Origin of the sequence: Neisseria wadsworthii 9715 (genome assembly GCF_000227765.1) — a bacterium.
Taxonomy (GTDB): Bacteria; Pseudomonadota; Gammaproteobacteria; order Burkholderiales; family Neisseriaceae; genus Neisseria; species Neisseria wadsworthii.
Window position 1 is genome coordinate 216,903 of sequence record NZ_JH165159.1, and the last position, 49,057, is coordinate 265,959.

Here is a 49,057-nt window from a genome sequence, read left to right on the forward strand (position 1 = left end):
CTGTCTGAAAGCGGGTTTATGGTCAAATCATTTTAAGATAATGTAAGAGCAAAGAGCGGTTTCAGACAGGCATGGTTGGGCGGGTGCCTGTCTGAAAAGCCGGCCTTTAAGCTTTGCCGGGCATTGTGGGGTAAAACTGCACGGGGCTGGCGCCTTCGGGCAGCACGGTTTTTTTCACGGCGTGGCCGTACACGGTTTCGAGCGTGATGCTGAAACGGCCTGCGGCGATTTGCTGCTCAACCAAGGTGCGGGCGGCGGCTTCGTCGCTGAAGGTGAGCGACGTCCAAATGCCCAGCGTGTCCATATCCTGCCAGAAGGTTTGGGCGCTGGTGTAGGAAAGTTCGAGCTTGGCGGTATCGGTAACGGGGTCGTAAAAACCGGATTCGAGCAGCATGTCGCCCAAGTCGTGCATGTCAAACAGCATGGGCGCTTCCACGCTGATGCCGGCCTGTTTCAGACAGGCATTGAGGCTTTGCAGGCTGTCGATGCCGAAGTGGGTGAAAAAGAGCAGGCCGTCGCGCTTGAGGGCGTGCGCCCAGTTTTTCAGCACGGGCAGAGGCTCGGAAGCGGTAATCAGGCTGAGGTTGGCAAACAGCATATCGGCGGCGGCTTCGGGCAGAGGCTCGGTGAGGCTTTGGAAATGCTGGGGCACGCTTTTGCCTGCAAGCTTGGCGAAAAAGCCGGTTTTGCGTGCGGCGGCGGCTTCGTCTAAAAACGCTTGGCGCGGGTCGTATTCGCTGAAGGCGGCTTTGGGATAACGCGCGGCAAGCAGCTTGCGGGTTTCGTCGTGGTCGGCGCCGACGAGCAGGATGTGTTGCGGCGCAGTACGCACCAGTTGCAGGCGCTCGTCGGTGTTTTGGGCGAGGTGGCGGTGTATCAGCCAGCGGTCGTTCGGGTTCATGGTGGGTTTTTTCAGACAGGCAATTGTTGTTCTGCAAAGGTTTTGAGCAATCGGGCGAATTCGTCGGCGTGGCTCAGAAACGGCGCGTGTGCGGCTTTTTCCAGTGTGTGCATTCGGGCGTTGGGCAGGTGGCGCTCGAGGTAGCTGCCCATGCGCGGCGGTGTGATGGTGTCTTTGCCGCCGTAAATCAGACAGGCCGGTTGCTTCAGCTCGGGTAGCAAGGTGCGGGCGTCGGCTTCGGCCAGCGCGTCGAGCGCGCTTTGCAGGGCGGCGGGCGCGCCGTGTTTAACGATGTCGGGCAACACTTTTTCCAGAATGCTGTGTTGGTCTTTCGCGTATAAGAATTGCAACTGGAGAAATTGTTTCATATATTTATGGTAGTCTTGCTGAAACAATTCAATCATTTTGGCTAAAGCGGGGTTGTCTAAGCCTTCGGGATAATCGGGCCCTGCGCGGAATTTGGCGAAGCTGGCGGTCAGGCAGAGCGCGCGCACTTTTTCAGGATGGCGGTGGGCGATGTGTAGCGACACCAGCCCGCCGAGCGACCAGCCGAGCAGGCAGGCGGGTTCGGTGATGTGTTCGGCCAGCGCGTCGGCGGCGGCAATCACGTCGAAGCTGCCTGCAAGCGGCGCTTGGCCGTGGCCGGGCAAATCCAGCGCCTGAATCTGCCAGCTTTCGGGCAGGCGCGGAATCAAATCGTCGAACACATGGCGGTTGGCCGCCCAGCCGTGGATTAAAACGAGATTATTTACGGGGGATGTCATGGGTTTTCTTTCTTTCAGGCTGCCGCAATCGGAAGCCTGCTTATTATGCCACGATTCGGGCGCGGGTAAGGGCTTGTGCGATGCCTGTATGAAAGACTTGCGCGTGTCGGCTTCGGATGCGGCCAACGTGTGCCCACGTTGCGGCGGCACCAGCGAGGGCGCGGCGGTGTGCGGGCAATGCCAGAAAGAGCCGCCGCCGTTTGAGCGCTTGTGGGCTTCGGTGGAATATGCACCGCCGGTGAGCGGTATTCTGCACCGCTTCAAACACCGCCGCGACCGCTCGTTGGCGGCGCCGTTGGTGTCGCTGATGGCGTCATTGCCGCCGCCGTGGCTGGATGATGTGCGCATAGATGCCGTGCTGGCCATGCCATTGAGCCGCGAGCGGCGGCTGTTTCGCGGGTTTAACCAGTGCGACGAATTGGCCGAAGCGCTGGCAAAGCTTTACGGCTGGCAGGTGTTGCCGCACAATTCGGTTTTCAGACAGGCATCCGCGCCCCAGAGCACCCTGCCTTTTGAGGCGCGTAAGAAAAACGTGCGCGGCGCTTTTCGGGTTGATGCCTGTGTTAAAGAACGTAACGTGTTGTTAATCGACGATGTTTTGACCAGCGGCGAGACTTTGCGCGAATGCGCCCGAATGCTGCGCCGCTCGGGCAGCAGCAGCGTTTTTTGCTGGACGCTGGCAATATCCAAATTGAAAATTTTTTGATGAACTAAGCACTTATCTAGTATAGTGCGCCCTTGGATTTTGGAATCTTCATGTTTACCGTAGTTTTATACCAACCCGAAATTCCGCCGAACACAGGCAATATCATCCGATTGTGTGCCAACACTGGAATGGATCTGCATTTGGTCAAGCCGCTGGGTTTTCCGCTGGATTCGGCCAAAATGAAGCGGGCGGGTTTGGATTATCACGAGTTTGCTTCGCTTACGGTGCACGAAGATTTCGATGCCTGTCTGAAAGCTTTGGCAGGGCGGCGCATTTTCGCGCTCACCACCAAAGGCTCCAGCCGTTACGACCAAGCCGCATTCGCCCCGGGCGATGTATTTTTGTTTGGCCCGGAAACGCGCGGCCTGCCTGCCGAAATTTTGGATGCCCTGCCTGCCGGGCAGAAACTGCGCCTGCCTATGCAGCCGCAAAGCCGCAGCATGAATCTTTCCAACACCGTGGCGGTGATGGTTTATGAAGCATGGCGGCAAAACGGTTTCGGCGGGCAGGTTTAGTTCGTTTTATCATTTCATCATTAGTTTTAAATCAACCGTACAAGAATTAGAACAAAATCGGTTTGCGTTATCGACTCAAAGAATAGGAACCTGTTTTGACTAAAGCCACAAAAACCCTGTCTATCGGCGCTTTGGGCGCCGCTCTTGCGCTCATTAGCGCCTCGTCTTTCGGTAAAGACCGTTTGGTGTCCGAAAACCAAGTTCGCCCCGAACCGCTGATTAAAGCGGCCAATATGAGCTACAAAGTGCGCGGGATGCGCTACACACCCGTTAAACAGATTAAAACTTTCAGTCAAACAGGCAAGGCCTCATGGTACGGCCCCGGCTTCCACGGTAAGAAAACCGCCAGCGGCGAACGCTTCGATATGCATGCTTACACCGCCGCACACAAAACCCTCCCCATTCCCAGCTACGCCAAAGTAACCAATCTTTCCAACGGCAAAAGCGTGATTGTGCGCATCAACGACCGCGGTCCGTTCCACGGCAGCCGGGTGATTGATTTGTCTAAAGGCGCGGCTCAGAAAATCGGCTTTTCCGGCGTAGCCAATGTGCGCGTGGAGCAAATTGTGCCCGGCCAAATCGCGGCTGCCCAACCTGAGCAAATTTATGTTACGCTGGCGGCGTTTAACAGCGAATCTGCGGCGCGAGATTACGCAGGCCGCACCAATAGCCGCCTGCAGGGCGCCGCTTCCGCCCACCGCGCGCTTACCGAGCGTAAAGACGGCCAATATATCGTGAAACTCGGCCCGTTTGCCAAACCGGAGCAGGCTGACAATGTCCGTCAAATGGCCATGGCTCAGAATTCGATTTAAACGGCTTCACGCTTTAAATTATTGTATTTTTGTTTTTCAGACAGGCATTCCGCAACGAATGCCTGTCTGAAATGCGTTTCAGGAAAGCTTATTTATGATTGGCAGACTTACGGGAAAATTGGTTGAAAAGCAGCCGCCGCAGGTTGTGATTGATGTGAACGGCGTGGGCTATGAAGTGGATGTGTCGATGCAGACTTTTTACGCGCTGCCCGCGCTCAATGAAACCGTGCAGCTCTATACCCAGCTTGTGGTACGCGAAGATGCGCATTTGCTGTTTGGTTTTGTTTCGGCCGCCGAACGCGCTACGTTCCGCCAGCTGGTTAAAGTGAGCGGCATCGGCGCCAAAACCGCTTTGGGTATTTTGTCGGCCATGACTTCGGACGAGCTGGCGCAGGCCGTGGCGCAGGAAGATGTGAAACGGCTTTCTTCCGCGCCCGGCATCGGCAAAAAAACCGCGGAGCGTATGATTTTGGAGCTGCGCGGCAAGCTGGTGGCTGATGGTGCGGGCGCAGGCCTGTCTGAAAGCATTCCTGTGGCCGATGAAACCGATGATGTGGTGAACACGCTGTTGGCGTTGGGCTATAACGAGCGCGAAGCCAAGGCCGCAGTGAAGGGTATTCCGGCCGGCACAGATGTGAGCGAAGGCGTACGGTTGGCATTGAAGAATTTGTTGAAATAGCCGGATTAAACAAATAAAGATGACTTACATCGAATATGAATCCAAGCATGATCCATTAGATAACCGGCGCCTTGCACGCAGCCGTTTCGCAGCATATTGTCTGCCGGCTGCTTTGGCGGCGCTGCTGTTGAACAGGTTTGTTCCGTGGTTTCTTGATGTGTTCGGTTCGGTCGGCTCCAATCAAACCCATTTGGGTAAGGCGGGCGTCGCTTTTGCCTTTTTTTCCTGCGTTTTGATTTATTATCAAAATAAACAATTGGATAAGCGCTGTAATGATGCGGGCAGGGGTTGGACGGTATGCAGGAGGGTGTATCAGTTGGGTATGGGCTCGGCAGTGCTGTCTGCGGTCATCCCGCTGTTGATGCCGTTTGCGCTGCTGGCTATGCTGGTCCAGTTTGTTTACGGGTTGGCCTTGCCGGCAAATTCGGAACCCAACTTGAGCGGCTACCCCAACAAACCTGCCGATACGCCGGTGTTGCTTGCAGCGGCTGCCGCCGTATCGATTTATGTGTTTATACTGCTTGGGTTTCTGTATTATTTGTAAAGAGATGAATTTTTCAGACAGGCATTTCCCTTACGGCCTGTCTTAAATGGATGAAATGGATGATTAAGCGTTTTTTTAACTGGTTCGAATCCCGTATCGACCCCTATCCCGACGCGCCGCCGAAAACGCCCGAAAAAGGCTTGTGGCGGTTCTTGTGGAGCAGCATGGAAGGCATGCGCGGTTGGATTGCGGTGTTGACGGTGTTGACTGCCGGCATCGGCATTATGGAAGCCTTGCTGTTTCAGTTTATGGGCAAAGTGGTCGACTGGCTGGGCCAATATACACCGCAAACTTTGTGGGCGGAGAAGGGCTGGGCTTTGTCCGGCATGGCTGCGTTGATGGCGTTTGCCGTGCTGTGGCATTTCGTTGCATCAAACGTGCGCCTGCAAACGCTGCAAGGCGTGTTTCCGATGCGGTTGCGTTGGAATTTCCACCGTCTGATGCTGGGGCAGAGCCTCGGTTTTTATCAAGACGAATTTGCCGGGCGCGTTTCGGCCAAAGTGATGCAAACCGCGCTAGCGGTGCGCGATACAGTGATGACGCTGGCCGATATGGTGGTGTATGTGCTGGTGTATTTCATCAGCTCGGGCGTGATTCTGGCGGCGTTTGACGGCTGGCTGCTGCTGCCGTTCGTGTGCTGGATTATCGCATTCGGCTCCGTGATGCGCGTACTGATTCCCAAGCTGGCAAAAACGGCGAAGCGTCAGGCGGATGCGCGTTCGCTGATGACCGGCCGTATTACCGATGCTTATTCCAACATTACGACGGTTAAGCTGTTTTCGCATGGTGCGCGCGAGGCGCGTTATGCCAAGCAATCCATGCAGGAATTTATGGTTACCGTGCATGCGCAAATGCGTTTGGCTACCACTTTATATACCTGTAATTTTATCGTGAACTCAGGGCTGACTTTATCCACCGCCGCATTGGGCATTTGGTTATGGCATAACGGCCAAGTCGGCGTCGGCGCGATTGCCACTGCTACGGCTATGGCTTTGCGCGTGAACGGTTTGTCGCAATACATCATGTGGGAATCCGCCCGCCTGTTTGAAAACATCGGCACGGTGAGCGACGGCATGGGTACGCTTTCCAAACAGCACACGATTGTCGATAAGCCCAATGCCCTGCCGCTGAAAGTGGCGCACGGCGACATCCGTTTCGAGCATGTCGATTTTTCTTACGAAGCAGGCAAACCGTTGCTCAACGGCTTTAACCTGCACATCAAACCCGGCGAAAAAGTCGGCTTGATCGGGCGTTCCGGTGCCGGCAAGTCCACCATCGTGAATTTACTGCTCAGATTTTATGAAGCGCAAAGCGGCAGCATCACCATCGACGGCCAAAACGTTACCGACATCACTCAAGAAAGCCTGCGCGCCCAAATCGGCTTGGTCACCCAAGATACCAGCCTGCTGCACCGTTCCGTGCGCGACAATATCATCTACGGCCGCCCCGATGCCACCGAAGAAGAAATGATGCAGGCCGCCCGCCGTGCCGAAGCCGCCGATTTCACTCCCAACCTTTCCGATGCCAAAGGCCGCAAAGGATACGATGCCCATGTGGGCGAGCGCGGGGTTAAACTTTCAGGCGGCCAGCGCCAGCGTATCGCCATCGCCCGCGTGATGCTGAAAGATGCGCCGATTCTGCTGCTCGACGAAGCCACCAGCGCACTGGATTCTGAAGTGGAAGCGGCGATTCAGGAAAGCCTGGATAAAATGATGGAAAACAAAACCGTGATTGCCATCGCCCACCGTTTATCCACCATTGCCGCCATGGATAGGTTAATCGTGCTCGACAAAGGCCGTATCGTTGAAGAGGGCAGCCATGCCGAACTGCTGGAGAAAAATGGTTTGTATGCCAAACTGTGGGCGCACCAGAGCGGCGGATTTCTGGCAAGGCATGCGGATTGATCAGGTTCTTTTTTTAGGAATACTATATTGGCTTAACCACATGAACTAAATAGCCAAAATGCCTGTCTGATTTGTTTCAGACAGGCATTTTTATTGCCTAATTCGTTGCTAATTTTCCTGCGTTAAAATCAAAAGGCATACTGGGCATTTTGCTTGTATGGTGATTTTGTTTGAATGACTTGCTAGGAGGGAGATTTGCACAACCGGCATATTCATAAATAAGCGGCATTCGCCCGCATTTTTGCCTTGTATTCAGGCTTTCGTGTGGAAGAATCTGCTCAAAAATGTGTGCCGCTATATGATGCAGACCCTAGTTATCAATTTAAGCAAATCAAATTTCTCAAACCAACTTAACAGCACTTGCTTGAGATGGACTGAGTTTTCATATTTTAAGGAAAAATAAAAAAAAATGATCTCAAAATCCAATGATACACAAAATAATACACAATCTGATAACCTACAGAATGACCCTTTAAAATCAGACATCCCTCCGGCCAGCCGGCCCCCACGACATACTGTTCCTTTATTGGTGCCGGAAATTGTATTGGACAATCTGCCGGACGAAGAAGCCGAAGCGGAGAAAGCGAGCCTTGCGGCCAAAGAAGCCGGATCGGCAACAGAAAAGAAAGTCAAGAAAAACAAAGGAAAAAATAAAGATAAAAATAAAGACGCTAAAAACTTAGAGCAAAAAGAGGAAATCGTTCCTATCGGTACGGCCAAAGGTGTGGAAACCATGTTCCGTAACGCGTTTCGCACCGAAATGGAATTGCTGGCTTTGGCGGCGACCAAAGCCAATATCATGATTTCGCTCAACGGCTTTATCGTGTCGGCCTTAATGATTTCCGGCGCATTCGTTTTCGCTTCTTCGCCGGAATTTTTAGTGCCTGCAGGCATATTTATGTTTACCGCAGCCACATCGATTGTGTTTGCATTGCTTTCCGCTTCGCCGGATAGGGCAGGCAAAATCCGTTCGATATTGAATTGGTTTTCCGATTGGCGTAAAGGCAGAGCAAAATTGCGGGATCTCAAATCAAGAGTGGTTCGTCCGGAAGGGCACTTTTTCGGCGAAACGCCCAATATCTTGATTTATGAAGACCGTGTGAAAATTTCTAAAGACCGCTATTGGCGCATGATGCAGGATATCATGGCCGACCGCGAACAAGTCTATCATAAGATGAGCGACGAGCTTTATTGGCTCGGTTTGATGGCCAATAAGCAGTTTAAATACCTAAATATGTCTTACGCCGCTTTCCGTTGGGGCCTACTGGCTTCAGTGCTTGCATTTATCGGCGTGAAAACTTTGCCGCAAGTCATTCCTGCGATGCAGCAAAATAAGCAAGAAGCTGAATTAAAAAGCTTCGGCATTTATACATTTAAAGGCGTGTATGAACCTTCTGCCGTGCAGCAGCTTCCCGACGGCCGCTTGCTGATTATGGAAGACGAAGCGACCCGTGCCGCCAGTATTTTATCTTTTGCGGCAGACGGAACCCTGTCTGAAGACGACGCTGCCGACACACGCCTTACCCGCGGCTTTAAACGCAAGCTGAGTGATCTTGAAGGCCTTACCCGCGATCCGGACGGCTACATTTACGCCATCACATCCCATGCGGTCAACAAAGAAGGCCAGCGCCGCCCCGACCGCGAACACCTGCTGCGCTTTAAAGTTCAAGGGCATGATGTGCGCGAGCTCAGCTATTTTGACAAGCTGACCGATACTTTGGAGAATTCCGAGCAGCTTAATGAGCTGTTCAAATCGAAAATCGGCACCACTTTGGATTTCAAAACCATCAATATCGAGGGCTTGGCTTTCGATCCGAACAAAAAGCAATTGTTGCTCGGCTTGCGCGATCCAGAGTTTAACGAGCGTTCCATCGTGCTTTATATCGACAACCCGAAAGCCGTGTTTGAAGAAAAAGCGGAACCGAATTTTCTTGATGCCGCTTTCTTGGATATTAAAGGCGGCGGTATCCGCTCGCTCAACTACGATCCTGTATTGAAAGCCTTTATCATGACCAACGAAGTAAAAGATGATGACGGCAGTAAATATTCACAACTTTGGACATGGAGCGGCGACCCTAATGCGCCTGCCAAACCCATACCATTGCCCAACCTGCGCCACATGACCAACGTAGAGGCGATTGATTCCATCAAAGTCAACGGTCAGCCGCGCTTGATATTGATGAGTGATGAGGGCGATGCGACCAAGAAGCTTACTGCCAAATATATGCTGGTAGATTATAACGATTTGTAATGACACCTCAGTGAGAAAATTCGGCAAGGCAAATGCCTTGCCGAATTTTCAGACAGGCATTGTGACCAACACAATGCACATGCATCACATTGATTTAAAGAAAGGAGTGCACATGCCCTCTAAACGTAAAATATTTTATTGGGGTATGCCCGCTACCGTGATTGCCATCGGCGCATTATCTTGGGCGGTTGCTAAATCTGTTTCGCCCGAAAAAATTGTCAGCCATAAATTGGCGGGCACTTACGAACCTTCCGCCGTACAGCAATTGCCTGATGGCAGATTATTGGTTGCGGAAGATGAAGCAGTGCGCGCGCTGAGTCTGCTTACTGTGAATGCGGATGGTACACTTCAGGAGAATCAAGCCGCAGATAGCGAATTGATGAATAGCTTAAAGGTCAAGCTGGATGACTTGGAAGCTTTGGCGGCTGATGATAAAGGCTATATTTATGCCGCAACTTCTTTTTCTTCCACCAAGAAGAACAGCCGCGAACCTGATCGTGAGCGGTTCGTACGTTTCAAAATCCAAGGCAATCGGATTCAAGACTTAAAAGAAGCCGTTAACCTGAAAGAAGCCTTGCTCAAAGCATCTGAAGTGCAGAAAACCATTCAAAGCAAAACCGGTAAACCGGTTGATTTCCACGATTTGAATTTGGAAGGCTTGGCATACGATACGAAAAACAACCGGCTTATGCTCGGTATTCGGGAACCTATGGCAGGAAAGCTTGCTATGGTGATTCCCATCAACAATCCGAACGAATTATTTGAAAATAAAGCAGCTCCCCGTTTCGGCGAAGTATTGCTGCTTGACTTGGAAGGCGGCGGTATCCGCTCGCTTGAGTATATGGCCGAAACCGACAGCTATCTGATAGCCAATGAATTGGCAAATGAACAAGGCAAATTTCGTTCCTATTTATGGAGATGGGCTGGAAAGCCTCAATCTCAGCTTCAAAAACTGGTGTTGAATACAGATGAAAAATGGAAAAATGCAGAAGCTGTTAATGTGATTAAGGCTGATGATAAACAATATTTGCTTGTTATGTCGGATGATGGTAAGGCCAAAAAGAATAAACCTTCAAGCTATATATTAATAAATTATAAAAATATAAATTAATAAATAATATTTTAAGTAACTATATTTATCTCTCAACAAAATGCCTGTCTGAAATATTCAGACAGGCATTTTGTTTTGTAAAGGTATTCGATTATACGGCTGTTTTATTTGCTGAGCGGCTGATTTTATAAGTTGAAATAATTTACTGTAAATAAAAATAAGAATTTGGCATAGTTATTGCTTGATTTTAGGTTGAGGTATTGAATTTTATACGGGCTAATGAAATTCGGCAGAGAAGAAATTTTTATTGTGGTCGTATTTTCCGATAAACGGTAAGGATTTGCCCAGAGTTCAATATGACAAAATGTAAAAAGCAAATTCAGTTTTTGAGGTGAATAACCGATATGCTTTTTTGTTACTGAGTGACGTAAATTGGCAGTTTGTAACGTAGATAGTAATTTTAATATAAATATTATTAATAATTACTATTTTATATTTTTTAATCAATAAGCAAATTATTTATCTAATTAAAGAGAGTTAACAACCATGAATAAAAATTACCGCACAATATGGAACGACGCCTTAGGAGCTTGGGTGGCTGTTTCGGAAATAGAGAAGGCAAAAGGGAAACCTGCGGGGAGTCGTATGGAGTGCGTTTCTTGCGGCCAAAGCCAAAAAGGAAAATGGAAATTTACCCTGTCTATGATAGCAGTCGTGATTGGCATGACGTTCGGCTTTTCTGGAAGCGCAAATGCAGCTTTTGTGAATGTGCAATGTAAATACGATACTGCGGATCCGGAAAGTAAAAATTTAATATGTGGTAATGATGCTGTTGCCAATGCTAATCAGAGCGTGGCAGTTGGCACGAAGGCTGCTGCTAGAGGTAAACAGGCCGTGGCAGTTGGAGCAGATACTTCTGCTGCAGGGAACTCTTCAGTTGCTATCGGTGGTGATGATTTGGATGCCGTTGCCACCAATTCTGCAATTCCTAATATTCGTCAGTCTCATAATGACAATACTTATAACAATACTGCTGCTGCCGTGAAATACCATGAATTGACGGGCGATTACTTAGTGCCGTTTTCTCGACCTGGAAATGGAGTCGGTTATCGCTATAGCGCCACAACTGCTGGAAACGGTGGGGTTGCGATTGGCGTATCAGCAGTTGCTAGAGATTTATCTACGGCTTTTGGTACAAGGGCGGTTGCCAGTGGAGATGTTTCATTGGCGCTGGGCGTTGGCTCAAAGGCAACAAAAGATAACGCAGTAGCTATTGGCGCCGGCTCTAGTACCGAAACTAATGCGGCTGCACCGCAAAGTGTCACTATTAATGACGTAACCTTTAATTTCAGGGGCGGCGCAAATCTGAAAGCGGGTGACCAAGTTTCATTCGGTTCCGATGGTTTTGAGCGTCAACTCAAACATGTGGCTCCAGGTCAAATAACTCAAGACAGTACCGACGGTGTAAACGGCAGCCAGCTTTATTCGGTTGCCGAGGAATTAACCCGCGTGCGTGGTAATGTGAATACCCTGCAAGATGAGAAAATCCATTTTTACAGCGTAAAAGATACGACATCAACCGTAGCTGCAAAAGCAGGAAACTACAATAACGATGGCGCAACGGGCAATAACGCCCTTGCGGCAGGTGTTGGTGTGTCTGCAAGCGGCGCAAATTCGTTGGCAGTAGGTAAGGCTGCACAAACAACGGCTACCAGCTCTGTTGCCATCGGCGACAGTAGTCAAGCAACAAACAGCAATACTATTGCAATGGGTACGGGTGCTGCGGCTAGTGCTAAAGATAGTATTGCATTAGGTACGGGCGTAGTTGCTACTGGTGATGTAGGGTCTGTGGCAATTGGTAATACAGCCCAAGCCACTCACAGTAACTCTATTGCTATTGGTACTGCCCGTGCGACTGAATCAAGTGCCGTAGCCATTGGTAATGAAGCTAATGCGGCTAAGAAAGATGGAGTGGCGTTGGGTTACAGAACCTCAGCTACAGAAGCGAGCGGTGTTGCGGTCGGTTCCAATGCCACTTCTACGATTGCCCAAGCGGTAGCCATCGGTTATCAAGCCAATTCGGCAGGTTATCAAGCTATGGCATTGGGCTCTGCCGCGCATGCTGAAAAAGGTGGTGCGGTTGCCCTTGGTCGTAGCACCAAAGCCCGTGGAGGAAACTCTCTTGCTTTGGGCCATGAGGCACAAACAGGTATTGAAGGCTCTACCGTAGCTACGGATGGATCTGCTGCAATTGCTATTGGCAGCCAAGCTAAGGCACAAAAAACTGATTCAGTAGCAATGGGTACGTCTGCCCTTTCATCTGCATCCAAAGCAGTGGCTATCGGATCGGGATCAATAGCTGCGGGAAGTAACACATTTTCTTTGGGCGCTTCTGCGGGTTCTGAGGGCGTAGATGCTACCAATCCTAATTTGACTAATATTTCGGCACGTACCAATGAGGGCAAAACCAGTTCCAATGGTTTGGTCAATATGGTTAATATCGGCTATCAAGCCGGTAAGAGCACGGTTAACAATAATTATGGTGTGAATATCGGTTACGATGCAGGTGTGGGCTATAACAGTTATTACGGCGAAAGTATTTCGATTGGCCGGCAAGCGGGATCGCTTGATAAAACTAATGCCGCAGTATTAAGCGCAATGGAAGCCGCATCTGTAACCAAAGGCGCTTCCCAAGATTCCCGGGTAATCATTACCGGTAATACGAATACCGCAATCTCCAGTCGCGCGGGTGTTAATGCGTTGGGGCATGATAACGTGGCGATTGGTAAAGATGCAGGCGGCTACAGCTCGGGAAATGCCAATGTGGCCATTGGCCGCAATGCGGGCCGGGAGCAACGCAAAAATCCGGCAGGCGCGTATGAGGATGGAGCTGTTGCCGGTGTATTTAGTAATAAAACTAATACCACTTCCATCGGCGAATGGGCGCACGCAAATGCCAATCATGCAATTGCCGTGGGTACGCGGGCAAAAGTCGAAGAAGGTAAAACCAATGCCGTTGCCATTGGTTATGAATCTAAAGCGTTGCATAACGATGCCGTAGCTCTGGGTAGCCGTTCGGAAACCGCTGATGTGGTTACCACGCCAACAGCGACGGTAGTAGGTTTTACTTACGGCAGTTTTGCAGGTTCAGATCCAAGAGCAGTTACATCTACCGTGAGCGTGGGTAAAAGGGGTGGAGAAAGAACCGTTACCAATGTCGCGGCAGGCCGCATTACTGCGGATAGCACGGATGCAGTCAACGGCAGCCAGCTTTTCAGGGCGATTGAAAAAACACAACATCATTATTTTAGTGTTCAAAACAATAACCAGCTAGGTACCAACTATTTAAATGAAGGCGCAACGGGTACCAACTCAATGGCGATCGGCAAAAGCGCTGTTTCTAACGTGGAAGACGGCGTGGCTTTGGGCTATGGGGCGGTCTCTGGCAATGATGTGGTTACGAATACCGCCGACAATGTTCCTGATGCTTATATCGGTTCGGTAGCGATCGGCCGCAATGCGCATACTTCGGGCAAGTCTGCCATTGCGGTTGGCTTGAACACGGAAGCATACGGCAGAGGTGCGATTGCTATTGGTGACTATGCAGATGCCAAATTCGGCCAAGCGGTTGCTTTGGGTGCCGGTTCGGTCTCTACACGTGCCGGTTCGATAGCTGTTGGATCGGCTTCTCGAGCAACAGCAGATCACGCTTCTGCATTTGGTGTTGCAAGCAATGCTTCTGTTGCACGCTCGGTGGCGTTGGGTAGTGAGTCGGTTGCAGATCGTGGTGTATTGAGTAATGTTACTGTAAGTGCTACGCCGAGTAGCCCTAACCAGCTTTATGCAAGCGAGTTGGCAAGCGATACTCAAAAAGCAGCGGTAGCGGCTACTGTAAAGGGAAATTTGGCGGCAGTATCCGTTGGTTCGAATGAAAAAACACGCCAAATTATCAATGTGGCCGCCGGTTCTGCTGATTCTGATGCTGTGAACGTAGCTCAATTGAAAGCCGCGGTTCAGTCCACACAACATCATGATTACAGCGTGAATAGTGTTGAGCCGCAGGCTGATACGAACTATAACAACCAAGGTGCAACTGGTATTAATGCCATGGCGGCTGGCGTGTCTGCATCTGCAGCAGGAGAAAGAGCTACTGCTGTAGGCAATCAAGCCAATGCTTCTGCAAGTAATGCTACTGCAGTAGGTAATGAAGCGGTGGCTTCTGCAAAAGATACGGTAGCTGTCGGACAAAGCGCAGATGCTACTGCAGATAGTGCGGTTGCCGTTGGTAAAAATGCCGATGCAAGCGGTGATTATGCTGTTTCTATTGGTCTTGATTCCCATGCAACCAATCAAAGTGCTGTTGCATTGGGTTCTGGTGCAAATGCAGCTGGTTCTCGCTCAACTGCTTTGGGGAATGATACGCAAGCTGCAGGAAATGAATCTGTTGCGGTTGGTTATTTGTCGCAAGCAGCAACCAACACTTCTGTAGCTATCGGTCGTGGTGCGGTAACAAGAGCCGGAGCAGGCAATCCTGCCGTTGTGAATCCTAATGGAACTAGTGCTGTAGGTGCAACCGATGGCTTCGATACGGTTGCAATCGGAACGGGTGCTGCTGCTGTCGGAGATCAAAGCATTGCAATAGGTAGAAATTCTGGTACAGGCGGATTAGGCTCTAAAAATATCAGCATCGGTGATGCAGCCGGTCAAAATACACAAACAGGAGAAAATATCTTTATCGGCTATCAGGCAGGGAAAGGTCGTACCGCATCATCTAAAACCAATGAAGGTACTCCGTTTGTAGCGGGTAATAACATCGGTATCGGCAGCGATGCCGGGTCAAATGGTGCAGGAGAACATAATTCTTCCATAGGTTGGAAAGCCGGTATGCAGCAAAACGGCGACCATAACGCCAATATCGTTGCTTTGGCCGGCCATAGTCAAACAGGTAATTTCAACTATAACATTGGTTATTTTGCCGGTGCGAACACCAACGGTGATGAAAATATCAATATTGGTAAGGAAGCAGGCAGTAAGGATTCAAGCAGCGAGGTACTGCGCAATAAGGCTATCAGTATAGGTAGTAAAGCAGGTGCATCGGCTACTAATGCAATTGCAATGGGTTCCGAGGCTAAAGCATCCGCCGAATATGCCGTTGCTATTGGTACTGCTGCCAAAGCTTTTGGCAATAATGCATCTGCTGTTGGTGTAGGTGCGAATGCACTAGGCATGCGTTCCTCAGCCTTCGGCAACGATGCCGCCGCTCAAGGAGAGCAAGCGTTGGCGTTGGGTAATAACAGTATCGCTGCCAATGCAAAAGATGTTGCTTTGGGTGCAGATTCCGTAACCGAAGCGGCTCAGGGAACTTCCTCTGCTACAGTGAACAATATTGCTTACGGTAATTTTGCCGGAGCTGCCCCTGCCGCAACCGTAAGCGTAGGAAGCGGAAATGTTAAACGTACGGTTACTAATGTGGCTGCAGGCCGTATCAGTGCAGATAGCACGGATGCCGTAAACGGCAGCCAGCTTTACCTTACCCAGCAAGCTTTAGGAAATGTGGGCGGCAGCGTTGCAAACGTGTTGGGCGGAAATGCTGCAATGGGTACGAATGGCAATATTGCAATGTCTAATATTGGCGGTACCAGTGAAAATACGGTGGATGGGGCAATCAGGGCCGTTAATACGCAAGCCAATAATCCGCTGACTTTTGGCGGTGATAATAGTGGCAATAATTTCAACCGCAAGCTGGGTCAAGAAGTATTTGTGAAAGGCGGGGCCTCAGGAGAGCTGAGCGATAACAATATCGCAGTGGAATCTGATGGCAACAACACATTGAATGTTAAGCTGGCTAAAAGTCTGACCGGTCTGACCAGCGCTGCATTTACTGACGGTACAGGCAATACAACCACTGTAAACGGTAATGGCATGACGATTGCTCCTGCCAATGGCCAACGAGTAAGCCTGTCTGAAAACGGTTTGGACAACGGCGGTAATAAGATTACCAATGTGTTGGCGGGTAATCAGGATAGCGATGCGGTCAACGTTAAACAGTTGCAAGATGCGTTGAAAGATTTATCGGTTTCCAATCTTTCCTTGGTTGAAGCCAACTCACCGTTTTCGTATGTCAACAGTGACGGCAAGCAATTGATCCGTAAAGTGGATAAACAAGGGCAGGTTACGTTTGTAACTGCTGAAGATAACCAACTTTATGCCGGCAACGATATTACGATAGCCGCTTTGAATCCGAATAAACCGCAAACAACGGTTGCAACCAAAGTGGGTAATGTTGCCGCAGGTACCAAAAATACTGATGCAGTTAATGTATCCCAGCTGACGCCGATTGCACAGGCCTTAGGTATGAATGTTGATGCGGCGTCCGGTACGGTTGCTGCGCCTTCATTTACGGTTACGCAGGCAAACGGCACACCGTATGCACCGGCATCTACTGTGCAAGAAGCATTGACCAATGTAGGCAAGGAAATTCAAAAACCGATTACCTTTGCCGGCAATATCAGTCAAACCGAGAAACACTTAGGCGATACCTTGAATATTCAAGGCGGTTTGGGTGACACAGCGGCGGCATCAACACAAAATATCCGCACAAAAGTAGATAATGGTGTGATGCAGATTGAATTGGCCGAGCGTCCTCAATTCGGCAACCTTACCCTTAATGCAGATGGCGCAGGTAAGATTACAGGCCTGTCTGAAGGTGCTGTGAATAACAACAGTCAAGAAGCAGTAAACGGCAGCCAGTTATATAAAGCGGGTAAAGGTGTTGAAAGCATTGTGGGCGGTTCAACCGTTTACAATCCGGATAGCGGCACGTTTACCAATAATGATATTGGAGGTACAGGCCAAAACAATATCGATGCGGCCATCCGTGCGATTAATACGAGCGTGGGCGCAGCCTGGAATCTGTCTGCCGAAGGTGCCAACAGCAGCAAAGTTGCGTCAGGTAATACGGTTGACTTGAGCAGCGATGATAACAACATTGTGATCAGCAAAACGGCAACCAGCGACAACGTAACTTTCGATCTGGCGAAAGACTTAACCGGTCTGACCAGCGCACAATTTACAGATGGAGCCAGCAATCAAACCACTGTAAACGGTGACGGCGTTACCATTCAGCCTGTTGACGGTTCCGATGCTGTAAAACTTACGACATCCGGCCTGAATAACGGCGGCAAGAAAGTAACCAATATTGCTAAAGGCAATGTTAGCGACAGCAGTAAAGATGCGGTAAACGGCAGCCAGCTATACGGTACGGCCAACAGCATCGCCCAAACTTTGGGTGGTAATGCGGCGGTCGGCGCAGACGGTAATGTTGCGATGTCAGATATCGGTGGTACCGGTCAGAATACGGTAAATGAAGCCATCAAACATGTTGCCCAAGGCTTTAAACTGAACACTTCCAATGATGGTGGCGGAGAAGTCAGCAACAACAAAGAGGCTGTGGTTAAAGCCGGTGAAACGATTACTGTAGATGCGGGTAGCAACATTAAGCTTACCCAAACCGGCAAAACCGTTAGCGTAGCCACTAAAGCCGATGTGAACTTCAACAGCGTGGTTGCGGGCACGGGCGTAGATGCGGTTACTTTGGATAGCGATGGTGTGAAAGTTAACGGTAAAACTTACGTTAGCGATGCCGGTTTGAATGCCAATAACAAAGCTATCAGTAATGTTGCAGCCGGTAAACAGGCAGAGGATGCGGTAAACGTATCACAGCTGAACCCGATTGCCGAAGCTCTGGGTGTGCCGATAAACCCGAACACGGGAACTGTGGCAGCGCCTTCTTGGGTGGTTACCAAAGCGGACGGCAGCAAATACGACGGTGTATCTACCGTTCAGGACGCGTTGAACAATATTGGTACTGAAATCCAAAAACCGATTAATTTCGCTGGCAACACTGGTAATACAGCCAAGCGTTTGGGAGATACCTTCACTGTGAAAGGCGGCTTGGCTGCAACGGCTAATGCTTCGAGCAAAAATATCCGCACCGAAGTAGGCAACAACGGTGAGATGTTGATTGAGCTTGCTGAAAGCCCAACCTTCGGCAATGTTGTAGTAAATGCGGAAGGCAGCGGAAGAATTGCCGGAGTAACCGCCGGCCAGGATGATCAGGATGCCGTAAATATGGCGCAACTGAAAGGCGTGAATAAGAATGTTGAAGGTAATATGCAAGCCTTGGGTGGTAAATATGATCCTGTTACCAACACTTATACCCCACCGTCTTTTGCAACCAAATCGGCAGACGGCCAAGCTAAGCAGTCGGTAAATACCGTTCAGGAGGCATTGACCAACCTCAACGATGAAATCGTGAAGCCAATTACATTCAGCGCTGATGACGGTCAAAACAGCACGCGCGTATTGGGTTCGACTATGGCCATTAAAGCGGGTAATTTCAATGGCGCCGCTTCTGCCGACAATTTAATTACCAGCAACGACGGCAATGGCACCATCACAATTAAGCTGGCTGATGCGCCTACCTTTAAAGGCAAAGTGAGTGCTGTCGGCTTGGATGCGGGCAATCAGAAGATTACCGGCGTTGCCGAAGGCGAACAAGATCGTGATGCTGTCAATATGGCTCAACTGAAAAGAGCAATGGAAGACATCATTGTCGAGAACCAAACGCTTGTAGAGGCCAACTCGCCATTCTCTTATGTGAATGGCGCCGGTGAGCAGCTTATCCGCAAAGTTGATCCTGATGGTACCGTTCACTTTGAAAAGGCTAAAGATAAAACGAAATATGATGGTAAAGATATTACTATCAGCGCCTTGAATGCCGTGGATCCGCAAACTGCCACACCTACCCGTGTTACCAATCTTGCCAAAGGTACCGCAAATACGGATGCAGTAGCGGTTAGCCAGCTGCGTGATACTGTCCGTGTATTAGGTGGCCAATTCAATGAAGTAGACGGTTCGATTACAGACCCCGTATACGAGATTCAGCGTGCTGACGGCACAACCCTAGAGAGGGTGGGCAATGTTAAGGATGCTCTGACTAAGTTGAATTCAGTGATGCAGGATCCGATAACCATTACAGGCAATACTAACCAAGGCACCAGCACACGTGTGAACAACGGCAGCGATCAAAAGCTGGGTTCCGTATTAAGCATTCGAGGTGCATCCGTTGACGGCACGGCATCTGCCGATAATGTACGCACTGTTGTCAGCGACAACCAAGTGGAAATCCAACTGGCCGATGCTCCCACATTCAAGGGTAAACTCAGCGCCCGAGGTTTGGATGCAGGCGGTGAGAAAATCACCAATGTAGGCGCAGGTGAAAATCCGAATGATGCGGTTAATAAATCGCAGTTGGATGAGATTCGTACTTTAGTGGGTGACGGCTGGAATATTTCCGCCAACGGTAAGGCTGAAAGCAAAGTGGTTCCCGGTAACAAAGTTGACTTCAATAATGCCGATAGCAATATTGTGATCAGCAAAACAGCCGACAGCCACAATGTGACTTTTGACTTGGCCGAAAACATCAACATCGGTAAAGCCAACCCCATCAGCATCAACGGTAAAGCCGGCACAATCGGCGGGTTAACCAATACAACCTTCGATGCTGCCAATCCTGTAACCGGCCAAGCGGCTACCGAAAACCAATTGGCGGCAGTAGCCAATACCCCGCTGATTTTTGCTGGTGATACCGGGGGGCTGTCTGAACGCAAATTGGGCTCTACCGTAACGGTGAAAGGCGGCGTAACCGAGGCCGACAAACTCACCGAGAATAATATCGGTGTCGTTTCAGACGGCAACGGTACGTTGGAAGTGAAACTGGCGAAAAACATCAAGTTGGGTGCAGATGGCAGCCTTGCTGCCGGAAATACCGTTGTGAACAATGACGGTGTTGCAGTGGGCAATGAAGTTGCTCTGACTGCAGATGGTTTGAGGGCCGGCGATGTGCGTGTGAGCAAAGCAGGCATCAATGCAGGCAATAAAACGATCGGCAATGTGGCCGATGCCGAAAACGATACTGATGCGGTTAACCTGAAACAGTTGAAAGACCTTGCCGCTGCATCCAGCAACAAAGTGGCGGCCGGTAAAAACGTTGAAATTACGCCTGAGAAAAATGCCGATGGCAGCACCACTTACAAAGTGGCTACCAAAGATGAAGTTGAGTTTACCCGTGTGGCCAGCGGTAACGGTGCCAACCAAGTGGTGCTTGACGACAGCGGTGTGAATGTAGGCGGCAACACCTACATCAGCGCCCGAGGCTTGGATGCCAATAATCAGAAAGTAAGCAATGTTGCGGCAGGCAATATCAGCGCGACCAGCACCGATGCGGTTAACGGTAGCCAGCTCTTCAATGCTGGTCGAAAAGTGGCTGATGCGTTGGGTGGCGGCTCAACAGTAGATGCCGACGGCAATGTTACTGCGCCCGCTTATGCCTTAACCGGCGGCAATCCGGCCATTGGTGAAAGCAAAACCTACAATAACGTGGGCGAAGCTTTGAACGGTTTGGATAAAGCAGTCAACCAGCCGCTGACTTTTGCAGCCGATAGCGGCAGCAATGTCGAGCGTAAATTGGGCAGCACGCTCAATGTAAACGGCGACGGCAGCAACATCCGCACAGAAACCACGGCCGACGGTGTGAAAGTGGCATTGAACGACCAAATTTCGGTGAAACAAGTTCAAGTTGCCAACGGCCCGACCATCAACGGGCAAGGTATTGCGATGAACAATCAGCAAATTACCGGCTTGAGGAGCGGTTTGGACGGTAAAACCATCGAACAGATCAAAGCCGAGGGCAGCAGCAGCGAGCAATGGAACAACGCCGCTACCGTAGGTGATTTGGCAACGGTGCAAAACAACGTAACCAATATCACCAATGTTGCCAACAATATTTTGGGTACTGATGACGGGAAAGGCAATGCTTACACTAATGACAAAGGCGAGCTGACCGAAGCAGGTAAATTGGCACTGAAAACTTACGACGTTGCCGGACAAACCGCAACCAACGATAACACCGTGATTTCGGCCATTAAAAATATGAACGAAGGCGGTATCAAATACTTCCATACCAACGACGATTCAGGCCAAACCACCGGTGGCGCGGTTAAGGATACTGGAGACTCAAGTGCATCCGGTAAGTTTGCCACTGCAGTAGGCTTCAATGCGGCGGCCAATTCAGAAAACGCTCTGGCCATCGGTAAAGGCGCCCAAGCGTTGGCTGAAAATGCTTTGGCCATCGGTACGGGCAACATCGTTACCGGCCGCAATTCAGGCGCTATCGGTGACCCGAGCATTGTCAGCGGCAGCAATAGCTATTCATTGGGTAACAACAACACTGTTGCAACCGATAACACCTTTGTGGTGGGTAACTCTGTAACGCAAACTGTGGCCAATTCGGTTGTATTGGGTAACGAATCTGCTGCGGTTGAAGTACACAAAGCTGCGGCGGGCAGCAGCAACTATACTTACAAAGGCGAGAATGACGCCAATGTAGCGGGTGTGAAAGACGTAGTCGGCGTAGTGAGCGTGGGTAAAGACGGCCAAACCCGTCAGATCCAAAACGTAGCGGCCGGTGTGGTTTCCGCAACCAGCACAGATGCCATCAACGGCAGCCAGCTTTACTACACCAACAAAGCCATTGAAGAGGTGAAAGGCGGCGGTGCGGGTATTGTTCAATACAGCAATCCTGAAACGCCGACCCAGCCGAACGGAGGCACAGCGTCTAACGACGTTACCTTGGTTGGCGGCAATACCAATGCACCGGTTGTGTTGCACAACGTAGGCGCAGGTTCAGCACCGACCGACGCGGTGAACGTGAACCAATTGTTGGGCGTAGGCAACCACCTGAACCAGAAAATTGACGATGTGGGCAGACGCGCCAACGCAGGCACTGCTTCAGCCATGGCTATGGCCGGTCTGCCGCAGGCTTACCTGCCCGGCAAGAGCATGATGGCCGTATCAGGCAGCACATACCGCGGCGAAAGCGGCTATGCCGTCGGCTATTCCAGCATTTCCGACAACGGCAACTGGATTATCAAAGGCACTGCCGGCGGCAACTCCCGCGGCCACTTCGGCGCCACTGCCGGCGTGGGCTATCAATGGTAATGTTCAACCCGTAAACACTTTTCAGACAGGCATACCAATGCCTGTCTGAAAACCAAAGGATTAAAAATGAAACACAAACAAATCATTAAAGCGGGCGTAAGCCTGATGCTGGCTGCCGTGTTATCGGCTTGCGCGACCAAAAGCGATGTAAAATCCGACGGCACCACCGACAACCCGGTATTCCCTTCAGTGAAAAGTGTTGCTCCTTCGTTCGACCATAACCGCGGCACGTTCCCGACAGCCGACGAATTGGCTCAGATTAAATCGGGCATGACCAAAGATCAGTTTTATAAACTTCTGGGCCGCCCGCATTTTAACGAAGGCATGTTCCATGTGCGCGAGTGGGATTACCTGTTTCACTTCCACACGCCGGGGCAGGGCACGGATAACGTAACTACTTGTCAGTTCAAGATTATTTACGACATCAAAAAATATGCCCGCAGTTTTCATTGGAAAGCCGTCGATCCGGAAAACGCCGTGTGCCCGCCGATGAAACCTTCTGAAGACGCACACCGCTACACCATCGGTGCCGATGCCTTGTTCGGTTTCGACAAAAGCGGCATGGGCGACATCAATGAGGCCGGCAAAGAAAAGCTGGACGAATTTGCCGCCAAAGTGAAAACTTTCGACCGCCTGACAGCCATCCGCATCACCGGCCATACCGACCGTTTGGGCGACGATGCCTACAATCAACGCTTGTCGCAAGCACGTGCCGAAACCGTGCGCCGTTATTTGGTTAACCGCGGCGTACCCGCCGGCGTGATGAGCGCCGTGGGTATGGGTGAGAGCCGGCCGGTGCAGGAGTGCGCCGGCAGCCTGTCGCGCAGCGAGCTGATTGAATGCCTGAAACCCAACCGCCGTGTGGAAATCGAAGTGGAAGGCTCCGGTAAGCTGTAACTAAGTCCGTAATCAAGAATGCCTGTCTGAAAAAGTTCAGACAGGCATTTTTTATTTGCTATAGTCAATTTACTTAAGTTTAATAACGAGACCGTCATACTCGGGCTTGAGCCGAGTATCTTGAGTTCCAGTAACTTTAAGAGATACTCGGCTCAAGCCCGAGTATGACGAGCGTGCTATTTTTTTAAGTTGATTCACTATACCATACGGTAACCCCAGTAGAACCACCGGTTTTAATTGCTCAGAGTCCGAGTAGCATGAATGATGATTTCTACACGGCGGTTTTGGGCGCGCCCTTCCGGATTGTCACTGCCATCTTCACGAGTGTTCGGTGCAACAGGATTGGCCGCTCCTGCGCCGTTGATTTGATAGTTTTGCTTCACCCCTTGGCTTTCGAGCCAATTTCTTACCGCTTCGGCCCGCTCAAGCGAAAGCGTTTTATTGTAGCTTTCGCTACCTTTGCTGTCGGTGTGGCCAATAATCCGCACAGTTCCCTTGCTTTTTTCACGAATAATATCAGCAACTTTTTGTAATTCCCCAGCCGCTTCGGGTTTTAAAACTGCTTTATCAAAATCGAACAACACATCCGAAGAAAGGTTGAGTTCAATCTGGAAATCACTTGTTTGTCCGCTCAAGCCTGTTTCTGATGCGGCAAAGCCACTTTCTGTAACGATAAAACCGCTTTCACGGGCAGAAAGGGACGTTGAGGTTTCTGATGTTGCCATGGGCGTGGCGGTGGGAACAGGTTGAGACTTCGGTGCAGAAACGGCTTCCGTTTTTTGCGGTGCAGACGGTTGTTGCCCGCAAGCACCCAATACCCATATAGCCGACAACATCACCATAAATTTAGGCTTCATAGCAGTCTCAAGGTCTTGCATAAATATTTACAGTTTCAGACGGCCTGGTATTCAGATCGTCTGAAAAGCGGAGAACAAATATATCCAACACTAACGTTGCACCGGAACAGAATCAAATGAACCGATTCCCGGAAATTCAATTGTTACGGTAGGCGATGTTTCCGGCGGAGCGGGAAATTTCAAAGAAACCGTTTGCGGATGGCTCACCAAATTCAATACCTTAATAGCCTCACCGTTAGCTCTTTGCTCCAGCGGGCTGGCCATATATTTACCGCTTTCATCTTGAAGCAAGTGCACTTTTTTGCTTGTAAATTCGTCGATGTAGTAAAAATCTGCCGCATTCGCCGTTATGCCGTTGGCAACAAATTCATACTCCCCGTTAGGCTTTTTAGGAGGCTCTGCAATAAATTCTACGCTTAAAATTTTGCCGGTTGCCTTGGCCTTAACCAAGTGGATAGAACCCGGCCCCGCTATCTTGGTTTGAATAGATTGCCATGGCTGACCGTTTCCCTGACCGGCCTGACTTGCAGGCGTGGTTTCCGTAGAAACCGGCGCAGTAGAAACAGGAGCAGGTTGGGGCTGTTGCACGGGAGCCTGCTGTTCTGCCTGAGATTGCGGCGTTTGTGGCGCTTCTTCTTTCTGGCACGCAGCAAGAAAGGCAACAATAAAGGTAAATACAGTTAAATATTTAAAACGCATGGCAATAAAACTCCTTGATATTTAACTCGTGCTACGTTTGATGAAAATTCATATGCCTTATAAATTATATTTGGACAATCATGCTTAAAATAAGTTTCTAGCTGGGTTTCAATTGTTGGAAGATTGAAAGACGGTGCTCATGAAAAAACCTAAATATCTTGGGAGGGAGTTTAGGGTAAAAATCTCTGCCCGTCTGAAGCTTTCAGACAGGCATTCTCTATCGGTTCATCCCAAACGGTTCATCCCAAATTGTAAGGATTTTTCAATTGTCCGTCGGGATATGTTAAAATACGCCCCGTTTTCGACTCAAAGCCCTGTCTGAAACGGCAGGCAAATATCATGGACAGTCCCAGTTCATCTTATCTAAACCACACAATCAAAAAAACATAATCATCCCTGCCCGGACGCTGCCGCGCCCCAGGCGGGCGGAGCAGTTATGAGCACAGAACCTCAAATCACAGAAACCGTTAAAGAGCGTGAGCGCCAGCCGCTGAATATCGGCCGCATTCACGACCTGGCCGAGGCATTGCTGCCGGTACACAGCCAGATTGACCAGCACACTTCTATTTCCGACCCCGAATTAAACCAGAAGCTCATCGAATTGATGGGCATCCTGCGCGACCTGCACCCGGCCGACGTGGCAAACGTGCTCGAATCGCTGCCGCAAAAAGAGCGGGTGATTGTGTGGAAGCTGGCCGAGCCGGAAGACGACGGCAACGTGTTGCTCGAAGTATCCGACGCCGTGCGCGAAACCCTTATCGATGCTATGGATAAGGATGAGCTTCTGGCCGCGGTGGAAGACTTGGATGCCGACGATTTGGCCGAGCTGGCCGAAGATTTGCCGCAGCATGTGGTGGCCGAAGCGCTGCAAACCCGCGACGAAGAAGAGCGGGCGCAGGTGCAGGCGGCGTTGTCGTATGAAGACGACCAAGTCGGTGCGATCATGGATTTCGAGCTGGTGAGCGTGCGCGCCGATGTGGCTTGCGAAGTGGTGCTGCGCTATTTACGCCGGTTTGAGAAACTGCCCGACCATACCGACAAAATATTTGTGGTAGATGAGGAAGATGTGTTAATCGGCGTGCTGCCCATCCGCAAGCTGTTGGTCTCCGACCCGGAAGAAACGGTGGAAAACGTGATGGCCAAAGATGTGGTGCGTTTCCGCCCGACCGACGACGTGGAAGAAGCCGCGCAGGCATTTGAGCGTTACGACTTGGTAACCGCGCCGGTGATTGACGAAAACAAAAAGCTGATCGGCCGCATCACCATCGACGATATGGTGGATGTGATCCGTGAAGAATCCGAAGCCGATATGTTGAACATGGCCGGTTTGCAGGAAGAAGAAGACCTGTTCGCACCGGTGTGGGATTCGGTGAAAAACCGCTGGGTTTGGCTGGCGGTCAACTTGTGCACCGCCTTTGTGGCCAGCCGCGTGATCGGCGCGTTTGAAGGCTCGATTGCAAAAATTGTGGCGCTGGCGGCGCTGATGCCGATTGTGGCCGGTATCGGCGGCAATTCGGGCAACCAAACCATCACCATGATTGTGCGCGCGATGGCGATGGGGCAGATTACCGGCCAGCAGGCGGGGCGGTTGTTAAACAAAGAAATCGGCGTGGCGCTGGTAAACGGTTTGATTTGGGGCGGCGTGATGGGCGTGGTGTCGTGGCTGCTCTATCAAAGCCCCGGTATCGGGCTGGTGATGGTGGCCGCGATGACGCTAAATCTGCTTTTGGCCGCCGCAGTGGGCGTGATGATTCCCGTGTTGCTCGACAAAGCCGGCCGCGACCCCGCGCTGGGCAGCTCGGTGTTGATTACTGCGGTAACCGATTCCGGCGGCTTCCTGATTTTTTTAGGGTTGGCCACGATTTTCCTGTTGTAGCCCGACCGTATGCTTTCGGAATGCACGGGTGCGCGCCGGGCATCTTTTCATTTTAATATAGCAAGTAAACTTAAAAATCGGCCTATTCGTCATACTCGGGCTTGCCCCGGATATCTTGGGTTTCGGTAACTTTAAGAGACGCTCGGGGCAAGTCCGAGCATGACGCAACCATGACAAAAATCAAGTTTATTTGCAATATGCTTGTCTGAAAACGCCATGAACATCAAAACATTTCTCGAAAACACCGCATTGCCTAAACTAGAAGCGCGTATGCTGGTGCAGGAAATTACCGGCTATACCCGCGCCCAGTTGATTACCCGCGATGAAGCATGCCTGTCTGAAAGCCAAAGCAGCCGGCTGCGCGGGCTTGAGGCGCGGCGTTTGGCGGGCGAGCCGATGGCCTACATTCTGGGTTGGCGCGAGTTTTACGGCCGCCGCTTCAAAGTTACCCCGGCCACCCTGATTCCGCGGCCGGAAACCGAACATCTGGTTGAAGCCGCGTTGGCTAAATTGCCGCAGGGCGGGGCGGTTTGGGATTTGGGCACGGGTAGCGGCGCGATTGCGGTAACGATTGCGCTGGAGCGCCCCGACGCACAGGTATGCGCCAGCGACATCAGCCGCGAAGCTCTTGCCGTGGCGCAGGAAAACGCCCGATTGTTGGGCGCTCAAGTGGCTTTTGGCTGCGGTTCGTGGTTTGAAGCGCAATGCCTGTCTGAAAAGATATGGTTTGACCTTATTGTGTCCAACCCGCCTTATATTGAAGCGGGCGATGCGCATCTGGGCGAAGGCGATTTGCGTTTCGAGCCTCAAACCGCGCTCACCGATTTCGCCGATGGCTTGTCATGTATCAGGGCTTTAGCCGAAGGCGCCGGTGCGCGCTTGAAAGCGCAAGGATGGTTGATGGTTGAGCATGGTTATAATCAAGGAGAAGCCGCCCGCCGCATATTTAAGGAAAACGGCTTTGAAGAGGTGCAAACCGTGCAGGACTTCGCCGGGCTCGACCGCATTACGCTGGGCAGGAAAGTTGATACGGTATCGCCGTAAAATAACCAAAAAACGGTAACTGTATATGGCTGCAAGTGGTAAAAGGATATCTGAGTCAAATATAGAGTTTGACGGTAAATGGTTTGAATAATGGGAATGCCTGTCTGAAAAAAGTTTCAGACAGGCATATGTATTTGGTGTTGGTTTTTCTGGGAAAAATATCTTTTCCCCATTTTGAGACAAGGTATTGTTTAAATTTATTAACATTAAGTAAATCGGCATGTTATACTCGCTCGCTGTAATAGTGTGTAATTTATAACCATTACAAAAATAAAGATTTTTCAACCTCAAAATCTCAGATAACAAGGACTCTCCATATGGCTCTGTTTCTCAGCATTTTCCCCATCGTGCTATTAATTTGGCTGATGGTGAAAAAAAACGGCATGGCCTCGTATATTGCCTTGCCGCTCACGGCAGCATTGATTTATGTGCTGCAGCTTACTTATTTCAAAAATCCATTTATGCTGTTGAATGCCAATATCGTGTCGGGCTTGGTTTCCACGTTCACTCCGATTACGGTGATTTTCGGCGCGATTCTGTTTAACCGCATGATGGAAACCACCGGTTGCATCGATGTGATCCGCAAATGGCTCGGCAACATCAATCCGAATCCTGTGGCGCAGCTGATGATTATTGGCTGGGCCTTCGCCTTTATGATTGAGGGCGCCAGCGGCTTCGGCACGCCGGCGGCCATTGCTGCGCCGATTTTGGTCGGCCTCGGCTTCAACCCTTTGCGCGTGGCCATTTTCACGCTGGTCATGAACTCAGTGCCGGTTTCTTTCGGTGCGGTGGGTACGCCAACTTGGTTCGGTTTTGGTTCTTTGAATTTGAGCGATGCCGATATTTTGTCTATCGGCAAGCAAACTGGCCTGATCCACTTTTTTGCCAGCCTGGTTATCCCGCTGATAGCCTTGAGCTTCATTACCAGCTGGCAGGAAATCCGCAAGAACATTGTGTTCATTTACCTGAGCGTGATGGTCTGCACCATTCCTTATGTTTTGCTGGCCACGGTCAACTATGAATTCCCGGCTTTGGTGGGCGGCGCAATCGGCCTGCTGCTGTCTGTGGGCTTGGCGAACAAAGGCGTGGGCTTGAGCAAAGAATACGAAAAAGAAACCGGCGGTGAGAAGCTGGGCGCGGCCGTGGTAATGAAAGCGCTGGCTCCTTTGGGCATGCTGATTGCCATTTTGGTGGTTACCCGCATCCAGCAGCTGGGCTTGAAAGGCTTGCTCAACGATGCCACCACGCTGTTTGCCGTGCCGTTGGGCATCTTTGATTTCGAAGTGAGCCGTGCGCTGATTCTGAGCTTTAAAAACATTTTCGGCCAAGGCGTGAACGATGCTTATAAAACCCTGTATGTGCCTGCGCTGATTCCGTTTGTGGTAACCGTGCTGGCCTCTGCGATGATGTTCAAAACCAGCAGCAGCGACACCAAAGCCATGTTCGGCACGGCCATCCAGCAAGTGAAAAAACCGTTTTTGGCTTTGTTGGGCGCGTTGATTATGGTGAAATTGATGCTGGTTGGCGGCGATGCTTCCATGGTAAAAACCATCGGTAAAGAATTTGCGGCGCTGGCCGGTCAAAACTGGATGTATTTCGCCTCTTTCTTGGGCGCAATCGGCTCGTTCTTCTCCGGCTCCAACACCGTATCCAACCTAACTTTCGGCGGCATCCAGCAGCAAATCGCTTTGGATACCGGCCTGTCGGTAACTCTGATTTTGGCTTTGCAGTCTGTGGGCGGCGCAATGGGTAATATGGTGTGCATCAACAACATCATTGCCGTGTGTACCGTAACCAACGTGCACAACCAAGAAGGTGTGATTATGAAGAAAACCGTGGTGCCGATGATGGTTTACGGCGTGATTGCCGCCGTGGTGGCATTGTTGTTCTTGGTTTAAACTTCAGAGCATAAACCCGATGCCTGTCTGAACATTTCAGACAGGCATCGTCTTAATTGGGCATTTGCCGCTTTTATATAGCTAATCCACTTACATAATTAACGATACCGTCATACACGGGCTTAACCCGAGTATCTTCAGTTATTGGAACTCGAGATACTCGGGTTAAGTCCGTGTATGGCGAGAGTAGATTTGCCTTATCAGCCCGTTTGATGAAAGAAAGAATCTAGATGAAGCCTTTTTTAGTTTTCCCTCTACTGGCGCTCGGCCTGCTCACGGCCTGTGACAACGGCCCGAAACCGACCAATCCTGCCAAGCAGGAGCAGGGCAGCGGCTTTCGCGAAGAGCTGGTCAGCCGTTTCAGCGAACAATGCATGGCTTATGTACCGCGCGATTCCGCTGTGTTGCAGGCCAAAGCCAAGCAGCTTTGTGATTGTGCCGCCAACCGGGTGGCCGATAATGTCAGCTTCACTGATTTGGGCGGCTTTTTGCAGGGCAATACGCAGGAGCTGCACGCGAAGTTTGCCGATACCGTTAGACATTGCGCACAAGAACAGCTGCTGCCGGCGCAGGCCTCGGCAGCTTCCGCACCTCAAAGTCAAGCCAAATAATCAAAGCCTGTCTGAAATTTTCAAACAGGCTTCCGCAGTCAAATTGTACTGTTGCATTTATTTTTTAGATAAATGGTGATACAACTTGTCAAAAGAAAAAATACCAATAGCCATAAGAATAAGAAAAGTAATCCAGTATAGATAATTAGGCCATTCAGTTATCTGATATATCAAGAAATAGATGGCTATTCCGATACCACATCCTATTATTCTAAAAAACGGCAATTTCAGCATTATTGCCATTAATCCGCAGGGATGTTCCCTCGATTAATATCATCCATAACAGAATTTTTATAGCGTTCTCCCCAGCCGCGGTAATCAGCATGTTCTACGGCATGACCGATTGCTGTACCTGCAAGTGCCCCAGAGGTGCCAAATCGCCCTCCTAAAATACCGCCAATCGCTGCGCCCCAGCCAGGAGAAGAGTCGAAAAATCCTGCTCCTGTTACAGATTGCATTTCTTTCACGGTCAAAGTTTTCATATCATACTCCTTATACAAAATTTAATAAAAACAACAATATTAATATACAGTTGTATTGTTGCGAGTATGAATTTATCAATTTGTTTCTGAAAAAATCTTTTTTTTCTCAATTTATTAAAAGCAGGCTGATTGTTAAATTTTTTAATTTAGAGTTTTGTCGCGTGATTTGCTATAAAACAATCAAAGCCTGTCTGAAATTTTCAGACAGGCTTTCTTCTGCGGTGCAACCTTCAAGAAACTTAAATATTAATCGTCATCATCATCGTCGTCGTCCCAATCGCGGTGTTTCTTGCGCTTGTGATATTTTTTCTTGTATTTCTTATGCTTGTAGCGGTGTTCCTCATAATAGCTGCGCTCCCGCTCATTCGCTTCCATTTTCTTATTATGGTAAGCATAAGCATTGCCTGCCAAACCGCCCATTGTTGCGCCGATTAATGCGCTGCGTGTGTCTTTACCCATCGCAACGCCCACAGCCGCCCCTGCTGCCGCTCCGGCAAGCGTGGCCTTTGTTTGGTTGGTCGTGCCGCGGGCCTGCACCGTGCCTGCCGGCAATACCAGCGCAGCCGAAACCAATGCGGCCAATAAAGCTTTTTTGCCTATCATTGTTGTTTCCTTTTCCATTCGCACAGAATCAAAACATAAAACAATCATGATTGTATGTTTGTGCCATTAGATTAGAGAGAATGAAACAAGTTCCCCGGCGGCATACGATGCCTGTCTGAAAAATGCCGGCTGAGAAACTTGAAAAAAACATACCTCTTTCCCGCAAAACTACGCCATACTCGGTAAGTATGGCGGAAATCGGGTCGTTTTTATTTTTCACCGGGTTTTGAAAATCTCAGCCGCTCTTTTTATTGCTCAGCAAAATACCGCCGAAAATCGCCAGAATCCCGATGAAATGATACAGATGAAACGCTTCGCCCAAGAGCGTTACCGCCAGCAGCGTGCCGAACACCGGCATCAAATGGATACTCAAGCCCGCGCGCACCGCACCCACACGCGCAATCGCCGCCGTGTAACACAAATAAGCCACCACCGAAGGAAACACGCCCACATAAGCAAAGCCCAGCAGCGCATCAGTGCTCCAGTTTACCTGCGCCCCGCCTGCGCGCTCCCATAGCCACAAAGGCAGCAGCACCAGCAAGCCCAGCATAATCTGCACCGCCGTCAAGCCTGTCCGGTTGATTTCCGTCGGCATATAGCGCATCCACAAAGTATAAAACGCCCAACATACCACCGCCGCAAACACCCACAAATCGCCCGAATTAAACCGCAAAGCCCAAAGGTTTTCCAAACTGCCGCGCAGAATAATCGCCAGCACGCCGCATAATGACAGCAACAAACCCGACACCTGAAACCGATTCAACGCCTGCCCGTAAAACACCGCCCCAATCAGCATAATCAGCACCGGAATACACGAATTGAGCAAAAGCGCGTTGGTGCTGGTGGTGTGGTGCAGCCCTGTATAAACCAAAGTATTAAACGCCGCCACACCGGTCAGCGCCGTACCGATAACCAGCTTGGCATGCTTGCGGTACAAACCCTTGTCCCGCCGCACCGCCGCCCAAGCAAACGGCAGCAGAATCAGCAGCGAAATCACCCAGCGCCCAAACGAAAGCGTAAACGGCGGAATATCATTGCGCACTACCCGCGCAACAATCACATTCCCCGCCCACAACAGCGGCGGCGTAATCAAAAAAGGCAGATTTTTAAACAAAGCAGGAGCAGCCATAGCAGCGGACAATCAAATAAAGATAAACAACTGCATGATAGCAAGGGCGGAACGGGCATTCCATCGATTTATTATGCCCAAGGCTTGACATAGTTTGCCTCCGCATTCCAGCCGCCCATGCAAAGGATGCCTGTCTGAAAACCCTTTCAGACAGGCATCACACTACCCCGGCTTGACCCGGCTGCCCCTTTTATTTCATAGTCGCACAAAGCAACCCCAAGCCACAGGAACCTCATAATGGAAAAGCACAATATCTTCCACCCGCTGCCCGAACGCACCGACGCAGAAACCTTTGAAGACATCCTGCGCACACCGAATATCCGTATCGAACGCATCATTTCCCACGGACAATCCTCGCCCGAAGCAGGTTGGTACGACCAAGACGAAGCCGAATGGGTAATTTTATTGCAAGGCGGCGCGGTGCTGGGTTTTGAAAACGGAAAAGAAATCAGCCTGCAAGCCGGGGATTATGTGCATATTCCGGCGCATTGCAGGCATAGGGTGGTGATGACGGATCAAGAGGAAGTTACGATTTGGTTGGCGGTGTTTTACTGTAATTGACGTATAAAAATTTCAGACGGCCTCGAATCCCTTCGAGGCCGTCTGAATTTTTCCAGCTTAAACGTTCAAACTACTCAAACACTCAAGCCGCGTTACCTTCTAAGAAGTCCTGCGCGAAGCGTTGCAGCACGCCGCCGGCTTCGTAGATCAGCACTTCTTCGGCGGTGTCCAAACGGCAGGTTACGGGCACTTCAACCGTTTCGCCGTTTTTGCGGTGGATAACCAGCGTTAAGTCGCAGCGCGGTTCGCGTTTGCCGATAACGTCGTAGGTTTCGGTGCCGTCCAGTTCTAAGGTGTGGCGGTTAACGCCTTCTTTGAATTGCAGCGGCAACACGCCCATGCCGATAAGGTTGGTGCGGTGGATGCGCTCGAAGCCTTCGGCCACAATGGCTTCTACGCCGGCAAGGCGCACGCCTTTGGCGGCCCAGTCGCGGCTGGAGCCTTGGCCGTAGTCGGCACCGGCCACGATAATCAGCGGCTGTTTGCGGTTCATATAGGTTTCAATCGCTTCCCACATGCGCATCACTTGGCCTTCGGGTTCTACGCGTGCGAGTGAGCCTTGTTTGGTGGTGCCGTCTTCGTTTTTCACCATTTCGTTGAAGAGTTTGGGGTTGGCGAAGGTGGCGCGTTGGGCGGTCAAGTGGTCGCCGCGGTGGGTGGCGTAAGAGTTGAAGTCCTCTTCAGGCAGGCCCATTTTGGCGAGGTATTCGCCTGCCGCACTGGTCGGCAGAATGGCGTTGGAAGGCGACAAGTGGTCGGTGGTGATGTTGTCGGGCAGAATCGCCAGCGGGCGCATGCCTTTTAAGGTGCGCTCGCCTGCCAACGCGCCTTCCCAGTATGGCGGACGGCGGATGTAGGTGGACATGGGGCGCCAGTCGTACAGCGGGCTGGGCGCTTTTTCGGCGGTGCCGGTGTCGAACATGGGGATGTACACGTCGCGGAATTGCTGCGGTTTCACATGTTTGGCAACGATTTCGTCGATTTCTTCGTCGGTCGGCCAAATGTCTTTCAGGCGGATTTCTTTGCCGTCTGAAACGCCCAATACGTCGTTTTCAATATCGAAACGGATGCTGCCTGCAATCGCGTAGGCCACCACCAGCGGCGGCGAAGCGAGGAAGGCTTGTTTGGCGTAGGGGTGGATGCGGCCGTCGAAGTTGCGGTTGCCGGACAATACGGCGGTGGCATACAAATCGCGGTCGATGATTTCTTGCTGGATTTTCGGATCGAGTGCGCCGGACATGCCGTTACATGTGGTGCAGGCAAAGGCAACGATACCGAAACCGAGTTGCTCCAATTCGGGCAACAGGCCGGCTTCTTTCAGATAGATTTCCGCTACTTTGGAGCCGGGTGCAAACGAAGATTTTACCCACGGCTTGCGGGTTAAGCCCAGTTTGTTGGCATTGCGCGCCAACAGGGCGGCAGCGACCACGTTGCGCGGGTTGGAAGTGTTGGTGCACGAGGTAATCGCCGCGATAATCACCGCGCCGTCAGGCATTTTGCCGTCTGAAGGTTCTTCATAAGGCGCGGCGATACCTTTGGCGGCCAAATCGGTGGTCGAGAAACGGGCGTGCGGGTTCGACGGGCCGGCCATGTTGCGGGTAACGGTGGATAAGTCGAACTTCAACACACGCGGGTATTCGGCTTTGGCCAAAGCATCCGACCACAAACCTGCGGTTTTGGCGTAGTTTTCCACCAATTTCACTTGCTCGTCGTCGCGGCCGGTGAGTTTCAGATAATCAATGGTTTGTTCGTCAATCGAGAACATCGCGGCGGTGGCACCGAATTCGGGCGTCATGTTGGAAATGGTGGCGCGGTCGCCAATCGACAGGCTGCGCGCGCCTTCGCCGAAAAATTCGACAAATGCGCCAACCACGCGCTCTTTACGCAGGAACTCTGTCAAAGCCAACACGATATCGGTGGCAGTGATGCCGGGCTGGCGTTTGCCGGTCAGCTCTACGCCCACAATATCGGGCAGGCGCATCATCGAAGCGCGGCCGAGCATCACGGTTTCGGCTTCCAAGCCGCCCACGCCTACGGAAATCACGCCCAGCGCGTCCACATGCGGCGTGTGGCTGTCGGTGCCGACGCAGGTGTCGGGGAAGGCCACGCCGTTTCTCACTTGAATCACGGGCGACATTTTTTCCAAGTTGATTTGGTGCATAATGCCGTTGCCCGCGGGGATAACGTCCACATTTTCAAAGGCGGTTTTCGTCCAGTTGATGAAGTGGAAACGGTCTTCGTTGCGGCGGTCTTCAATTTCGCGGTTTTTGCGGAAAGCGTCGGGGTCATAGCCGCCGCATTCCACGGCAAGCGAGTGGTCGACAATCAGCTGGGTTTGCACGACGGGGTTGACTTTGGAAGGATCGCCGCCTTTTTCGGCAATCGCATCACGCAAACCGGCCAAATCCACCAGCGCGGTCTGCCCCAAAATATCGTGGCACACCACGCGCGCGGGGAACCACGGAAAGTCGATTTCCTGCTTGCGTTCAATCAGTTGGCGCAACCAGCTTTGCAGTGTGGGCAAGTCGACATTATCGGCGCGGTTGACCAGATTTTCGGCCAAAATGCGCGAGGTGTACGGCAGCGTATCGTAAGAACCGGGCTTGATGTCTTCACAGGCCGCGCGTGCGTCGTAGTATTCGAGATTGGTATCCGGAAGGGGTTTGCGGTAGATTTGGTTGGTTTTCATGGTTAAGTCCTTTTTTCGTGTTTTTCTTTTGGTATGTTTTCAGACGGCATCAGGCCGTCTGAAAATAAATCTGCATCAGTTTTATAGGTTTCAAATTTATAGGTTTCAAATATCAGGCACTACCCTGCGCCATCGGTTGCCGAACACATGCAGCGTCAAGCCGCACATCACAACGATAATACCCAGCCAATGCCACAAGGCCAAGCGTTCGTCTAAAACCAGATAGCCTGCCAATAAAGCAATCACCGGTACCAATAAAGCAAACGGCGTTACCTTGCCGGCCGGATGCTTGGCCAGCAACGCACCCCAGCCGGTATAGCCGACCAAGCTCGCCACATAGGCCAAAAACAGAATGCCGCCGACGCCTTTCCAAGTGAGGTTGGATGTATGTTGCTCCAAACCGTCTGCACCGTAAAGCAGCAGCGAAGCCAACGTAAACGCCCCAAATGCCGGAATACCGCCCCAAACGACCAACGACAGCGCGTTTACAGAACCGATACGCTTCACAATAATATTGCCGCACGCCCAAGATGCCGCCGCACCGAACACCGGCAACATCGCACTTACCGGCAAGCTGCCTTGATAGTGCCCGATGCCGATAAACACCAGCCCCACCGCCGCCGTGCACATACCTAATAAATGATGGGCAAGCACGGGTTCGCGCAACAAAACGCCCGCTATCAATACGGTAAAAAACACCTGCACTTGCAGCATCAATGCCGCCAAGCCGGTGGGCAGCCCCCAATCCAATGCGGTAAACATCAAAGAAAATTGCCCGAAGCTGATGGTTAAACCGTAAGCAATCAACAAATACCAAGGCACTGCCGGACGTTTAAGCAAAAATACCGCCGGAAACACCACGCAGAAAAAACGCAGCATACCCAACACCATCGGCGGTATTTCGTTCAGGGCAAACTTCATAAACAGGAAATTCACGCCCCATACGCCGATAACCAGCAATACCAGCAGATAATCTTTCAGGTTCATGATCGGCTGCCTTGTTTCTCTTGGTGTGCGGATTGGCCTTGCGTATGTTTTCAGACGGCCTCTTAAACCAAGCCTGTCTGAAAACCAAAAAAGGTACGGTAGGCTTGCGCCCGCCGTACCTTGATTATGTTTTAGCGTTCTTCCATCGGCACGAACGGCAAATCATCAGGGCCGGTGTAGTTCGCACTCGGGCGGATGATTTTGCCGTCTTGACGTTGCTCAAGCACATGGGCCGACCAGCCGGTGGTGCGCGAAATCACAAACAGCGGGGTGAACATGGCGGTGGGCACGCCCAGTTTTTGATAGGAAACGGCAGAGAACCAGTCTAGATTCGGGAACATTTTTTTCTCGTTCCACATCAGGGTTTCCAAACGTTCGGCGATGTCAAACAGGCGCATATCGCCGGTTTCCTCGCTCAATTCGCGCGCCACTTCTTTAATCACCACATTGCGCGGGTCAGACACGGTGTACACGGGGTGGCCGAAACCGATCACGATTTCTTTGCGGCCGATGCGCTCGCGGATGTCGGCTTCGGCTTCGTCGGCATTGCGGTAACGTTTTTGAATGTCGTATGCCACTTCGTTGGCACCGCCGTGTTTCGGGCCTTTCAGCGCGCCGATGGAGCCGGTGATGCAGGAATAAATATCCGAACCCGTGCCGGCAATCACGCGGGATGTGAAAGTGGAGGCGTTGAATTCGTGCTCTGCATACAGAATCAATGAAATGTGCATGGCTTTGATATGCGATTTAGACGGACGCTTGCCGTGCAGAAGGTGAAGGAAATGGCCGCCGATGCTGTCTTCTTTGCTTTCCACTTTGATGCGTTTGCCGTTGTGGGAATATTGATACCAGTAAAGCAGCATGCTGCCTAGGCAAGCGATGAGTTTGTCGGCAATGTCGCGCGCTTCGCTGGCAGGCTGGCTTTCACGCTCCGGGTGCACGCAGCCGAGCATGGATACGCCGGTGCGCAATACGTCCATCGGGTGGGTGTGCGCGGGCAGGCTTTCCAATACTTGAATCACGCGAATGGGTAAGCCGCGCAGGGATTGAAGTTTTTTCTTATAAGCGGCTAATTCAAATTTGTTGGGCAGGTGACCGTGGATCAAAAGGTGGGCCACTTCTTCAAACTCGCAATGTTTGGCCAAATCGAGAATGTCGTAGCCGCGATAGCTCAAGTCGTTGCCACTGCGGCCTACGGTACACAGCGCGGTGTTGCCGGCAGGTACGCCTGAAAGGGCTACGGATTTTTTGGGTTTCGGCGTTACTGGGGTTTCGGTAGTCATCTATTGGGTCTCCTTTGTATATCATTTTTTCAGACAGGCCTGTCTGAAAATCATGGTTTTTTAATGCACGGCGGCAGAAGAGGCGGGGCGGCATAATCCGCCCGCCGCTTGGCAGCCGGTGTGTTATTCGGATTTGCTGAAGAGTTTGTCCAGCTTTTGTTCGAAGTCGTGATAGTTGAGATGCTCATACAGTTCGGCGCGCGTCTGCATGGTATCGAGCACATTGGCTTGCGTGCCGTCGCGCATGATGGCTTCGTAAACATTCAGTGCGGCCTTGCTGGCGGCGCGGAAAGTAGAAAGCGGATACAGCACCAGTTTCACGCCGTTGTCGGCCAGCTCTTTCTGCGTGTAAAGCGGGGTGGCACCGAATTCGGTAATGTTGGCCAAAACGGGCACTTTCACGGCCTCGGCAAATTGTTTGTACATGCCCAGCTCGGTCATTGCTTCGGGGAAAATCATATCGGCACCGGCTTCCACACAGGCTTGCGCGCGCTCGATGGCGGCGTTCAAACCTTCTACGGCAAGCGCGTCGGTACGCGCCATAATCACAAAATTTTCATCCACGCGCGCATCTACGGCTGCTTTGATGCGGTCAACCATTTCCGCTTGCGACACGATGGCTTTGTTCGGACGGTGGCCGCAGCGTTTTTGGGCCACTTGGTCTTCGATATGCACGGCAGCCACACCTGCGCGCTCAAAATTGCGGATGGTGCGTGCAATATTGAATGCCCCGCCCCAACCCACATCAATATCAACCAGCAAAGGCGTATCGACATTGTCGGTAATGCGGCGGGCATCAATCAGCACATCTTCCATTGTGGTAATGCCCAAATCGGGAATACCGCAAGAGCAGGCCGCCACGCCGCCGCCGGAAAGATAAATGGCTTTAAAACCACTGTGCGTTGCCAAACGGGCAAAATAGGCATTGATACAGCCGACCACGGCTAAGGGATGGGATTCTTGGACGGCCTTGCGGAACCGCAGGCCGGCAGAGTGGATACTCATTTTTGAATGCTCCTTTTATACATATTTTTCTTGTGTTGCTGAATGTAGTTTGACCGGCAATATTAGTAAAATTATTTATTCTGATACAAGCCATCAGCAAATTTGATAATGGGTGCGCAAAGTCTGATTCTGAGCGGAATCGGATTGATAATGTATTAAATGTTTCTGCTGGATTTGTTTATATTTCTTTTTGTTAACCTGTCGAATTGAGCTTTATTTATGAATATATGGCTGTTTGAATGTTTGCAGGGGCGGGTTTATTAGCATGTAAAACACTGTGTTTGAATCATTCAAGATAGAAATGCAATGCCTGTCTGAAATTGTTTTTCAGACAGGCATTGTTGGTTCATAACTTTTAAAACCGAGCGTTTACCAAATATCAGATTTGATTTTACGCTTCAAGGTAGGATGCTCGGAAAGCTTGAACACCGGCTCTTTGCCCATACGCAATTTGCGTTGGTAGTCGCGCAGCAGCATGAACACCAGCGGGGAAAGTATCATGATGGCAATCAGGTTGATGAAGGCCATGATGCCCATGGATAAGTCGCCCATATCCCATACCAGCCCCACTTTTACCACCGAGCCGAAGTAAACAAACGCCAACACGGCCATGCGGAACAATGCAAGGGTGAGGCGGCCGTTTTTAATAAACTGCACGTTGGATTCCGCATAGGCGTAGTTGCCGATAATCGAAGAATAGCAGAACATAAACAGCACCACTGCCAAGAAATATTGGCCGAACACGCCGATTTGGCTTTCCAGCGCGGCTTGCGTGAGCTGGCTGCCGGTGAGGTTTGCCGCGTTGGGCACATCGGAGAGTAAAATCACAAATGCGGTGCACGAACACACGATAATCGTGTCCACAAACACACCCAGCATCTGAATCATGCCTTGCGAAACAGGGTGTTTCACATCGGCTGCCGCGGCAGCGTTCGGCGCAGAACCCATACCGGCTTCATTGGAAAACAGGCCGCGTTTGATACCTTGCTGCATGGCGGCAGCAATCGCGCTGCCGGTAAAGCCGCCGGCGGCAGATTCGAAGTTAAACGCACTGTTGATAATCATGCTGAACATGCCCGGCACTTCTGAAATATTGGTTGCCACGATAAAAATCGCCACCAACAGATAAGCGGAAGCCATCAAAGGCACCAAAGCTTCTGCAATGCGCGAAACGCGGCGGATACCGCCGAAAATAATCGGTGCGGTCAAAATGACCAGGCCCACACCCAAAATATGTTTGTAAGAATGCCAAGCGGTTTCGCAATCGCCGCTGCCCGAGGCGCAGCCGGAGGCTGATTTGACCGATTCGATAATCGTGTTGGCCTGAATGGCATTAAACACAAAGCCGAAGCAGAGAATCAGGCTCAGAGCAAACAGAATACCCAGCCATTTTTGCCCCATGCCGCGCGTGATGTAATAAGCAGGGCCACCGCGGAACTGGTTGTTGCCGTGGTCGCGGATTTTGAATAATTGCGCCAGCGAAGATTCGGCAAATGCGGAGCTCATGCCCAAAAGCGCAGTCAGCCACATCCACAGCACGGCGCCCGGCCCGCCCAGCGAAATTGCAATGGCCACACCGGCGATATTGCCTGTGCCCACGCGGCTGGCAAGGCCGGTGGCAAAGGCTTGGAACGGCGTGATGCCGTGGCCGTGCGAATCGTCGCCTTCGCTGCGGCTGCCCAGCATTTCTTTGATGCTGCGCGCCAGCAGACGCACCTGCACGAAGCCTGTGGCAAGCGTGAAAAACAAACCGACGGCAACCAAGATAAACACCAGCCATGTCCACACAAAATCATTGCCGGCATTGACGCCGCAGTGCATCAGATCAAGTGCATACACACCGTGCTGCCCTTGATCTAAACATTCTTTAAACTTATCCATAATCAATTATTCTCTATTTGAAGTATTTGAGGCGCATAATTTGCTAACGCGCGCATTTTAATACAGGTTAACAATTTATGTTTGGTATTTTACATGTTCGATTTTAATCGAATGCTTATTTTCTTGCTTATGGTTACGAAGTTTAATGTTTCCGTTTTATGTGGAATAGGTGGTTCACAGTTTCATAGATATCAGCGATGCCTGTCTGAAAACAATATGCCGGCAATCTGGCCAGCCTTTTCAGACAGGCATTTTATTTACGGATAAACTGACCATTCCGCAGCAATTACTCTAAAATACCGGGCTCTGTGAGGAGTACGATTATGTTTTTTTGCCACTTGAAGGCTTCTTTCTGGCAAGGCCTGCTGCTGTGTGCAGGTTTGGCCGGTTTATCCGTTATGTTGGCTCCCATGCTGGGGCAAGCCGTCAGCCCGCTATTGGCTGCTATTATGGCGGGCTTGTTGCTGGGTAACAGTTTTTACCCGAATTTCGAGCAATATTTTAATGACGGTATCCTGTTTGCACAAAAGCAGATTTTACGCACGGCCATTGTGCTGTATGGTTTTAAACTGACTGTTTATGATTTGGCGCAAGTTGGGTGGAGCGCATTGCTGATTGATGCCATTATGGTGGTTTCGACATTTTTGCTTGCCGTGTGGTTGGGCAGGCGGGTTTTCGGCATTGACCGGAACACTTCTATTTTAATCGGCTCCGGGGCGGCCATTTGTGGTGCCGCCGCAGTGTTGGCAACGGAATCTGTGTTAAAAGCAGAGCCTTATAAAGTGGCGGTGGCGGTAGTTACGGTGGTGGTGTTCGGCTCGCTTGCCATGATTGTGTATCCTGTGCTGTATTCATTGCATATATTGCCTTTTGATACTGCGCAATTTGGTGTTTATACCGGCTCAACAGTGCACGAAGTGGCGCAAGTGGTGGCAGTCGGCGGCTCCATCAGCCCGGAAACAGCCAATACGGCGGTGATTACCAAGATGGTTCGGGTTATGTTGCTGGCTCCGTTTTTGCTGGTTTTGTCTTATGTGTTGGCAAGGGGCAAGAATGAGCCAAATCATCGGCAGAATAAAATAACCATCCCTTGGTTTGCTGTGGGCTTTATTGCTGTGGCCGGGCTCAATTCATTATTGCCCGAACAATTCTCGCCATGGGTGCGCCGGGTTATCTATTTGGATGACTTTTTGCTTGCAATGGCCATGGCTGCATTAGGCTTAACAACCCGAGCGAGCACAATCAGTAAAGTGGGCATATTGCCGTTTAAGCTCGGGCTGTATGTGTTTGTGTGGCTGGTTGCGGGCGGAGCGGCGGTTAACTGGTTGCTGGTGTAACTGAATGTTTTGAAATAAGCTTAATCAACTACATCATATATTTTTCTTTATTCACTTCTCATGGCTAATTTATGATCCAACCCGTCCGCATCCTCGGCCTTGACCCCGGCAGCCGCACCACAGGCTTCGGTATTGTCGACGTTATCAACCGCCAACACATTTATGTGGCTTCCGGCTGTATCAAAACCATCCCGAACGACGAATTGGCCGGGCGTATCGGCGTGATTGTAGAAAATCTCAACGAAATCATCGAAGTATACCGCCCCAATCAGGCGGCGGTGGAACAGGTGTTTGTAAACGTAAACCCTGCGGCCACCCTGATGCTCGGCCAAGCCAGGGGCGCTGCCGTGGCCGCTTTGGTCATGCGCGGGCTGCCCGTGTATGAATACACCGCGCTGCAAGTGAAGCAGGCGGTGGTAGGCAAGGGCAAGGCGGCCAAAGAGCAGGTGCAGCATATGGTTGTGCAGATGTTGGGGCTTTCGGGTACGCCGCAATCCGATGCTGCCGACGGCTTGGCCGTGGCGCTCACCCATGCGCTGCGCAACCATAGCCTGGCGGGTAGAATCGGACTGCGCGACATCCAAATCAAAGGCGGCCGGTTTCAGCCGTGAAACAGGCCTGTCTGAATGCTATGAAATAAAATTCAGGCAGGATAAAAGCTTCCTGCAATATTTCGTCTATATCAAAAAAGCCGAAGCGTTCACTACAAAGCACTACATTCCACTATGTTTGCTTAACCCGAATGGCGTATAATAAGAGTAAAAATTTTTTTAAAGAAAGAAAAAAGGAAAAGTATGAAGAGCCATCAATTGGAACCATTCCAAAAAGTAGAATTAGGAGAAGAAAAAGACCGCCTGCAGATTTTCGAACAAGCCGTGTTACAGCACAAAGGCAGAAAATCAGATGAAGATTCAAGCAGTGCGCCGCTTCCGGAAAACTATCCTTACCGTACCCGCATGAGCCGCCGCGTGTATGAAAAAGAGAAAAAGCTGCTTCAAATCGAGCTTTTAAAAGTACAAAGCTGGGTTAAAGAAACCGGCCAAAAAATCGTGGGGCTGTTTGAAGGCCGAGATGCGGCCGGCAAAGGCGGTACCATCAAGCGCTATATGGAGCATCTCAATCCGCGTGGCGCGCGCGTAGTGGCTTTGGAAAAACCTTCAGAAAGCGAACGAGGCCAATGGTATTTCCAACGTTATATCCAAAATCTGCCAACCGCCGGCGAAATCGTGTTTTTCGACCGCTCTTGGTATAACCGCGCAGGCGTTGAGCGCGTGATGGGCTTTTGCGAGCCGCACGAATATCTGCTCTTTATGCGCCAAACGCCCGAATTCGAGCGCATGCTGGTTGCCAGCGGCATTCATCTGTTTAAATTCTGGTTTTCGGTAAGCCGCGAAGAGCAGCTGCGCCGTTTCATTTCCCGCCGCGACGATCCGTTGAAACACTGGAAACTTTCGCCCGTCGATATCCAATCGCTCGACCGCTGGGACGAATATACCGATGCGAAAAACGCCATGTTCTTCCACACCCATACCGGCGACGCACCGTGGACGATCATTAAATCCGACGATAAAAAACGCGCCCGTTTAAACTGCATCCGCTATTTCCTACATAAGCTCGACTATCCGGGCAAAGACGAAAAAGCCATCGGCAAAGTCGACCCCCTGATTGTCAACGTGCCGACCACGCAGTTTAAAGACAATAATTTCGATATTATTGCCGACTAAGCGGTTTGCAATTTGATGCCTGTCTGAAAAGCCTTTTCAGACAGGCATTATTCATTTTGCTAAAATACCGTTTCTTTTTCCCGATAGGCCGTTTCCATGAGCAAACCCACCGTTTCCCCCATGATGCAGCAATATCTCGGCATCAAAGAAGCGCATCAAGACAAACTCGTGTTCTACCGCATGGGCGATTTTTACGAGCTTTTTTTCGATGATGCGGTGGAAGCGGCCAAGCTGCTCGACATCACGCTCACCACCCGCGGCCAGCTCAACGGCGAGCCCATCAAAATGGCCGGTGTGCCTTATCACGCCGCCGAACAGTATCTCGCCCGCCTAGTAAGGATGGGCAAAAGCGTGGCGATTTGCGAGCAGGTGGGCGAAGTGGGCGCCGGCAAAGGGCCGGTGGAGCGCAAAGTGGTGCGCATTGTTACGCCCGGCACGCTCACCGACTCCGCCTTGCTGGAAGACAAAGAAACCAACCGCATCGTAGCCGTGTGCGTGGGCAAAAAACAGATCGGTTTGGCATGGGCATCGCTGCAAAGCGGCGAATTCAAAGCCAAGCTCACCGAAGCGGGCAAACTCACCGACGAACTCGCCCGCCTGCAGGCTGCCGAAATCCTGCTGCCGGATGCCAAGAACGCGCCTGAAATCAAGCTGCCCAATGCCAATGTTACCCGGCTCAACCATTGGCAGTTTGCCGCCGACAGCGGCTTCGACCTGCTAACCCGCTATTTCGGCAGCCAGGATTTGCTCGGCTTCGGCCTTGACATCGAGCAACATGCCGCAGCCATCGGCGCCGCCGGCGCCTTGCTCAACTACATCCAGCTTACCCAATCACAACTACCCAAACATCTCGACAGCCTCAGCCTCGAAACCGAACAGCAATACATCGGCATGGATGCTGCCACCCGCCGCAACCTTGAAATCACCCACACGCTCAGCGGCAAAAAGTCGCCCACCTTGTTTTCCGTGCTCGACCGGTGCGCCACCCACATGGGCAGCCGCCTGCTCGCCCAATGGCTACACCACCCGCTGCGCAACCGCCAGCACATCACTGCGCGCCAGCAGGCCGTGGCCGCCTTGCAAAACGAACAGAGCCATATCCATGCCTGTCTGAAAAACATTGCCGATATTGAACGCATCGCTGCCCGCATCGCCGTCGGTTCCGCCCGCCCGCGCGATCTTTCCGGCCTGCGCGACAGCCTGTTTGCTCTGGCCGACATCCGCCTGCCCAATACCGCCGGCCTGTTGCAAACCCTGCAAAATATCTTTCCCGAAGGCGTGGCAGTGGCAGAGCGGTTGCAGGCCGCGATTCTGCCCGAGCCGGCGGTGTGGCTGCGTGACGGCGGCGTGATAAATCAAGGTTTCAACGCCGAGCTTGACGAATTGCGCCACATCCAAACCCACGGCGACGAATTCCTGCTCGCCCTCGAAACCCGCGAGCGCGAGCGCACCGGCTTATCCACTCTCAAAGTGGAGTTCAACCGCGTGCACGGCTTTTATATCGAACTTTCCAAAACCCAAGCCGAACAGGCGCCTGCCGATTACCAGCGCCGCCAAACCCTGAAAAATGTCGAGCGTTTTATCACGCCCGAATTGAAAACTTTTGAAGACAAAGTGCTGGCCGCGCAAGACAACGCCCTTGCGTTGGAGAAAAAGCTCTATGAGGCTTTACTGGCGGACTTGCAGGCAGAGCTGCCGCTGTTGCAGAAAACCGCTAAAGCCGCCGCCGCGCTTGATGTGCTGTGCAGCTTCGCCGCCCTGGCCGACGAACAGGATTACCGCTGCCCCGAGTTTGTCGATTATCCCTGCATCGAAATCGAAAACGGCCGCCATCCCGTGGTGGAGCAGCAAGTGCCCCGCTTTACCGCCAACCATACCCATCTCGACAACAAGCATCGTTTGATGCTGCTTACCGGCCCCAATATGGGCGGTAAGTCCACCTATATGCGCCAAGTGGCACTGATAACCCTGCTGGCCCACACCGGCAGCTTCGTACCGGCAGATGCCGCCAAAATCGGCCCCGCCGACCAGATTTTCACCCGCATCGGTGCTTCCGACGATTTGGCTTCCAACCGCTCCACCTTTATGGTGGAAATGAGCGAAACCGCCTATATTCTGCACCACGCCACCGAGCAATCTTTGGTGTTGATGGACGAAGTAGGGCGCGGCACTTCCACGTTTGACGGCCTCGCGCTTGCGCAGGCCATTGCCGAGCATCTGATTCAGAAAAACAAATCCTTCAGCCTGTTTGCCACCCATTATTTCGAGCTGACCCGCCTGCCCGAAGCCCACGCAAGTGCCGTGAACATGCACCTTTCCGCGTTGGAAGAGGGGCAGGATATCGTGTTTCTGCACCACATCGAACCCGGCCCCGCCAGCAAAAGCTACGGCATCGCCGTGGCCAAACTCGCCGGACTGCCCGCGCGGGCGCTTAAGTCGGCGCAGAAACATTTGGAAGAGTTGGAGAGCCAAGCTGCCGCCAGCCGCCCGCAGATGGATATTTTCAGCCAATGCTTGCCTGAAAACGAAGAGCCGGTGCCGCCGCCCGCGCCAACCAACCCTGCTCTGGCGGCCTTGCAAACCCTCAACCCCGACGAACTCACCCCGCGCGAAGCGTTGGATTGGCTTTACCGTTTAAAGCAGATGGGGCGGAAAGACAGTTAACGAGGCCTTTGGGCTTATTGTCGTGAACATATTTCATACAAGGCGCAACGCTGCCTTTGCGATATGCAGTGAAATACCTAATCAGTTGGCACATACCATGCCTGTCTGAAAGACGGTTTCAGACAGGCATATGTTATTTGAAACAGGCTTCGTAAAGCGGCTGTAAAGCGTGTTGGAAGAAGGGCAGGTTGAATAAATCGCAATGGGCGGCAGTAAGCATGGCGAAGCTCCGGTTTTACAGTTGGGTTGCCAAGTATAGCCAAATCGCGGCGCATCGGGGTTATAGTCAATTAACTTAATTTTTGCTACGGCGCCTACTATTTGTCCTGGCTTCGGCTTGCTGCCTTGTATCAAAAATGTGTTGATTGACTATCGGCATTGCAAACCAATATAACCAATATTTTCAGACAGGCATTCAGTTGTTTTACCTATGGTTTCATTGGTAAGATAGCGGTAAAAAATAAAACCGTGTTCATCAGTTTAAAGGAGCATTCATGAATAATCTTCCTGTGGAGCATTATGTGGTGGCCGCCCTATGCGGGTTGCTGCTGGGTGTGTTGGTCACTTGGTTGGCGATGCGTAATAACAAAACCAAGCGGCAGGAGCATGAGCAGTTGGTGCGCGAATTCGGCGACTATCGCGCCAGAGTTGACCGCCATTTTGTCGATACGGCCGAGGCGGTAGACGAATTAAACCGCAGTTATCAAAAAGTGGTGCAGCACTTGAGCACCGGTGCTCAAAGTCTGATGGGCAAAGAAGCTTTGGAGGAGCAGCTCAACCTGCGCGGCAATAAAGCGGTAACGGTGGCTTATTTGGCATATGCGGCACAAAGCGTGCCTTTGTCGAAAGAGGAAGCGGTAAGCGATACGGTGGAAACCGTTGTGGTGGCGGAGCAGCCTGTGCCGGATGCGGTTGTGCCAGTTGACGCACCAGTTGAAGCGCCGCTGGATCCGGTAGAGCAGGAGCCTGTAAGCGAGGTTCCGGTAACCGATGCGCCGCCCATAGCGGATGTGCCCGAGAAAGAAACGCCTAAGTTATAATGAAGCTGCCGCGCCGCCAAAGCGCGGCATTTTTGTGCCTGCTGCCCGAGGCTTTTGTTTCATCTGCTTTTTCGTTAGAATCTTTGTGCGGTTAAACGCATGCTGCGTTAAATCAAACCATTATTCAATTAAAATGCCGAAGAAGGCGGGTAAAAAGCTTACCTTAGCCTGGGCGGCTATAATCGGTTAATAACGAAAACAAAGGAGAAAACCCACCATGCAAATTAAAATCCCTGCCGTTTACTACCGCGGCGGCACATCTAAAGGCGTGTTTTTCAAACGCAGCGACCTGCCCGAAGCAGCTCAGGAAGCGGGCGAAGCGCGCGATAAAATCCTGCTTCGCGTACTCGGCAGCCCCGACCCCTACGGCAAGCAGATCGACGGCTTGGGCAACGCCAGCTCGTCTACCAGCAAAGCCGTGATTCTCGACAAAAGCAGCCGCACCGATCATGATGTGGATTACCTGTTCGGCCAAGTTTCCATCGACAAGCCTTTTGTCGATTGGAGCGGCAACTGCGGCAACCTTACCGCCGCCGTGGGTGCATTTGCCATCAGCAACGGCTTGGTTGATCCGGCCAAAATTCCTGAAAACGGCATCTGCACCGTGCGCATCTGGCAGAAAAACATCAACAAAACCATTATTGCCCATGTGCCCATGCAAAACGGCGAAGTGTTGGAAACCGGCGACTTCGAGCTGGACGGCGTAACCTTCCCCGCTGCCGAAGTGCAAATCGAATTTCTTGATCCGGCCGACGGCGAAGGCGATATGTTCCCCACCGGCAATCTGGTTGACGATCTGGACGTGCCCGGTGTGGGCGTGCTCAAAGCCACGCTGATTAATTCCGGCATCCCTACCGTGTTTGTGAATGCCGCCGACATCGGCTATACAGGCAAAGAGCTGCAAGACGACATCAACAATGATGCCGCCGCGCTGGAAAAATTTGAAACCATCCGCGCATACGGCGCGTTGAAAATGGGCTTGATAAAAGATGTTGCAGAGGCCGCGACACGTGCGCACACGCCGAAAATCGCCTTTGTTGCCCCCAGCGCCGATTATGTTTCTTCTAGCGGCAAACCGGTTGCCGCAGGCGATATCGACTTGCTGGTGCGCGCTTTGAGTATGGGCAAACTGCACCATGCCATGATGGGCACGGCATCCGTAGCGATTGCCACTGCCGCCGCTGTTCCCGGCACGCTGGTCAATTTGGCAGCGGGCGGCGGAGAGCGGCAGGAAGTAACGTTCGGCCATCCTTCCGGCACTTTGCGTGTGGGCGCGGCCGCCGAGCAGCAAAACGGCAAATGGACGGCCACCAAAGCCGTGATGAGCCGCAGCGCGCGCGTGATTATGGAAGGTTGGGTTCGCGTGCCGGAGGATTGTTTTTAAATCATAGGAATATGTTTGGATAACCCTTTTTCAATGGAATGTTTGGCCTTAACTTTAAATATCTGAGCCACTTTTCCTATTGGAATGGCAATCTAATCGTTTTCTTTTCGGCATGAACCATCCGAAAAGCTCTGTTGGTGTTTCTGTTTAAGCAAGGATCTATTTTCAAGTCAGCCATTACTTCAATACAATGCCTGTCTGAAAAGTTTTCAGACAGGC

The 49,057-nt window shown here is 51.3% G+C and carries 32 protein-coding genes and 2 pseudogenes; 22 read left to right on the top strand and 12 right to left on the bottom strand.

Translation table 11 applies throughout. The features are described 5' to 3' along the window. Window positions 1-106 precede the first annotated feature (106 nt). Together HMPREF9370_RS00920 and bioH are read right to left on the bottom strand one after the other, a co-directional pair. Window positions 107-901 carry a class I SAM-dependent methyltransferase gene (locus tag HMPREF9370_RS00920; protein WP_009115359.1) on the bottom strand — a complete coding sequence of 265 codons (795 nt, stop codon included), beginning with the start codon at window positions 899-901 and terminating at the stop codon, window positions 107-109. 11 nt (window positions 902-912) lie between these two features. Continuing rightward, complete coding sequence (gene bioH / locus HMPREF9370_RS00925) at window positions 913-1,665, bottom strand: pimeloyl-ACP methyl ester esterase BioH (RefSeq protein WP_009115360.1); 753 nt, start codon at window positions 1,663-1,665, stop codon at window positions 913-915. On the opposite strand from bioH, the gene HMPREF9370_RS12390 reads away from it, so the two are divergent. The 11 genes and pseudogenes from HMPREF9370_RS12390 to HMPREF9370_RS12410 form a co-directional block, all read left to right on the top strand. Then, window positions 1,664-2,371 (top strand): ComFC family protein, encoded by a 708-nt coding sequence (locus tag HMPREF9370_RS12390; protein WP_009115361.1) that lies wholly within the window; start codon window positions 1,664-1,666, stop codon window positions 2,369-2,371. The two genes, bioH and HMPREF9370_RS12390, sit on opposite strands and share 2 nt — an antisense overlap. A 50-nt stretch (window positions 2,372-2,421) precedes the next feature. Then, window positions 2,422-2,886, top strand: coding sequence for a tRNA (uridine(34)/cytosine(34)/5-carboxymethylaminomethyluridine(34)-2'-O)-methyltransferase TrmL (trmL, locus tag HMPREF9370_RS00935; RefSeq protein WP_009115362.1), 465 nt, complete (start codon window positions 2,422-2,424; stop codon window positions 2,884-2,886). A gap of 95 nt (window positions 2,887-2,981) precedes the next feature. Further along, the gene (locus HMPREF9370_RS00940; protein ID WP_009115363.1) at window positions 2,982-3,698 is read left to right on the top strand and encodes a septal ring lytic transglycosylase RlpA family protein; all 717 of its coding nucleotides are present in this window, start codon (window positions 2,982-2,984) and stop codon (window positions 3,696-3,698) included. A gap of 94 nt (window positions 3,699-3,792) precedes the next feature. Beyond that, a complete protein-coding gene (ruvA, locus tag HMPREF9370_RS00945) occupies window positions 3,793-4,377 on the top strand; it encodes a Holliday junction branch migration protein RuvA (protein WP_009115364.1) in 585 nt (194 codons plus the stop codon). Between the two features lie 19 nt (window positions 4,378-4,396). Beyond that, the gene (locus tag HMPREF9370_RS00950; RefSeq protein WP_009115365.1) at window positions 4,397-4,921 is read left to right on the top strand and encodes a hypothetical protein; all 525 of its coding nucleotides are present in this window, start codon (window positions 4,397-4,399) and stop codon (window positions 4,919-4,921) included. Window positions 4,922-4,980: 59 nt separating this feature from the next. Continuing rightward, window positions 4,981-6,825, top strand: coding sequence for an ABC transporter ATP-binding protein (locus tag HMPREF9370_RS00955; RefSeq protein ID WP_040667287.1), 1,845 nt, complete (start codon window positions 4,981-4,983; stop codon window positions 6,823-6,825). A gap of 409 nt (window positions 6,826-7,234) precedes the next feature. Next, window positions 7,235-9,076, top strand: a complete 1,842-nt coding sequence (locus HMPREF9370_RS00960) for a DUF3616 domain-containing protein (protein ID WP_009115367.1) — start codon at window positions 7,235-7,237, stop codon at window positions 9,074-9,076. Window positions 9,077-9,188: 112 nt separating this feature from the next. After that, window positions 9,189-10,187: a DUF3616 domain-containing protein gene (locus HMPREF9370_RS00965; protein ID WP_050795364.1), complete on the top strand. Its 999-nt coding sequence runs from the start codon at window positions 9,189-9,191 to the stop codon at window positions 10,185-10,187. 486 nt (window positions 10,188-10,673) lie between these two features. Then, entirely contained in the window at window positions 10,674-22,187 is an 11,514-nt protein-coding gene (locus tag HMPREF9370_RS00975) for a YadA-like family protein (protein WP_009115370.1), read from the top strand. A gap of 66 nt (window positions 22,188-22,253) precedes the next feature. Continuing rightward, a pseudogene (locus tag HMPREF9370_RS12405) lies at window positions 22,254-22,694 on the top strand (outer membrane protein assembly factor BamE); the annotation flags it as partial. A gap of 63 nt (window positions 22,695-22,757) precedes the next feature. After that, a pseudogene (locus HMPREF9370_RS12410) lies at window positions 22,758-23,084 on the top strand (OmpA family protein); the annotation flags it as partial. Window positions 23,085-23,317: 233 nt separating this feature from the next. Here HMPREF9370_RS12410 and HMPREF9370_RS00985 read toward each other — a convergent pair. Together HMPREF9370_RS00985 and HMPREF9370_RS00990 are read right to left on the bottom strand one after the other, a co-directional pair. Then, entirely contained in the window at window positions 23,318-23,941 is a 624-nt protein-coding gene (locus HMPREF9370_RS00985) for an OmpA family protein (protein ID WP_244963453.1), read from the bottom strand. Window positions 23,942-24,031: 90 nt separating this feature from the next. After that, complete coding sequence (locus HMPREF9370_RS00990) at window positions 24,032-24,640, bottom strand: hypothetical protein (RefSeq protein ID WP_009115373.1); 609 nt, start codon at window positions 24,638-24,640, stop codon at window positions 24,032-24,034. Window positions 24,641-25,076: 436 nt separating this feature from the next. On the opposite strand from HMPREF9370_RS00990, the gene mgtE reads away from it, so the two are divergent. The 4 genes from mgtE to HMPREF9370_RS01010 all read left to right on the top strand — a co-directional run bounded on the left by mgtE (window position 25,077) and on the right by HMPREF9370_RS01010 (window position 30,069). Continuing rightward, window positions 25,077-26,516 carry a magnesium transporter gene (gene mgtE, locus HMPREF9370_RS00995; protein WP_009115374.1) on the top strand — a complete coding sequence of 480 codons (1,440 nt, stop codon included), beginning with the start codon at window positions 25,077-25,079 and terminating at the stop codon, window positions 26,514-26,516. Window positions 26,517-26,732: 216 nt separating this feature from the next. Then, a complete protein-coding gene (prmC, locus tag HMPREF9370_RS01000; protein WP_040666744.1) occupies window positions 26,733-27,560 on the top strand; it encodes a peptide chain release factor N(5)-glutamine methyltransferase in 828 nt (275 codons plus the stop codon). 317 nt (window positions 27,561-27,877) lie between these two features. After that, on the top strand, window positions 27,878-29,458 hold the full coding sequence (locus HMPREF9370_RS01005; protein WP_009115377.1) for an L-lactate permease: 1,581 nt from the start codon (window positions 27,878-27,880) through the stop codon (window positions 29,456-29,458). Between the two features lie 230 nt (window positions 29,459-29,688). After that, entirely contained in the window at window positions 29,689-30,069 is a 381-nt protein-coding gene (locus tag HMPREF9370_RS01010) for a hypothetical protein (RefSeq protein ID WP_009115378.1), read from the top strand. Between the two features lie 242 nt (window positions 30,070-30,311). On the opposite strand, the gene HMPREF9370_RS01020 is transcribed toward HMPREF9370_RS01010, so the two are convergent. From HMPREF9370_RS01020 to HMPREF9370_RS01030, 3 genes are all read right to left on the bottom strand, one after another. Beyond that, entirely contained in the window at window positions 30,312-30,551 is a 240-nt protein-coding gene (locus HMPREF9370_RS01020) for a hypothetical protein (protein WP_009115380.1), read from the bottom strand. Window positions 30,552-30,797: 246 nt separating this feature from the next. After that, window positions 30,798-31,154, bottom strand: coding sequence for a YMGG-like glycine zipper-containing protein (locus HMPREF9370_RS01025; protein ID WP_040666748.1), 357 nt, complete (start codon window positions 31,152-31,154; stop codon window positions 30,798-30,800). Window positions 31,155-31,389: 235 nt separating this feature from the next. Next, complete coding sequence (locus HMPREF9370_RS01030; protein ID WP_244963455.1) at window positions 31,390-32,268, bottom strand: DMT family transporter; 879 nt, start codon at window positions 32,266-32,268, stop codon at window positions 31,390-31,392. A gap of 252 nt (window positions 32,269-32,520) precedes the next feature. On the opposite strand from HMPREF9370_RS01030, the gene HMPREF9370_RS01035 reads away from it, so the two are divergent. After that, window positions 32,521-32,844, top strand: coding sequence for a cupin domain-containing protein (locus tag HMPREF9370_RS01035; RefSeq protein WP_009115385.1), 324 nt, complete (start codon window positions 32,521-32,523; stop codon window positions 32,842-32,844). 82 nt (window positions 32,845-32,926) lie between these two features. On the opposite strand, the gene acnD is transcribed toward HMPREF9370_RS01035, so the two are convergent. The 5 genes from acnD to HMPREF9370_RS01060 form a co-directional block, all read right to left on the bottom strand. Continuing rightward, the gene (gene acnD / locus HMPREF9370_RS01040) at window positions 32,927-35,533 is read right to left on the bottom strand and encodes a Fe/S-dependent 2-methylisocitrate dehydratase AcnD (RefSeq protein ID WP_009115386.1); all 2,607 of its coding nucleotides are present in this window, start codon (window positions 35,531-35,533) and stop codon (window positions 32,927-32,929) included. Window positions 35,534-35,638: 105 nt separating this feature from the next. Beyond that, window positions 35,639-36,520 carry an EamA family transporter gene (locus tag HMPREF9370_RS01045; RefSeq protein WP_009115387.1) on the bottom strand — a complete coding sequence of 294 codons (882 nt, stop codon included), beginning with the start codon at window positions 36,518-36,520 and terminating at the stop codon, window positions 35,639-35,641. Window positions 36,521-36,651: 131 nt separating this feature from the next. Beyond that, window positions 36,652-37,803, bottom strand: coding sequence for a bifunctional 2-methylcitrate synthase/citrate synthase (gene prpC, locus HMPREF9370_RS01050; RefSeq protein WP_009115388.1), 1,152 nt, complete (start codon window positions 37,801-37,803; stop codon window positions 36,652-36,654). 123 nt (window positions 37,804-37,926) lie between these two features. Then, window positions 37,927-38,808: a methylisocitrate lyase gene (gene prpB, locus HMPREF9370_RS01055; protein WP_009115389.1), complete on the bottom strand. Its 882-nt coding sequence runs from the start codon at window positions 38,806-38,808 to the stop codon at window positions 37,927-37,929. Window positions 38,809-39,177: 369 nt separating this feature from the next. Further along, window positions 39,178-40,689, bottom strand: coding sequence for an alanine/glycine:cation symporter family protein (locus HMPREF9370_RS01060; RefSeq protein ID WP_009115390.1), 1,512 nt, complete (start codon window positions 40,687-40,689; stop codon window positions 39,178-39,180). A 323-nt stretch (window positions 40,690-41,012) separates the two neighbouring features. On the opposite strand from HMPREF9370_RS01060, the gene HMPREF9370_RS01065 reads away from it, so the two are divergent. The 6 genes from HMPREF9370_RS01065 (at window position 41,013) to prpF (ending at window position 48,838) form a co-directional block, all read left to right on the top strand. Continuing rightward, on the top strand, window positions 41,013-42,026 hold the full coding sequence (locus HMPREF9370_RS01065) for a YeiH family protein (RefSeq protein ID WP_009115392.1): 1,014 nt from the start codon (window positions 41,013-41,015) through the stop codon (window positions 42,024-42,026). Between the two features lie 71 nt (window positions 42,027-42,097). Further along, window positions 42,098-42,637, top strand: coding sequence for a crossover junction endodeoxyribonuclease RuvC (ruvC, locus tag HMPREF9370_RS01070; RefSeq protein ID WP_009115393.1), 540 nt, complete (start codon window positions 42,098-42,100; stop codon window positions 42,635-42,637). 183 nt (window positions 42,638-42,820) lie between these two features. Then, window positions 42,821-43,750, top strand: a complete 930-nt coding sequence (gene ppk2, locus HMPREF9370_RS01075; RefSeq protein WP_009115394.1) for a polyphosphate kinase 2 — start codon at window positions 42,821-42,823, stop codon at window positions 43,748-43,750. A 96-nt stretch (window positions 43,751-43,846) separates the two neighbouring features. After that, window positions 43,847-46,414, top strand: a complete 2,568-nt coding sequence (gene mutS, locus HMPREF9370_RS01080) for a DNA mismatch repair protein MutS (RefSeq protein ID WP_009115395.1) — start codon at window positions 43,847-43,849, stop codon at window positions 46,412-46,414. 494 nt (window positions 46,415-46,908) lie between these two features. After that, window positions 46,909-47,454, top strand: coding sequence for a ZapG family protein (locus HMPREF9370_RS11520; protein ID WP_009115398.1), 546 nt, complete (start codon window positions 46,909-46,911; stop codon window positions 47,452-47,454). Between the two features lie 217 nt (window positions 47,455-47,671). Next, on the top strand, window positions 47,672-48,838 hold the full coding sequence (gene prpF / locus HMPREF9370_RS01090; RefSeq protein ID WP_009115399.1) for a 2-methylaconitate cis-trans isomerase PrpF: 1,167 nt from the start codon (window positions 47,672-47,674) through the stop codon (window positions 48,836-48,838). Window positions 48,839-49,057: the final 219 nt, after the last annotated feature.

Coding starts and splice junctions, on each gene's coding strand:
- HMPREF9370_RS00920 (WP_009115359.1), bottom strand. CDS start 901: ATGAACCCGAACGACCGCTGGCTGATACACCGCCACCTCGCCCAAAAC.
- HMPREF9370_RS12390 (WP_009115361.1), top strand. CDS start 1,664: ATGGGTTTTCTTTCTTTCAGGCTGCCGCAATCGGAAGCCTGCTTATTA.
- bioH (WP_009115360.1), bottom strand. CDS start 1,665: ATGACATCCCCCGTAAATAATCTCGTTTTAATCCACGGCTGGGCGGCC.
- trmL (WP_009115362.1), top strand. CDS start 2,422: ATGTTTACCGTAGTTTTATACCAACCCGAAATTCCGCCGAACACAGGC.
- ruvA (WP_009115364.1), top strand. CDS start 3,793: ATGATTGGCAGACTTACGGGAAAATTGGTTGAAAAGCAGCCGCCGCAG.
- HMPREF9370_RS00950 (WP_009115365.1), top strand. CDS start 4,397: ATGACTTACATCGAATATGAATCCAAGCATGATCCATTAGATAACCGG.
- HMPREF9370_RS00955 (WP_040667287.1), top strand. CDS start 4,981: ATGATTAAGCGTTTTTTTAACTGGTTCGAATCCCGTATCGACCCCTAT.
- HMPREF9370_RS00960 (WP_009115367.1), top strand. CDS start 7,235: ATGATCTCAAAATCCAATGATACACAAAATAATACACAATCTGATAAC.
- HMPREF9370_RS00965 (WP_050795364.1), top strand. CDS start 9,189: ATGCCCTCTAAACGTAAAATATTTTATTGGGGTATGCCCGCTACCGTG.
- HMPREF9370_RS00975 (WP_009115370.1), top strand. CDS start 10,674: ATGAATAAAAATTACCGCACAATATGGAACGACGCCTTAGGAGCTTGG.
- HMPREF9370_RS00985 (WP_244963453.1), bottom strand. CDS start 23,941: ATGAAGCCTAAATTTATGGTGATGTTGTCGGCTATATGGGTATTGGGT.
- HMPREF9370_RS00990 (WP_009115373.1), bottom strand. CDS start 24,640: ATGCGTTTTAAATATTTAACTGTATTTACCTTTATTGTTGCCTTTCTT.
- mgtE (WP_009115374.1), top strand. CDS start 25,077: ATGAGCACAGAACCTCAAATCACAGAAACCGTTAAAGAGCGTGAGCGC.
- prmC (WP_040666744.1), top strand. CDS start 26,733: ATGAACATCAAAACATTTCTCGAAAACACCGCATTGCCTAAACTAGAA.
- HMPREF9370_RS01005 (WP_009115377.1), top strand. CDS start 27,878: ATGGCTCTGTTTCTCAGCATTTTCCCCATCGTGCTATTAATTTGGCTG.
- HMPREF9370_RS01010 (WP_009115378.1), top strand. CDS start 29,689: ATGAAGCCTTTTTTAGTTTTCCCTCTACTGGCGCTCGGCCTGCTCACG.
- HMPREF9370_RS01020 (WP_009115380.1), bottom strand. CDS start 30,551: ATGAAAACTTTGACCGTGAAAGAAATGCAATCTGTAACAGGAGCAGGA.
- HMPREF9370_RS01025 (WP_040666748.1), bottom strand. CDS start 31,154: ATGATAGGCAAAAAAGCTTTATTGGCCGCATTGGTTTCGGCTGCGCTG.
- HMPREF9370_RS01035 (WP_009115385.1), top strand. CDS start 32,521: ATGGAAAAGCACAATATCTTCCACCCGCTGCCCGAACGCACCGACGCA.
- acnD (WP_009115386.1), bottom strand. CDS start 35,533: ATGAAAACCAACCAAATCTACCGCAAACCCCTTCCGGATACCAATCTC.
- HMPREF9370_RS01045 (WP_009115387.1), bottom strand. CDS start 36,520: ATGAACCTGAAAGATTATCTGCTGGTATTGCTGGTTATCGGCGTATGG.
- prpC (WP_009115388.1), bottom strand. CDS start 37,803: ATGACTACCGAAACCCCAGTAACGCCGAAACCCAAAAAATCCGTAGCC.
- prpB (WP_009115389.1), bottom strand. CDS start 38,808: ATGAGTATCCACTCTGCCGGCCTGCGGTTCCGCAAGGCCGTCCAAGAA.
- HMPREF9370_RS01060 (WP_009115390.1), bottom strand. CDS start 40,689: ATGGATAAGTTTAAAGAATGTTTAGATCAAGGGCAGCACGGTGTGTAT.
- HMPREF9370_RS01065 (WP_009115392.1), top strand. CDS start 41,013: ATGTTTTTTTGCCACTTGAAGGCTTCTTTCTGGCAAGGCCTGCTGCTG.
- ruvC (WP_009115393.1), top strand. CDS start 42,098: ATGATCCAACCCGTCCGCATCCTCGGCCTTGACCCCGGCAGCCGCACC.
- ppk2 (WP_009115394.1), top strand. CDS start 42,821: ATGAAGAGCCATCAATTGGAACCATTCCAAAAAGTAGAATTAGGAGAA.
- mutS (WP_009115395.1), top strand. CDS start 43,847: ATGAGCAAACCCACCGTTTCCCCCATGATGCAGCAATATCTCGGCATC.
- HMPREF9370_RS11520 (WP_009115398.1), top strand. CDS start 46,909: ATGAATAATCTTCCTGTGGAGCATTATGTGGTGGCCGCCCTATGCGGG.
- prpF (WP_009115399.1), top strand. CDS start 47,672: ATGCAAATTAAAATCCCTGCCGTTTACTACCGCGGCGGCACATCTAAA.